Source organism: Pseudonocardia wallangbongensis (assembly GCF_054486945.1).
Map to the genome: position 1 here is coordinate 453,244 of NZ_JBRERS010000006.1, position 52,381 is coordinate 505,624.

Consider the following 52,381-nt stretch of genomic DNA (forward strand, 5'->3'; position numbering starts at 1 on the left):
GCCGCGATACTGGGCGGTCGTCGACGAGTCGGTGCTGCGTCGGCCGATCGGTGGGCGGCGGGTGCTGAGGGAGCAGCTCCAGTTCCTGCTCGACCAGTCGAAGCAGCCGCACATCACGATCCAGGTCGTGCCCGCGCAGCTCAGCGGTTACGCCGCGGAGAGCCCGTTCCAGCTCCTGCGGTTCGCCGAGACCGAGCTCCCGGACGTCGTGTACATCGAGCACCTCGGCGGGGCCGTCATGCTCGATGGGGTCGAGGAGATCGAGGTCTTCAGCCGCGCGCTCGACCGCCTCACGGTCGACGCCGAGACTCCGGACCGCTCCCGGCAGATGCTGGCGAAGATCATCGCCGAGCTCTGACCGGGCCCGGACACATCAGTGCCCGGCGCGGAGGCCACGCCGGGCAGCTGTCTCGGATGGGTGACCGCGAGGGTCAGTGGGTCGGGCGCCGGCCGAACTCACCGTGCCATGCGCCCTCGATGAACGCGGACCACTCCTCGGGAGTGAACACGAGCGCGGGACCTGCCGGCTGACGCGAGTGGCGCACGGCCACCTCTCCGCCGTCCAGCATCGCGACCTCGACGCAGGCGTGCTGCCCGCTGAACGTGCTCTTACGCCAGTCGGCACCTTCGATCTGCTGCGCCGGCACCACGATGCGATCGTTCGCCATCTTGATCACCTTCCGGGTTCACTGAGTGGCGGATGCGATCGACGGTAGCAGCCGTCATATGCACATGCATACGGCGCAAGCACCTGCAGTCGTCAGATGCGATGGAGTTCAGCCGATCGGATGCTCCTGAACAGGGTGTTCACGGTTGCTCTGCGTGCTCGTGCGGTCCCGACGGGCGCCGCTCCATCGCTGAAGTCGGGCTCCGAATTGCACGTGCACCGCTCAACTGCACGTGCACCGCTGCATTTGCAGAAGCGGGTTGCATCTGCAGCGCGTGACCGGCACACTGCTCTATGTGTCCGGAGTCTCACGCAGAGGAGTCTTCGACACATCCAGGGCGGCGAGAGGAGCAGCGGTGTTGCGGGGAACAGTGAGGGGGAGCTGGCAGGCAGGTCGGCGGAGTAGACGCGCGGAACGGCGCGCGGCTCACTGCAACCCGTGGCTCACGTGATGGGGTCGCGTCCGGTGGCCCGCGAGCCGAGCGACCAGATCCACAGCATCGCCGAGGTCCTCGCAGCCACGTTCACCTCGTCGGCGGTGCGTCACATCCTTGCGGAGCACAGCCCGGACGCCACGGGCCACTGCCGCGGCTGCCGCCTCCCCACCACCGTCGCCCCCGTCTGGCCGTGCCGCCTGTGGGAGATCGGCAAGGAGATGGAGCGGCTCCGCGCCGCCGGTGGACGCCGCTAGGCGGCTCCCCTCAGACCCGGCGGCGGGCGTCCTCAGATGGTGCGCTCGTCGCCGGCCTTCCGGGCCCGCCGGGACGCTCAACGGGACCCGCGCACCGCCCACGCGCGCGCGGACAACGAGATCGACCCGTCCGGAGCCACCGGCAGACGCTCGCGCAGCAGCCCGTACAACGCGGCACGCCGATCGTCGTCCAGCGAGCCGACGTACCCGGGCGCGGGGCCCTGACCCCCGAGGAACGGGGACCAGTAGTCGTCGAGGTCCCGGAAGCGGGTGGACACCTCGATCGGCGCCACCTCGACGTCGGTGAGGCCGGCCCCGAGCCAGAGCGCGCGCAGCGGCTCCGGCCGGCACAACGGGAACCGGCGGCCCTCGTCCTGCTCCGCGACGGCGGGGTCGAGCGCCATGGCGGCGTCCCAGAAATGCCGGATCATCTGCATGCCGTCGGCGTAGTCCCACAGGTAGGCCGCGACGACCCCACCGGGCACCGCGACCCTGGCCAGCTCCCCCGCCGCGGCGGCGGGCTCGGGCACGAAGTTGAGCACCAGCCCGCTGACCACGACGTCGAACCGGCCGTCGGGGAACGGGAGCGCGCGGGCATCGCCCATCGAGAAGCGCACCCGCGGGTCGGGCACCAGATGGCGGGCGTGGGCGAGGAACCCACCCGAGGAGTCGACGGCCTGCACCTCGTCCGGGCAGGCCACCCGCAGAACGGCGGCGGTCAGGGCGCCGGTTCCGCAGCCGACGTCCAGCCACCGCGCCCCGGCCGGAACGTCCAGCCTGCGCACGAAGGACTCGGCAACCCTGCGGCTCCAGCGGCCGACGTAGCGCTCGTACGCGTCACCGGCGTTCCAGACCTCGGGTCCGCTCATGCCTGGGAAACGTACGCGACCGCCGCCCGCCGGATTCGCTGGTTCAGGGCGCATGCCGCAGGATCGCGTAGCCGTCGCCCCGCGCGATCGGACGATAGGTCGGGGCGAGTGCCTGCTGGATACCGTCCAGATCGGCGGGGCACCCGATCGCCTCGACGTACGGATGGTCCGCGGCAACGGGCAGGACCGCGCCCGGCACCTCCGACAGCGACGGCGCGAGGACGGTCATCCCACCCGCGGTGGGTCCGTCGGCGCGGACGATGGAGGTCTCCTCGACGTTGATCCGCGGCTGCCCGGTCTCGATCGCGTAGTCGACGCCGAACCATTTGAGAACGGGCACCCCGACGGACGGCCCCTGCGAGGGGTCGCAGCCGTAACGGGACGGCACCGTCAGGTACAGCAGCGGCGCACCGGCCGGAACGCCGGCGTCGGTGGCCGCGTCCACCCGCGCGATGCGGTTTCCGACGTCGACGTACTCGACGACGTGCAGGCCGAGGACGACGACCACGAGGAGCCCGGTCACCCCGGTCACGGCCGGCCGGACGGCCCGGTACGGCTGTGCTGCCCGGTACGGCAGGGCCGCGACGGCCAGCAGCAGCGCCGGAACGACGAACCGCTCGTCCGGCTTGATCAGGTCGTTGACCATGCTGACGGGCAGGACCAGAGCGATCCCGATGAGCAGGCCCGCCAGCCAGAGCACCGGCCGGCCCTCGAGGGCGGCGCGCAGAGCGGACCGGTCGAGCTGGGACCCGACGAGCGCCGCGAAGACCAGCGCGAGCACCGCGTTGACCCAGAAGATGGGGAGAACCGGCGGGAACGGGTCGAGCCGCAGGAAGAACTGGAGCGTCTCCGCGAGGGAGATCGCCTTGTCGAACCAGGACGAGTAGAGGACGACACCCGTCCCGCCGTGCTCCGCGGCGAGGTACCACGCCGCCAACGCGACGCCGGGGAGGAACGTGCCGAGCAGGAGCCCCGCCCGCCGGCCGCGGCCCGTGCGCACGAGGACGAGTGCGTGCACGAGGACGGCGAGCGCGCCGATCCCCCAGGCCAGCAGGTGGGACAGGTAGAGCACGACGCCGAGGACACCCACCAGCACCAGGCCGGCCCGGCCCGGCCCGGCCGCGGCGGCGACCAGCCGGTGCAACACCGCGACGAGGACGAACACGAGGGCGAGCCCCACCAGGTAGCTGAGGTAGCCCTTGTAGAGGTAGAAGCCCGGAGCCCACAGGAAGCCGAGGAACTCGATCGCGGTCGGCCTGCCCTGCAGGGTGCGCACGAGGTAGCCGAACGAGATCGCGAAGCCGAGCACCGTGAGAACCACGAACAGCTGCCCGGCCGCCTCGATCGGCAGGACGACGTTGAGTGCGCCGATGCCGATCGGCGCGGCCAGGTTGGGCACCGGCACCGGGTCGAGCGAGTAGACGCCGGCGAAACCGGACGATCCGCCGTCCGCCCCGAACAGCAGGCCCGACACGACATGACCTTGGAAGAGCCACTGGTAGTAGTCGTAGAACGGGAGGAAGTGCGAGCTGTAGAGCGTGCCGACCGTGGCGGTGGACAGGACGAGCCAGATCACGCCACCGTCGAAACGGACGCCCGAGCGGACCGAAACCGGCATCCCGGCATCGTCCGCGCGGCTCGCTGTGGTTTCGCTGAACCGTCACCCGGACGGAGTCAGCCGAGGGCGAACGGCAGCCTCGCGGCGAGATCACCCATCGCGGCCCGCTCCGCGCCGGAAGGTGCCCGTCGGCCGGTGCCCACCAGCAACGCATCGGCGTCGCAGAACGAGGCGGGGAACGGGGTCCCGGCGATCACTTCCAGCGACGTGCGCGCGGCCGCGAGCGCGTCGGCCGGCGGCTCGGCGGCCGACGGCAGGTGGGCGACCAGGTCCAGGTGGTGCAAGGTCCACTCGAGCACGTACGCCGACAGGTAGTCGCCCACGGTCAGCACCTTGTCCTTGGTGCTCACGCGGACGGCCGGGTCCGCGAACCGGGCGGCGCGGCCCGCGGCCGAACCGACGTCGTCGAGGTGGAACTTGAGCCACCGCGGCTCGCCGTACGCGGCGGCCAGCCGGGGGATCAGCGCGTCGAGCGGATCCTCCCCGGTCGGGGGTTCGACGACATCCCAGTAGGTGGCCGCGTCCGCGGTCGGCTCGCGATCGGCCGGTGTGACCAGGGTGATCAGGACGTCCTGGGCGTCGATGACGAGGTGGCACACCAGATCCCGCACGAGCCAGCCGGCGCAGCCGGACGGCCGCTCGAAGTCCGCGTCCGGGGTGTCGGCGACCGCCGCCAGCAACGCCGTCCACGAACGGGAGAAGAGATCCACCTCGGCACCGTACGCCGACGCGCCCGACTACCGTCGCGCGTCCTTCCGTCTCGGCCGCTGGAGGTCGGATCGCCGCGTGATCGGGCTCGCCTCGACGACGATGTGGGCCGTCATCGGCACGCCTGTGGTCGTCTGCAGGACGTCACCACCGGCCCCTGATCGAGGCCCTCAGCCGTCGTCCCTGGCCTCCTCCGCCCGTTCGCGCGCGACCTCCGCGGCATCCTCGGCGTCCTCCCGCGCCAGCTCGCGCTCGTCGGCCAAGATCTCTCCGGGGCGCATGACGTCGATCATCGCGAACGCACCGACGGCGTCCACCACGACCTCGCGGCCCGGCTCGCTGCAGGCCCGTTCGCACTCGGTGCCGCCGAACACCACCCGGCTGCCGACCCGGACGCGCACGCCCTCGGGCACCACGACGTCGACGCTGCCGAAGAGCGCACCCACCTCCACCCGTTCCCGGTCGGGTCCGACGGCGACCTGCCGGTCACTCAGCAGCGTCGTGCCGTCGTCGGCGGTGAGGATCTGGGAGCCGAAAACCAGGGCCACACCGGCGAGCAGGACCCCGCCGACCCCGGCGACGACGCGCTGCGCGGGGTTCTTCACGGCACCGTCGGGGGCGCGCGGGGTGGGCCGGGCGATGACCTGCGTGGGTGCCTCCCGGGAATCGGGCCGGTACCGGGGCAGGTCACGGGTCGGCGCATCGGCGGTGGCCGGGCTGGACGCGCGGTGGGGGGTCGGCGGCGCCGCCCGGTGGGCCCCGGTCCCCCGCCTCGGCGACCCCGCACCCGTCCGCGACTGCCCCGGGGTGGATCGCTTCCGCGCCAGCACCGTCGCGGTCACGGTGGCGATGACGAACAGGATCCCGGCCATGAGGATGTAGAGGTGGACACCGGTCGCGGAGTTGTGCGGGGTGCCGTCGACCTCGGTGGTGGTGGCGCCCAGCACCGCGGTTCCGGCGACGTTGACGGCGGCGCCTCCGACGGCGAGCATGACCGACACCAGGCCGGAGACCACGCCGTGGCGCTCGGGTGGTGCCTGGGCGGTCGCCAGGTTGAACCCGGAGGTGTTGATCGCGCCTGCGGCCATTCCGAGCAGTCCGACGGAGACGACCATCAGTGTGAAGGTCGACACCCCCGCCAGCATCGTGAAGGTTCCCACCGTCCCGATCGCGATACCGCCCAGCAGGGTCCAGGCGGGTCCGATCCGGGTGGCGAGCCATCCGGCGAAGATGCCACCGAGGATGATGCCGGGTGCGGGCGCCGCGAACAGCAGGGCGTTCGGACCGGTGCCGGCCAGCCCGTAGCCGAGGCCGAGTTCCGGCGGCACCGGGGCGATGAGGCTGTTCAGCTGGATCATGGCCTGGAAGGAGCCCGCGGCCAGCACCACGGCCAGCAGCGTCAGCAGCAGCGGCCTGCTCAGGGCCCGGATGTCGACGACGGGATCGTCGACGCGTAGGGCCAGGACCACCCAGCCGGCCAGGGCGGCGGCGCCGGCCGCGAGCAGGACGATCATGCCCGCGGACAGCCACCCGAGGTCCTGCCCGAGGCTGGCGTAGCCGAGCACGCCGGCCAAGCCGCCGCCGAGCAGCACGGCCCCGGTCACGTCGATCCTGCCGCCGCTGCCGAGGACGGGTGTCTCCGGGATGAACAGGCGCACGCTCAGCGCGGCGGCCGCGGCCAGGGCGACCGACACGGCGAACACGCTCTGGAAGCCGAACCGCTCGATGAGCGGCTCCATCAGGAACGGCTCGACGATTCCGATGATCGCGGAGGCGGAGGTCACGATCCCGATCGCGGTCATCGCCACCCGCGGGGCGCTGAGCTGGCGGGTGACCGCCACCGTGAGGAACACCACCGCCATGGCCGAGCCCTGCAGGAGCCGCCCCAGCAGGAACACCCCGAGGTCGGGTGCGGTCAGGCAGACCACCGAGCCGGCACCCGAGACGAATATGGTGACCAGCAGCACTCGGCGTTTGCCGTAGATGTCGGCGCTCTTGGCGAGCAGCGGTGAGCAGATGGCGCCCGCCAGCAGCGCGCTCGAGTTCAGCCAGGCGACCTGGTTGGTGCCGAAGTACTCGAGCATCTCCGACGTGACCATCTGGGGAGTGGTGATGACCGTGTCGGCCATGCGGTTGGCGAGGACGAGAACGGCCACCCAGCCGATGAGCCGCCAACTCCATCGGCGCTCCTCAACCACTGGTTCGAGCTCGACCGTCGTGTCGTTCACGCCGGGGTGCTCGCCGTGCGCAAGCGCTCGTTGCGGGCCTCGATGGCGTCCCAGGTGGCCGGGATCAGGCGATCGCGGCCCTGGCCGACCCGGTCCTGGGCGAAGGTGACGTAGGGACGCTGCCGGGTCTCGTACCGTTCGAAGGCGGCCCTGTGGTCCGTTCCGCACCGTTCGAGCTCTTCGGCGAGGAACCAGGCGCCGGTGAGCGCGAGCGAGGTGCCCCGGCCGGAGAGGAAGGCCGCGCAGTACCCGGCGTCCCCGACGAGGGCGACGCGGCCGCGGTGCCAGGAGGGCATGTGGATCTGGCTCGCGGAGTCGAAGAACAACTCGGGGTCGGCGCGGGCCGCGTCGAGCAGCTGGGGGATCTTCCACGACGTGTGACCCGCGAAGGCGTCGACGAGGATCTTCTTCTGGGCGTCCACGTCGTGGTGGTCGTGGTCGAGCGGTTCCGAGCGGAACGTGAAGGTCGCCAGCGCCTTGTCCTTGTACCGGGCGATGCCCGCCATCCGGCCGGGGACGTTGTACATCGAGCTGACGCGGTCGGGCCCTGCCTCGCCGGGGAGGTCGGCGAGGGCGATGTAGACACCGAGGTGGCGGAGGTAGTCCCGCTCGGGCCCGAACACCAGCCTGCGCACCGCGGAGTGCTGGCCGTCGGCACCGAGCACGAGGTCGTACCGCTCGGTACGGCCGGACCCGAAGTGGACGTCGACGCCGGCGCCGTCGTCGTTCAGGGAGTCGACCGAGTCGCCGAAGCGGATCGTCGCGGTGCCCGGGAGCGCGCCGGCGAGGATGTGCACCAGGTCCTCGCGGACGATCTCGATGTCGTCGCCGGAGTCGCTCACCTCCGCCATCGGGATGCGGGCCACCGGTTCGCCTGCGCCGTCGACGAACTGGAGGAGCTCGCTCATCCGGATCCGCTGTGCGCGGATCGTCGCGAGCAGCCCCATCCGGCCCACGACCTCGACGGCGTCGCCCCGGATGTCGATGGGTGTGCCTTTGAGCCGCAGGTGGCGGGCGTACTCGACGACGGTGACGTCGTGGCCGCGGGTGCCGAGGTCGAGCGCGCAGGCGAGCCCGGCGATGCCGGCTCCGGAAACGAGGATCTTCACGAGGGCCTCCGCCCGATCTAAAGCTACGATTCGTTGCTTTAACTGACCGTACGCCCCGTCCGCGTGCGCCTGCAACGCGGGCTCGACAACAATCAGCGCTCGGGCGGAGGGCAGGAGGTGAGCCACTGATGGCTGGCACCGCGGATCAGTCGCCGACGCGTCGTCCCGGTGGCCGCACAGCGCGGGTGAGAGCGCAGGTCCTCACCGCGACCGTCGAGCTCGTCGCGCGGGACGGCATCGCAGGCTTCCGCTACGAGGAGGTCGCCGAGCTCGCCGGCGTGCACAAGACCAGCGTCTACCGCAACTGGCCCGACCGCGAGGAGCTGGTGGTCGAGGCCCTGCTGCGCTACGTCGACGACCTCGGGTCGGTCGCCGACACCGGCGAGCTCCGCAGGGACCTGGTGGACTTCCTGATGGTCCTCGCCGAAGGTCTGGGCCGGCCGACCGTACGAGCGCTCGAACTGGCCATCCAGCCCACCCAGGAAAGCCCGGCCGTCCGCCGGGCGGCGACCAGGATCCTCGAAGAGCGCGCCGCCACCGTGCGGCGCCGGCTGGACCTGGCCGTGGAGCGGGGCGAGCTGCCGCCGGTCGACCACTCCATGCTCGGCGAGATGATCTCCGGTCCGGTGCACCTCATCGTGAACCGCGGGATACGCCCGTTCACCCGCGCGGACGCGGAGCGCATCGTCGACGTGGTGCTCGCAGGCATCCGGGCACCGCACACCTGAGCGCGTGCGCGGGTGGCCATGGCGCGGCGGGTGCGCGACGAGGCGCCGCCCGGTATGACCGACGAGGGATCCGGACCACCTCGGGGGCTCGTGGCCGGGTTTGGTTGTTGACCTCCGCCTCGACCGGCGTACCGTTCTGCGCGGTGCGCCGGGAAGTCTGGTCGGCAGTCGTTGTCCCGTTCCCGGGTCGTGCTCGGGCGAGCAGATCGGTGGCCCCGTGCGCATCCTCGTCACCACCTTCGGCACGCGCGGAGACATCCAGCCCTACGCGGCGTTCGGCGGGGCCCTGCGGGACCGCGGCCACGACGTGACGCTCGCCGTCCCGGAGGGTTTCCGTGACGTGGTCGACGGTGTCGGTGTCCGGCTGCACCCTGCGGGTTCCCGGATGCTCGCGATGCTGCAGGAGGTCATGCCCGAGCTCAGCGGGGCGCGCGACGCCCTGCGAACGCTGGGCGTCATGCGGGAGGCGATGCGCGAGCACATCGACGACCAGTGGGCCGCGGCGCAGGCCGCCGCACCGGACCTGATCGTCTACCACCCCAAGTGCCTGGCCGGTCCGCACATCGCGGAGGCGCTCGGCGTTCCCGGAATGCTGTCGATACCGCTCCCGTTCTACACACCCACCCGCGCGTTCCCGATCCCGTTCTTGGGCGGCGTGTCACTCGGTGGCCAGGGAAACCGCGCGTCGTACGCGTTCACCCGGATGGCCACGGTGATGTACGGCGGGATGATCAACGACTTCCGGCGGCGGATCGGGCTGGGGACGATCGGTCGGCTCGCCGACCCGCTCCGGAACCCGGACGGGTCGCCGGTCACCGTGCTCTACCCGTACAGCCGCCACGTCGTGCCGGTTCCGGCGGACTTCCCGCCGTCGGCGCACGTCACCGGCTACTGGTTCCTGCCGCCCGACCCCGCCTGGCTCCCCGCGCCGCGGCTCGTCGACTTCCTGGGCGCGGGCGGGCCGCCGGTCTACTTCGGGTTCGGGTCCATGGGGTTCGGAAAGGGCGCCGACGAGCGTCGTGACGCCGTGCTCCGGGCACTCGACGCGAACCGGCTGCGCGGGATCGTCGCGACCGGGTGGGGCGGGTTGAGCGCGGGGGACGCGCCGTCGGATGACGTGCTGGTGGTCGATGCCGTGCCGCACGACTGGCTGTTCGACCGGGTCGCCGCCGTGGTCCACCACGGCGGCGCCGGATCGACGGCAGCCGGGCTGCGCGCGGGGAAACCTACGCTGGTCTGCCCCTTCCTGGGCGACCAGCCATTCTGGGGCGCGCGCGTGCACGCTGCCGGCGCGGGGCCCGAACCGCTGCCCGCCAAGAAACTCTCCGAGGCCCTGAAGGAACGCCTCGGCGACCTCGTCCGCGACGAGGGCCACCGGCGGCGGGCGGCCCGGCTCGGCGAGCTGATCCGCGCCGAGGACGGCTTGGGGCAGGGCGTGGAAGTCGTGGAAGACCTGGTCGGAGCGTGATCCTGCGCGCACCCGGTCCCCGGTACGGACGACCGACGGTGCGCCCGCGGTGGGCGCGCTGGCGGCAGGTGGCGTCGTGGAACCGCGCTGGGCGCCCGTGGAAGCTCGCGGTGGCAGCTCACGTCCGCGTCCGGCGCAGATAATCCGACCCCCGCCATCGCCGACGCCGCGCACAACCTGCCGACCCAACGCCCACCGCAGCCAGCCGACCAGTAGGACAGCGCAGCGCTGTTCGAGAATGCCGCCCGTGCCCCCGGTGGGACTCGAACCCACACTGTGACCCTTTTAAGGGGCCTGCCTCTGCCGGTTGGGCAACGGGGGCGCGGGGCCAAGCCTACGGACCCGCTCCTGCTCACGCGGCCGTCGGCAGGTCACCGCGTTCCCACGCCCGCGCGGCGGCGGGCGTCGACCACCCCCTGGCGAACGCGCGGCGCCGCAGCGGCGCGACGGCCGAGCACAACCGGAAGAACGTGCGCGCCCCCGCCATGGCGGTGGCCCCCGTCGACAGCAGCTGCCCGGCCTGCGCCAGCGCGTAGCGCACCGCGCCCGTGCCGTAGTCGCGCATGTCGGCCTCGTACTCCGCGACGGCGTCGAGCAGCGCGCGTTCACCGCGGTCGACCGCCGGGAGCAGCCGGCCGAGCAGGTGCGCGTCCCGCAACGCCGTGTTGCCACCGAGACCGCCGATCGGCGGCATCACGTGGATCGCGTCGCCGAGGACCGTCACCGGGCCACTCGTCCACGTCGGCACCGGCGGTGCGGCGCTGAAGCCGACGGCGCTGCGGCTCGCGGGATCGGAGTTCGCGAGCGCCCTGCGCAGCCGCGGCTGCCAGCCGGCCACCATGACGTCGACCATGGCCCGCAGTGCGTCCTGGTCGAGGGCGGTGACGTCGGACGGGAGCAGCTCCTGGCGGGTGACCAGCGCGCACAGCAGGTACGGACGCAGACCGGTGGTCGCGGGCGGATCGAACACCGAGGTGAACAGGAAGATCGGCGCGTTCGGCTGCACGGCGTTCATGCCGGTGCCCAGCCGTCCCAGCTCGGCGCGCGTCTCGTCGTCGAGCCAGATCTTGTGGGCGATGCCGGTGACGCCTGCATCGACCGGGGTCGCCTGCGGCAGCAGCTGCGCGCGCACCCGCGACGACGGCCCGTCGGCTCCCACGAGGAGGTCGGCCACGGCCGTGCTGCCGTCGGCGAACCGCGCTTCGACCCGGCCGTCCGGCCGGGTCTCGTACCCGACGAACTCGGACCCGAACCGCACGACGTCGTCCAGGCCACCCGCCAGGACGCGACGCAAGGTGGCGCGATCGGCGGCGTAGTGGTTCTCCGTGGGCTCGGCGGCGCGCGGGTACATGATCGACTCCTCGACGACGACCAGCTCGTCGAGCTGCTCGGTGAGGAAGCCGAAGTCGCCACCGGGGCCGGCGGTCGCGAGGAACTCCTGCCAGCCGTCGGCGGGCAGGAGTGCGTGCAGCGCCCTGGCGCCGGTCGGGTTGATGTGGATGCGGTAGCCCTCCCAACGGCTCCCGACGCCGTGGTCGCGCTCGTGGACCGCGACGTCGACACCCGCCCGGCGCAACCCCTGCGCGAGCGCGAGGCCGCCGACGCCGCCCCCGACGATCAGTACCTTCATGTCATCCCCTCCGGTCTCCGGTCAGCTGCGCCGCGAGCACGTCGAGCACCGGCCCCGCGACGTCCGGCCGCAGGCGCACGCCCTTGACGGTGGCGATCACCAGTTCCGTCGACGTCCCGGGATCCGGCACGAGGCCGGCGAGGATCTCGACGAGCCGCTCCCGCCACCCCGACTCGTGCTGCGCCATCGCGGCCGCCACCGCTGCATCGCGCCGGGCCCGCAGGTCCAGCTCGACCGTGACGGCGAACAGGTCCGGCTGCTCGACGATCATCTGCTGCAGCACGCCCAGGTGCGCCCGCAGCGCGGCGGCCGGATCCGGCGCCGGCGGGCTGGTCTCCCAGAACTGCCGCGTGGTGTGCGCGGCGACCGCCTCGATCAGGCTCTGCTTGGTGGCGAAGTGGTGGTGCAGCGTGGAGTGGTCGATGCCGACGTCCTCGGCGACCTGTCGCAGCCGCAACCCCTCGAACCCCGACTCCGCCACCCGGCGGAACGCCGCCGAGACGAGCTGGGCACGGCGATTCCCAGTCTCTCCACCAACCACTTGGTTGAGGTTAGTGGACGCGCGACGACACGTCGACGGGCGATTCCACTTGAGCCGGAGTCAGCCGCTCTTCGAGGTGGTGGGGGCCTTCGCGGTCGCGGCCTTGCCGGGGCGGGCGACCCGGCTGAACTCCGCCTTCGGGTCCATGAGCTGGCCGAGTGCCACGACCTCCCGGCCGAGGAACAGCGCGCCGGTCCAGTCGAAGACGATGCGGATGCGCCGGTTCCACGTGGGCATCCGGCTCACGTGGTACGTGCGGTGCATGAACCACGCGATCGGGCCGCGGAGCTTGATGCCGTAGATCTCGGCCACGCCCTTGTACAGCCCGAGGCTCGCCACGGACCCGGCGTAGCTGTGCTCGTACTGCTCGAGCTTCTTGCCGCGCAGGTGGGCCACGATGTTGTCGGCGAGGACCTTGGCCTGCCGGACCGCGTGCTGGGCCGACGGGCTGGTGCGGGCCTCGGGGTCATCCTTCGACAGGTCGGGCACCGAGGCGCAGTCGCCTGCGCTGAACACATCCGGCATGCCGACGACCTGCAGCTCCGCGCTGCAATCGACCCGACCCCGCGCGTCGCGCGGCAGGTCGGTGTTCTCGAGCATCGGGTTCGGCTTGACCCCGGCGGTCCAGACGATCGTGTCGGTCTCGAACTCGGTGCCGTCGTCGAGGACGACGTGCCCGCCCTCCATGGTCTTCACACGGGTGTCGAGGAAGACCTCGATGCCGGCTTCCAGCAGGCGCTCGACCGTGTACAGCCCCAGCCGCGGGCCGACCTCCGGCATGATCCGGCCGGCGGCCTCGACGAGCACCCAGCGCTGGTCCTCGGGCGTGATGTTCTCGTAGTAGCGGGTGGCGTAGCTGGCCATGTCCTGCAGCTCGGCGAGCGCCTCGATCCCGGCGTAGCCGCCGCCGACCACGAGGAACGTGAGCAGTCGACGCCGCAGCTCGGGATCGACGGTGGTGGCGGCAGCGTCGAGCCGGGACAGCACGTGGTTGCGCAGGTAGATGGCTTCACCGACGCTCTTGAAGGCGATTCCCCGCTCGGCCAGCCCCGGAACCGGCAGGGTGCGGGCCACCGATCCGGGCGCCACGACGAGCACGTCGTACCCGAGGGTGGTGACCGTGCCCGAGATCAGCTCGGCCGTGACCTCGCGGGCGGCGTGGTTGATCGACGTGACCCGGCCGGTGAGGTGGTGGCACTTGCGCAGCACCTTGCGCAGCGGCACCACGACGTGGCGCGGCTCGATCGAACCCGCCGCGGCCTCGGGCAGGAACGGCTGATAGGTCATGTTCGGCTGCGGGTCGATCACCGTGACCTCGGCCTCACCGCGATGCAGCTTCTTCTGCAACCGCAGTGCGGTGTACATGCCGACGTAGCCGCCGCCGACGACGACGATCCGCGTGTTGCGCGCCATGACACCCATGTTCCCACCCTCAGGTGGCGGACACCTCCCTCTCCGAGGTGAGCCTTGCTACCTCCGCCGCGCGGCGCAGAACGTCCTCCAGCATCGCCGGCGTCAGGCGTCCGGTGAACGTGTTCTGCTGGCTCACGTGGTAGCACCCGAACAGGTGCAGCGGTCCCCGCTCCCCTCCCAGCTCGACGTGCGCGCCGTGGGCGAAACGCGGCCGCGGCCGCGGCACCGCCCAGCCCACCTCGGCGAGCACCGGTAGCAGCGCCTGCCAACCGAATGCCCCGAGCACCACCACCGCCCGCGGCCGCAGCAGGGCCAGCTCCGCGCGCAGCCACGCGCCGCACCGCCCACGCTCGTCCGGCGTCGGCTTGTTGTCCGGCGGCGCGCAGTGCACGGGCGCGGTGATCCGGGTGGAGATCAGCTCGAGGCCGTCACCGGTGTGCACGGCCGTGGGCTGGTTGGCCAGGCCCACCGCGTGCAGCGCCGCGTACAGCACGTCGCCGGAGCGGTCGCCGGTGAACATCCGCCCGGTCCGGTTCGCGCCGTGGGCCGCCGGGGCCAGGCCGACGATCAGCAGCGGCGCATCCGTCGGGCCGAAGCCGGGCACCGGCCGGCCCCAGTACTCCTGGTCGCGGAACGCCGCGCGCTTGTCCCGCGCCACCTGCTCGCGCCAGTCGACGAGCCGCGGGCAGGCGCGGCAGTCGACGAGCGCCGCATCGAGCTCGGCGACGCTCCGGAAGCTCGACGTCGACGGCGTGATCCCCACGCCCCACACGCTAGTGTCCCGGACCGGACGTCCGGTGTTCGCCGCGAACGACCCCGAGTCGACGCTGATGAACATCACGTGTTGCGCGACCGCGGCCTGATCTCCCAACCCGGCCACGCGACGGTTCCGGCACGTACCGGACCGAACGCGCGAGGCCGGCGACACGAGGCGGGACAGGAGCGCCCGGTCGGGTACGGCGCGCCCACCGCAGCGGATCCCTGGTGATCGCCCGCACCGCTCGAAGTGGCCCCCGTGACGGCCGTGATCATGTCTGCCCACCCGGGCAGGCGCGGGTCAGGCGATGGAGCGGGCGATGCCGTCGAGGATGTCGTGCTCGCTCACCACGAGCTCGTCGACGCCCGCGCGATCGTGCAGCTCGGTGGCGAGCACGTCGACGATCAGCGCGCCGCCGCCGATCACGTCGATGCGGCCGGGGTGGATCCCGCCGTGGCGGCCGCGCTCCTCGCGGGACATGCCGAGCAGGTCCCCGGCGATCCGGTGCAGGTCGGCGCGCGGGAGGCGGGACAGGTGCACGGCGTCCGGGTCGTACTCCGACAGGCCCTGCGCCACCGCGGACAGCGTGGTGATCGTGCCCGCGACACCCACCCAGGTGCGCACGCCGCCGACGGGCACGGCGGCGAACGCGTCGTCGAGGATGCGGGTGGCGAGCTCGCGTGCCTCCGCCACCTCGTCCACGGTGGGCGGGTCGGCGTGCAGGCACCGCTCGGTGATCCGCACGCTGCCGACGTCGACCGATCGCGCGGCCCGAACCGCCGCGCCGTCGACCTCGAGCGTGCCGACGACGAGCTCGGTGGACCCGCCCCCGACGTCCACGACGACGAACGGCCCGTCGTCCGGATCGAGGTCGCCCACCGCACCGATGAACGACAGCTGCGCCTCCTCGTCCCCGGAGATCACCTCGGCCTCGACACCGAGGGTGGCGCGGACCATCCCGAAGAAGTCGTCGCGGTTGGCGGCGTCGCGGGTGGCGCTGGTGGCCACCATCCGCACCCGTTCGGTGCCCTTGCGCAGCAGCACGGCGGTGTAGTCGGCGAGCGCGACCCGGGTGCGCTCGATCGCCTCGGGCACGAGCCGGCCGGCGGCGTCGACCCCCTGGCCGAGCCGGACGATCCGGGTCTCGCGATGCACGTCGCGCAGCGCCGGCACCCCGTCCGACCCGGTGGTCACGTCGGCGACCAGCAGGCGGATCGAGTTCGTCCCGCAGTCGATGGCGGCCACCCGTGGCATGCACCCTCCCCCTGTCGCCGATCACCGTACGCGGCGAGAACCGGCCCGAAGCCGCCAACCGGCCGCTACCCTCGGCGCGTGGACCCGATGAGGAGGGAGACGGAGCGGGGCGCTCCAGCCGGTTCCGCGCCGACGCTGCCGACCCGGACCAGCCGCAACGGCCGCGACCGGTCCGAGCCCGCACGCTCGCCCGAACCACCGCTGCAGCCCGGCGACCACCGCACGCACCGCGTCGAGAACCAGCCGCCGCCGCTCGCCGGCGCCGACCTCCTGGCGTGCGACCCGGCACTGTCCGATGCGGTCGCCCGGGAGGGCGCGGAGGAGGCACTGCCTGCGCTGCGGCAGCTGGCGGCCATCGTCACCTCGCGGGAGGCCCGCGAGCACGCCCGCCTCGCCCACACCCACTCGCCCGTGCTGCAGACCCACGACCGGTACGGCCACCGCATCGACGAGGTCGAGTTCCACCCGTCATGGCACTGGCTCATGCGCACGTCGGTGGGCTGGGGGTTGCACGGGGCGCCGTGGGTGGCGGAGCAGGGCACGGGCGCGCACGTCGCACGGGCCGCCGGGTTCTACCTGATGAGCCAGCTGGAGCCCGGGCACGGCTGCCCGATCTCGATGACCTACGCGGCGGTGCCCGCCCTGCGCCGCGAGCCGGAGCTCGCCGCGCGGTACGAGCCCGGGCTGCGGTCCACCACCTACGAGTTCGGGCTCGCCGAGCCGTCCACGAAGGCCGGCCTGCTCGCCGGGATGTCGATGACCGAGAAGCAGGGCGGCTCCGACGTGCGCGCCGGCACCACCACGGCCACCGTCACCTCCGACGGCACCTACCGGCTCGTCGGGCACAAGTGGTTCACCTCCGCGCCGATGAACGACCTGTTCCTGACGCTCGCGCAGGCCCCGGGCGGGCTCACCTGCTTCGTGCTGCCCCGGGTGCTGCCCGACAGCACGCGCAACGCGATCCGGCTGCAGCGGCTCAAGGACAAGCTCGGCAACCGGTCGAACGCCTCGGCGGAGGTCGAGTACACCGGGGCCACCGGGTGGCGCCTCGGCGACGAGGGCCGGGGCGTGCAGACGATCATCGAGATGGTGTCGATGACGCGGCTGGACTGCGTGCTCGGCTCGGCCGCCCTCACCCGGGCGGCCGTCACCGAGGCCGCCCACCACGTGGCGCACCGCAGCGCGTTCGGTACCCGGCTCGCCGACGCCCCGCTCATGCAGGCGGTGGTCGCCGACCTCGCGCTGGAGTCCGAGGCCGCCACGGCGCTGGCGATGCGCCTCGCCGGGGCCGTCGACCGCGAGGAGCGGCTGCTGCTGCGGCTCGCGCTGCCGGCGGCGAAGTACCTGGTGTGCAAGCGGGCGCCGGCCGTGGTCGCGGAGGCCCTCGAATGCCTGGGCGGCAACGGCTACGTCGAGGAGTCGGGCATGCCGCGGCTCTACCGGGAGGCGCCGCTGAACTCGATCTGGGAGGGCTCGGGCAACGTCACCGCACTCGACGTCCTGCGCGCGGTCTCGCGGGAGCCCGATTCGGTCGACGCCGTCTTCGCCGAGATCGAGTCGGCGTCGGGACGCGACTCGTGGTTCGACCGCGGTGTCCGCGAGCTGCGCACCGAGCTGCGCGGGCGGGAGGAGCGGAGGGCGCGCAGGCTGGCCGAGATGCTCGCGCTGTGCCTGCAGGGCTCGCTGTTGCTGCGGCACGCGCCCGAGGAGGTGGCGCGCGCGTTCGTCGCGAGCCGCTTCCTGCCCGACGGCCCGTGGCGCACGTCCGGCACGTTGCCGGCCGAGGCGCAGGCCGCCGAGCTGCTCGCCCGGGTCACGCCCTGAGGCCCGTCACCTCTCGGAGCTCCGATCCGTCAGGTGGTCGACCGATGGGGGGCTTCGATGGGTGACGCCGGGGTGTTCGAGGCACACCGCCCGCACCTGCGGGCCGTGGCGCTGCGGCTGCTCGGCTCGGCGGCCGAGGCGGACGACGCCGTGCAGGAGGCGTGGCTGCGGTTCGACCGCGCCGACACCAGCGACGTGCACAACGTGCCCGGGTGGCTGACGACCGTGGTCTCCTGCAACCTCATGGGCTGGGGTGCACGCAGGGGCCCGCCCGCCACCACTCGCCGATCTCGGCCAGCGCCTCGTCGCCGAACGGGTTCACGCCCGGCCCGGCCGCGAGGGCGTGGGCCACGCACACGTGGAGGCACTTCACCCGGTCGGGCATGCCGCCCGCGCTGACGCCGGTGCCGAGCGGTTCGATCGCATCGCGCTCCGCGAGGTACGACTCGTGGGCGCGGCGGTAGGCCGCCGCCAGTTCGGGGTCCTCGGCGAGCCGCGCCGTCATCTCCCGCATCCACCCGGCCGCCTCGAGACCGCCGATGCGGGAGTTCAGCCGGGAACAGGTCAGGTAGTAGAGCGTGGGGAACGGGGTGCCGTCCTCCAGCCGCGGGGAGGTCTCCAGCACCGCCGGCAGCCCGCACGGGCACCGGTGCGCCACGTCGCGCACCGCGCGCGGCCTGCGCCCCAGCTGCGCGGTGACGGCCTCGACATCCGCCTCAGCGATCTCGTCCGGCTTCGTCATTGCGGTCCTTCCGCCACTTCGCGCCACAGCACCCGGTACCACGGGACGCCCGCATTCGCCGCGGCCGCCGGGTCGGGACCGGGCGCGACCGGCAGCTGCACGACGTAGGGCACCTCCCCGGGCATGACGTACCCGAGCCGCGACCGGGCCTGTGCCTCGATCTCGGCCGGGTCCGACAGCCGGGCCCGCTCCTGCTGCAGCCGCGCGACGTCGGCCGCGAGCACCTGCTGCTGCTCCGACACGGCGGCGAGCTCCTGGCGTTGGGCCACGTAGTTGCGCAGCGGCACCGCCACCGTGAGGGCGAGCGCGCACACGACGAGCGCCAGTATCGCGGCCCGCTTCGTCGAGGACAGACCGAGGAAACCGGTGGTGGCCGCGACGACCCCGCGGGCCCGGGTCACCCGCGTGAGCTTCGGCTCCCGGCCACGGCGGCGGGGCGTGCCGATGCCGGAGCGACGGGGACGCGGGGTGCGGCGCGTGCGCTCCCCACGTGCCCTTGCCCGCTCGTCCCCCAGGTCGCGTGCCAACGTCGTGCCTAGGCCCCGGCGTCCGCCGGGGAGCTGTAGCGCGGGAACGCGAGGTCGCCCGCGTACCGGGCGGCGTCGCCCAGCGCCTCCTCGATGCGCAGCAGCTGGTTGTACTTCGCCACCCGCTCGGAGCGGGCGGGCGCGCCGGCCTTGATCTGCCCGCACCCGGTGGCGACGGCGAGGTCGGCGATCGTGGTGTCCTCGGTCTCGCCGGACCGGTGGCTCATCATGCATCGGTAGCCCGACGACTGCGCGAGCGTGACGGCGTCGAGGGTCTCCGAGAGCGTGCCGATCTGGTTGACCTTGACCAGCAGCGCGTTGGCCGCGCCCCGGCTGATGCCCTCGTCGAGCCGCTCCGGGTTGGTGACGAAGAGGTCGTCGCCCACGAGCTGGACCTTGTCACCGATCGCCTCGGTGAGCGCCACCCAGCCGTCCCAGTCGTCCTCCGACAGCGGGTCCTCGATCGAGACCAGCGGGTAGGCCGCGATGAGCTCCGCGTACACGGCCGACAGCTCCTGGGAGGTCAGCTTCTTGCCCTCGTAGGAGTAGACGCCGTCGCCGTGGAACTCGGTGGCGGCCACGTCGAGCGCGAGCGCGACGTCGCGGCCCAGCGTGTAGCCGGTCTTGTCGATGGCCTCCGCGATCAGGTCCAGCGCGGCACGGGTGCCCGGCAGGTCGGGGGCGAAGCCGCCCTCGTCACCGAGCCCGGTGGGGAGACCCTTGCTCTTCAGCACGGCCTTGAGCGACTGGTAGACCTCCGCGCCCCAGCGCAGCGCCTCCCTGAACGAGTCGGCACCGACCGGCGCGATCATGAACTCCTGCACGTCGACGGACGTGTCGGCGTGTGCGCCGCCGTTGAGGATGTTCAGCATCGGCACCGGCAGCACGTGGGCGTTGGGTCCGCCGACGTAGCGGAACAGCTCCAGCCCGGACGACTCGGCCGCCGCCTTCGAGACGGCGAGCGACACACCCAGCAGCGCGTTGGCACCGAGCGCGGACTTGTCCGGGGTGCCGTCGAGGTCTACCAGGCGCTGGTCGACCAGCCGCTGGTCGACGGCCTCCATGCCGGTGAGCTCGGGGCCGATCGTGTCGAGCACCGCGGCGACGGCCTTCTCGACGCCCTTGCCGCCGAAACGCAGGGGATCGCCGTCACGCAGCTCGACCGCCTCGTGCTCACCCGTCGACGCGCCCGAGGGGACCGCGGCGCGCGCCAGCGTGCCGTCGTCGAGCGCGACCTCGACCTCGATCGTCGGGTTGCCCCGCGAGTCGAGGATCTCGCGTGCGCCGACCTGCTCGATGACCGCCACAAGTGCTCCCGTCGGAAAGGTTCGCTCGTCCGGGGGGCCAGCCTAGTCGCCGGGTGCGCGACGCCCGCGGAGGAACCCGCACGTCGCCTGCGGTTTCCCTGGACGACGAATTCGAACCCCTCGCAGATCGCGCCGCCGACACCTAACGTAGGAACGACCATGACGAGCCAGCCAGCATCTGACGGCCTGTTCGAGTCCTTCCGCCGCGCCGAGATGCTGATCGCGCGCAGCCGGCCCCTCGACGCGTTGCAGGCACTGTCCCCGGTCCTGGAAAGCCAGCCCAACGACGCGTCCGTGCAGCTCCTCGCCGGTCGCGCCTACCTGAACTCCGCGCAGCTGCAGCGCGCGGAGGAGGCGCTCGGCCGGGTGGTCGACCTCGACCCCGCCGACCACTACGCGCGTTTCGCGCTCGGCAAGGCCCTGCAGCGGCAGGGCCGGCTCGCCGAGGCGCTGACGCAGCTGAAGATGGCGGCCGCGATGGACCCGCGCCCGGAGTACCAGGAGGCGCTCGGCGAGGTGCGCGCCCGGATGGCGGTGTCCGGTGACGGCGATCCGGACGATCCGGACTGAGCCGGCAAGGCGTTCCCGAGCTGCGGTGATGTGCTGCGCGTGACCCTTCCCCTGCGTCGCGAACGCAGGCTAGCCTCACCGAGCCACTGGTCAGCCTGACCTCAGGGAGCGGGCGTGCTCGGAAATGCACTCATCGGACTGCGGGAAGGCCTCGAGGCCGGCCTCGTCGTCAGCATCCTCGTCGCCTTCCTCGTACGCACCGACCGGCGCTCCGAGCTGCCGAAGGTCTGGCTCGGCGTGGGCATCGCGGTCGCGGTCAGCGTCGGCGTCACCCTCGCGCTCGCGCTCTTCCAGCGGCAGCTGACCTTCGAGACGCAGGAGGCGTTCGGCGGCGCGCTCTCGATCATCGCGGTCGGGTTCGTCACCTGGATGATCTTCTGGATGCGCCGGGTCGCACGCTCGATTTCCGCGGAGCTGCGCGGCCGGCTCGAGGGCGCACTCGCGATGGGACCGGCCGCGGTGGTCGTGATGGCCACGCTCGCCGTCGGCCGCGAGGGGCTCGAGACCGCGTTGTTCTTCTTCACCGCCGCCCAGGCCGCCGGCGAGACCACCGAGCCGCTGATCGGCTTCCTCGTGGGCATCGCGGCGTCGATCGTGCTCGCCTACCTCATCTACCGCGGCGCGATCAGCCTCAACCTGGGCCGGTTCTTCGCCGTCACCGGCGTACTACTGATCTTCGTTGCCGCGGGGATCCTCGCGTACGGAGTGCACGACCTGCAGGAGGCCGGGATCCTGCCGGGCCTCAACACGCTCGCGTTCGACGTCAGCGCCGCGGTTCCCCCGGACTCGTGGCACGGCACCCTGCTGAAGGGGATCTTCAACTTCTCCCCGCAGACCACGGTGGTCGAGGCCATCGTCTGGGTCGCCTACGTGGCGGTCGTCCTCCCGCTGTTCCTCCGCCCCCAGCGGACCCGCGCCGCGACCCCCACCACCTGATCCGCTCGAGGAGCACCATGTCCCGCACGTTCCGCGCACCGCGTGTCGCGGTCCTCACGGCCGCATCGATCGGCGCGGCCGCCGCCGTCGCGGCCTGCACGACCAGCACGGCGCCGCCCGCCGACGCCCCTGACGGCGGCGGCGCCATCGCCGTCACGGCGGCCGACGACAGCTGCGAGGTCGGCGCGGCCGAGGCACCCGCCGGCACGATCACGTTCTCCGTGCGCAACGCCGGCAACAAGATCACGGAGTTCTACCTCTACGGCACGGGCGGCCGGATCATGGGTGAGGTCGAGAACATCGGTCCGGGCCTCACCCGCGACCTGATCGTCGAGGTGCCCGACGGCGGCAGTTACACCACGGCGTGCAAGCCGGGCATGGTCGGCGACGGGATCCAGGCGCCGTTCACGGTCACCGGCTCGGCCACCCGGTCCGTCGACGACAACACGCGGCTCGCCGAGGCCACCACCGGCTACCACCGGTGGGTCACCTCGCAGATCGAGGCGCTGGTGCCGAAGACGCAGGAGTTCGTCGACGCCGTGAAGGCCGGCGACGCCGAGCAGGCGAAGGCGCTGTTCCCCGTGGCACGGACCTACTGGGAGCGGATCGAGCCGGTCGCCGAGTCGTTCGGCGACATCGACCCGAAGATCGACGGCCGCGAGGACGACGAGCGCGACCCCGGCGTGGAGTTCACCGGCTACCACCGGCTCGAGAAGGATCTGTGGGTGGACGGTCTGCAGGCCGACTCCCCCGCCATCGCCGACCAGCTGATGACCGACATCCAGGACCTGCAGTCGCGGGTCACCACCGTCGAGCTCACGCCGGTGCAGCTCGCGAACGGGGCCAAGGAGCTGCTCGACGAGGTCGCCACCGGCAAGATCACCGGCGAGGAGGACCGCTACTCGCACACCGACCTGTGGGACTTCAAGGCCAACGTCGAGGGCTCGCAGGGCGCGGTGGCCGCACTCCGGCCGGTGATCGACGAGAAGGACCCCACGCTCGGCCCGGCGCTCGACGAGCAGTTCGCGGCCGTCGACGCGCTGCTGGAGGAGTACCGCGCAGGCGACGGCTACAAGCTCTACACCGACCTCACCGAGGACGACGTCCGGCGGATGTCCGAGGCGGTCGACGCACTCGGCGAGCCGGTCAGCCAGGTCGCGGCGGTCGTCACTTCGTGACCGGCGGACTCTCTCGGCGGCGGCTGCTCGGCTGGGCGGGCGCCGGGGCGGCGCTCGCCGGGGCGGGCGCCGTCACGGCATGCTCGGCGACCGCCGCACCCGTCGCCGAGGGGGTCGTACCGTTCCGCGGCGACCGGCAGGCCGGCATCGTCACCCCCGCCCAGGACCGGCTGCACTTCGTCGCGCTGGACCTCACCACCGACAACCCCGAACGCGTGCGTGCGCTCCTGCAGAAGTGGACGACCGCGTCCGAGCGCATGACCGCGGGCGCGGAGACCGCGCCCGGCGGGGCCACGGGCGGCAACCCCGACGGCCCGCCCGCCGACACGGGCGAGGCGCTCGGGCTCCCGGCCGCGTCGCTCACCCTGACGTTCGGGCTCGGGCCGGGGTTCTTCGACAAGCTCGGCCTCGACCCCGCCCTCCGCCCGCCCGGGCTGGCGGAGCTGCCCCACTTCACCGGGGACCAGCTCGACCCGGCCCTGTCCGGCGGCGACCTGTGCATCCAGGCGTGCGCCGACGACCCGCAGGTCGCCGTGCACGCGGTGCGCAACCTCGTTCGGATCGGGTTCGGCACCACCGCCGTGCGCTGGTCGCAGCTCGGGTTCGGGCGCACGTCGTCGACGTCCACGGCGCAGGCGACGCCACGCAACCTGTTCGGTTTCAAGGACGGCACCCGCAACCTCAAGGCCGAGGACGGGGCCGAGCTGGACCGGCACGTGTGGGTGCAGCCCGCCGACGGGCCGGCCTGGCTCGCGGGCGGCACCTACCTCGTGGCCCGGCGGATCGACATGCACATCGAGATCTGGGACCGCACCTCCCTCGCCGAGCAGGAGGCGATCATCGGTCGGACGAAGGGTGAGGGCGCCCCGCTCGGCGCCACCGGGGAGTTCGACACCGCCGACCTCGCCGCGATCGGCGCGGACGGCGAACCGCGCATCCCGGAGCACGCGCACATCCGCCTCGCATCGGCCGAGTCGCTGAACGGCGTACGCATCCTGCGGCGCGGCTACAACTTCGTCGACGGCAGCGACGGCCGGGGGCACCTGAACGCGGGCCTGTTCTTCGTGGCGTTCATGCGCGACCCGCACGCCCAGTTCGTGCCGATGCAGCGGGCGCTGGCCAACGACGACGTGATGATGGAGTACATCGAGCACACCGGCTCCGCCGTCTTCGCCTGCCCGCCGGGCCTGGCCGACGGCCGGTACTGGGGCCAGTCGCTCCTCGAAGCCTGATCTCCGGGCAAGATCCAACCCCGTGAGGTCTACGCCGTCCCGGTGGACAACCTCTGCCGGCCCGGTTCCGCGGCATCCGCCCTGCGAGGCGAGCATCCGCGCGCGGCGGATAGCGCTGCCCCATCGCTCACATGCTCGCAATCGCCCTCCGGAGGGCGCTCAACGCGATCTCGCAACGATCAACGCCCCGTGATCGGTCCGACATCCGCGGCAGCGCCTCACCAAGGGCGCTCAGCCACACTTGATCATGGAGAGGTCGCCCGCGCACCCGGTCGACGGGGCGCACCCGATTCGGGTCAGGCACTCGCTGCGGTTCAGGTCACGTTCTCGCTGCTCACGGGCCGGCGCGGCTCAGGCGGCGGTGGCCACGGTGTAGCGGTCGGCGGCGGCCCAGACGAGGCGGGCGTAGTCGAGGGAGGCGTTGTAGGTGAGCACGCCGGCCCACCACCCCTCGCCGCTGGCCGTGTCGCGGCCGTCGGCGCAGAGGTAGCGGGCGGCGGCCAGCGCGGCGTCGTCGAGCTGGTGCGGGTCGCGCACGCCGTCGCCGTTGCCGTCGGCGCCGAAAGTGGTCCAGGTGGTGGGCAGGAACTGCATGGGCCCGACGGCGCGGTCGAACGTGGCGTCACCGTCGAGCCGGCCGCCGTCGGTGTCGCGGATCTCGCGCACGCCGGACGTGCCGTCGAGCGGGATCCCGATGATCCACGGGCGGGACACGCCGTCGTCGTCGACGGTGGCGCCGCCGTAGCGGCCGTGGTCGGACTCGACCCGTCCGATCCCGGCGAGGGTGCTCCAGGAGAGACGGCATGCCGGTGTGTCGGAGCGCTGCGCCAGCTCCGCCGCGGCGTAGGCGCGCAGCGCCCGGGCCGGCACACCGCTGCGCCTGGCCGCGGTGGTCGACCACGCGGCGAGGTCGGTGCCCGCCGCCAGCGGCGGCGGCTGGGGGACGGGGGTGTCGGGGTCGACGTCCGCGGCGGTGAGCCCGTCGCCACGTTGCGGGCGCTCCGGCCGGGAGTCGCGACTGTCGCGGACCGAGATGATCGACACTGCGATGAGTGCCACCATCGTCATGATTCCGAGCACGGCCAGCGCGATCGCGCGGGCGGGCCGTCGACGACGTGCCGTCACCCGACCAGGTTAACCAGATCGGGTGGGCCAGTAGCGCCGCCACCCATCGGCGTCGAGGCCGTGCGGGTCGGCGTCGTCGGCCACCGCGGCCCGCTCCGCCGCGCGCACCGTGTCGGCGAACCGGCGCGCGGCCGACCGCAGCTCGGCCTCCGGGTCGACCCCGCCGAGCTTCGCCCCGGCGGCGAGCGCGAACAACTGCTCCCCCACGCCCGCACCGGCCGGCAGCAGGTCGGACGGCAGGTGCGCGCGGGCGGTGCGGCTGGTGAGCTTCGCCGCGAGCGCGACGGCGGGCTGCCCGAGCGGAACGCCGTCCACGCTGGACTCGCGCTGCTTCTCCGCGCGCTTGAGCTCCTCCCAGCGGTGCTCCTGCCGCTCGGCGGTGTCGATCCGCTCGCTGCCGGCGAACACGTGCGGGTGCCGCCCGACGAGCTTGGTGACGAGATCACCCGCGACGTCGTCGACCGTGAACGGCCGCGTGCCGTGCTCGGCGGCGACCCGGGCGTGGAACAGCACCTGCAGCAGGACGTCGCCGAGCTCCTCGCGGATGGCGTCGCGGTCGCCGTCCTCGATCGCCTGGTAGAGCTCGTAGCACTCCTCGATCAGGTACTGCAGCAGCGACTCGTGGGTCTGCTCGGCGTCCCACGGGCAGCCGCCGGGCGAGCGCAGCCGGTCCATGACGGCCGCGGCGTCGAGGAGCGCCGCACCCTGCGGCGGCGGCGCCGCCAGCACGGCGCCGTCGGCACGGGCCGGGTCGGTGGTGAGCAGCACCGTGGGGGCGTCGTCATCGCCCCAGTCGTCGGCGCGGAGAGCGCCTGTCGCGACGACCGCGTCCTCGGGCACGGTGCTGTCGGCGAGCAGCCGCTCCGCCGCCCGCAGTGCGGGCACCGCGGCAGCCGGCAGGACGCCGGACCAGCGCTCGGGAAGGACGACGACCGTGCGCTGCACCGTCTGCGCGGCGAGGCCCGATCGCCCGGCGGAGCTCGTCACCGGGTCAGTCGACCGGGGCGGGCGAGAGGATCGTGCCCGCCTCCTGACCCTCGGCGACGACGCGCTGCTGGATCTGGTCCCACACCCCGTAGCGGGGGTTGACGCGGACGCCGACCTCCTCGGCCGTCTGCTGGACGCTGCGCTGCCCGATCGCGACGAGCTGGGCCTGGCTGAGCCCGCTCAGCGCCGCCGGGTCCGTGGGTGCGTCGGTGCGCCGGTCGGTGACCTTGATGACGAGCCAGTTGCTGCTCTGCTGGGGGTCCGGCTGGAAGGTGACGACCGAGCCGACCGGCAGCGCGAACACGGGCGTGGTCGCGTCACCCGGCGAGTTCGCGGCCTGCACGGTGAGCCCGCCGCGCCCGGTCTGGGGGTTCGCGGTGAGCGCGGCGGCCGCGGCGCCGCCCTCGAGCAGCGCCTTCCCCTTCGCCTGCGCGTCATCGCGAGAGGTGGCGCCGACGAGGTCGACGGTGACCTGCAAACCGGGGATCAGCCGCTGGGCCAGCTGCGCGGCGATCAGCTCGTCCCGCACCCGGTCGCGCAGCGCGGGCAGGTCGTAGAACGAGCCGGCGAGCAGGGCGTCCGCCCCGCCGCTGTTGGTGATCTGGCCGTCGATCTGCGCGTCGGTGACGACGATGCCCTCCGTGGCGGCACGCCGGGCTAGCAGATCGTGCATCACGGTGCTGGTGACGATGCTCCGGGCGAGGTCGGCCGTGGTGCCGCCCTGGGACGTGTACTGCGCGATCCGGTCACCCTTGGCCAGTGCCGTGTCGAGCCGCGACTGGATCTGCTCGAGCGGGACCGCGTTCTCCCCGACGAACGCGGCCGTGCCCGCCTGACTCGGCCCACCGCAGCCACTGATCGCCGCGCCGACGACGGCGACGGCCGCCACAACCCGTCCCACCTGCATGCGCACGAACGACAGCCTCTCACGCTCCACGTGAGGCCGGGATCAGAGGTCGGCCTGCACCACGAGCGTCGAGCACATCTTGTCCGCGAACGTCTGCCGCTGCTCGTCCCACAGCGGCCAGAGGTAGCCGAGTCCGAGCGGGATCGCGTCGAGCAGGTGCACGACCTGGCGCCAGAACGCCCGGCCGAACCCGACCGGCTCACCCGAGCGCGCGCCGACCAGCCGCGTGCCGAGCACGCTCTTGCCGAGGCTCTGACCCGAGCGACCCTGCCGGTAGCCGCTGTTCCAGACGAGGAAGGCCAGCCCGACGAGTGCGGCCGCCGGGTAGACGACGCCGATCACGACGATGTCCCGGGTGGCCAGCGCGGCGATCAGCGCGACGGCCAGCAGCCCGCCCGGGATGCCGATGTCGATGAGGAAGCCACCGACCCGCTGCCCGTACGTCGCGAGGAGTGGAAAGCCGTATCGCACCGGCGGCTCCGGGCGCGCAGCCCCGCCCGGGGCCTCCCGACGAGACGGTTCGGTCTCCGGCTGGGGATCGGGCACGCATCGCTCCGGGCGTCATGCCCGTCCGGACCGGTCCCGGAGGGCTCCAACTGGAAGATCGCCAGAAGCCGCGGACCGTTACTCCGCGCAGGTGACCGGATGCAGGCCGTCAGACTCGCGCCGGCGTGAGGAGGTCCGTCAGGAGCTTCGTGCACCACTCCAACAGAGCAACATCGCGCAGCGGAGCCGCACCGACGCGACCACTCTCGGTGGGCTTCGGGACGCTGACGAGCTTGGCCGCCGGCTTGTAGGTCGACTTCGGGTACAGCCGCTTGAGCCGCATCTGCGCCGAGTCGAGCAGCTCGACCGGCCCGACCCGGATGCTCGGACCGGCCACCGCCACCTCGGCGACCCCCAACGTCCGGCACGTCTGGCGGAACGCGGCGACGGCGAGCAGGTTGCGCACGGGGGTGGGCGGCTCGCCGTAGCGGTCGGTGAGCTCCTCGACGATCGCGTCCAGGGCCGCGCCGTCCGCCGCTTCGGCGATCTTGCGGTAGACCTCCAGCCGCAGCCGCTCGCCGGTGACGTAGTCGTGCGGCACGTGCGCGTCGATCGGCAGGTCGACCCGCACGTCGGCGAGCTGTTCCTCCTCCTCGCCGTCGCCGGCCCCGGCCTGCTTGCGGAACGCCGCGACGGCCTCGCCGACCAGCCGGATGTAGAGGTCGAACCCGACGCCCGCGATGTGGCCGGACTGCTCCGCGCCGAGGATGTTGCCCGCGCCCCGGATCTCCAGGTCCTTCATCGCGACGGCCGCACCGGAACCCAGGTCGGAGTGCTGCGCGATCGTGGCGAGCCGGTCGTGCGCGGTCTCGGTGAGCGGGTGCTCGGGCGGGAACAGGAAGTAGGCGTAGCCGCGCTCGCGGCCACGCCCGACCCGGCCGCGCAGCTGGTGCAGCTGCGAGAGGCCGAGGGTGTCGGACCGCTCGACGATGAGCGTGTTGGCGTTGGAGATGTCCAGGCCGTTCTCGACGATCGTGGTGCAGACCAGTACGTCGAACTCGTTGTGCCAGAAGCCGCCCACGGTGCGCTCCAGCAGGTCCTCGTTCATCTGCCCGTGCGCGACCGCGACGCGCGCCTCGGGCACGAGGTCGCGGATCTTGCGGGCGGCGCGGTCGATCGACGAGACGCGGTTGTGGACGTAGAACACCTGGCCGTCGCGCAGCAGCTCGCGACGGATCGCCGCGGCCACCTGCTTGTCGGCGTAGGCGCCGACGTAGGTGAGGGTGGGGTGGCGGTCCTCGGGCGGGGTGGCGATCGTCGACATCTCGCGGATCCCCGCGAGGCTCATCTCGAGGGTGCGCGGGATCGGCGTGGCCGAGAGCGTGAGCACGTCGACGTACGTTCGCAACGCCGTGATGTGTTCCTTGTGCTCCACGCCGAAGCGCTGCTCCTCGTCGACGACCACGAGGCCGAGGTCCTTCCACCGCACGCCGGTCTGCAGCAGGCGGTGCGTGCCCACGACGATGTCGACGGTGCCCGCGGCGAGGCCCTCGATCGTCTGCTTCGCCTCCGCGGCGTCGGTGAACCGGGAGAGGCCCTTCACCGTGACCGGGAACGCGCGCATGCGGTCGGAGAACGTCTGCAGGTGCTGGGTGGCGAGCAGCGTGGTGGGGACGAGCACCGCGACCTGCTTGCCGTCCTGCACGGCCTTGAACGCCGCGCGCACGGCGATCTCGGTCTTGCCGAACCCGACGTCGCCGGAGATCACCCGGTCCATCGGGACCGCCCGCTCCATGTCCTGCTTGACCTCCTCGATGGCGGCCATCTGGTCGGGCGTCTCGGTGTACGGGAAGGCGTCCTCCAGCTCGCGCTGCCACGGGCTGTCCTTGCCGAACGCGTGGCCCGGCGAGGACTGGCGCGCCGCGTAGAGCTGCACGAGCTGCGCCGCGATCTGCCGGACGGCCTTGCGGGCCCGGCCCTTCGTCTTGGCCCAGTCGGCGCCCCCGAGCTTGTTGAGCGTGGGCACCTCGCCGCCGACGTAGCGGCTGACCTCGTCGAGCGCGTCGGTGGGGACGAACAGGCGGTCGGCGGGCTGGCCGCGCTTCGAGCTCGCGTACTCCAGCACCAGGTACTCACGGGTGGCCCCGCCGACGGTGCGCTCGCGCATCTCGACGAACCGGCCGATGCCGTGCTGGGAGTGCACGACGTGGTCGCCGGGCTGCAGCGTGACGAGGTCGACGGCGTTGCGCCGCCGCGACGCGAGCTTGCGCGGCTCGGTGCCTGCGGCCCGGTTGCCGGTGAGGTCGGCCTCGGTGAGGACCACCAGCCCGCGGGCGGTGAAGCCCTCGGTGAGCCGCCCACAGGTGACGGTGACCAGGCCCGGCTCCGGGTTGCCGACCAGTTCGTCGACGTGCTTGGCGGGCACGTCGGCCTCGCGCAGCTGCTCCAGCGAGCGCTGGGCGGTGCCCTGCCCGGCGACCACGAGCACGGCCGTGCCACCCGTGGCGACGTGGGCGCGCAGGTCGACGAGCGCCCGGTCGATGTCGCCGCGGTAGCTCTCCACCTCGTGGACGGCCGGCACCAGCACGTCCTCGCGGCCCGACACCAGCGGGCTCAACGTCACGACCGGCCGGCCGGTGCCGGACGCGTGCTCCAGCACCTCGCCGAGGTCGCGGTACGCGGACGCGCCGACGTCGATCGGCGAGTCGCCGCCGACCCCCGCCGCGAACCACGACGCCTCCAGGAACTCCTGGCCCGTCCGCACCAGGTCGGCGCTGCGGGTGCGGATGCGCTCCGGGTCGGCGAGCAGCACCAGCGACCGCGCCGGCAGCAGGTCGGTGAGCAGCTCCAGCTCCCCCGCGACCAGCGCCGGTACCAGCGACTCCATGCCCTCGGTCGGGATGCCCTCGGCGAGGTGCTCCAGGAGCTCCCGCAGCTGCGGGTTGTTCTCATGGACGCGCGCGAGCGCCGCGGCCCGCTCCCGCACCGGCTCGGTGAGCAAGAGCTCCCGGCAGCCGGGCGCGACGACCTCCTCGACGGGTGCGACGGAACGCTGGTCGGCCACGGAGAACGAGCGCAGCTCGCTCACCTCGTCGCCCCAGAACTCGATGCGGACCGGGTGCTCGGCCGTGGGCGGGAAGACGTCGACGATCCCGCCGCGCACGGCGAACTCGCCGCGGGCGGTGACCATCTCGACCCGCGTGTAGGCGAGCTCGACCAGGCGGACGAGCAGCGCCTCGAAGTCGTGGGTGTCGCCGACCCGCAGCCGGACCGGGTCGAGCGTGCCGAGGCCGGGGGCGATCGGCTGGATGAGGCTGCGCGCCGCCGCGATCACCACGCGGGGGGCCGTCTCCGGTGCGGCGAGCTGCCGGAAGATCTCCAGGCGCCGCCCGACCGTGTCCGGCCGCGGGGAGAGCCGCTCGTGCGGCAGCGTCTCCCAGGACGGGAGCACGGCCACGGCGTCCGACCCGAGCAGGTCGGCGGTGGCCGCGGCGGTGTCCTCGGCCTCGCGGTCGGTGGCGGTGACGACGAGCACCGTGGCACCGGCACCGCCGTCGCCCTCGGCGGTGCCGAACGCCGCGGCGAGGAACGGGCGGAGCGCCGCCGGCCCCTCCACCTGCACGGCGGGCACGTCGACGGCGCGGGCGTCGCGGGCGGCCTCGAGGACCGCGTGCAGATCGGGATCGGACAGGGTGGAGCGCAGGAGACCGGAGAGCATGGCCACGTTCGAGGACCCTCGCAAGGCAGGAGTTGCGCACGCAGAACAGACCCCTGCCCGGGATGTTCCCCCGGTCGGGGCCTTCACCCAGCGTACGCCGACCGCTCGGACGGCCTCCCTCCTGGGAGCATCGAGGGCCATGACCGACCTGTCGAAGCTGCCGCCGGTCGACCCCGAGGTGCCCAACGCCGCCCGGATGTACGACTACTTCCCCGGCGGCTCGCACAACTTCGCCGCCGACCGGGCCGCCGCCGAACGGATCAAGGTCGTCATGCCGTTCGCCGCGCACGTGATCCACGCGAACCGGTACTTCCTGGGGCGGGCCGTGCGGTTCTGCGCGCAGGAGGGGATCGACCAGTTCCTCGATCTCGGCTCCGGCATCCCGACCGTCGGCAACGTCCACGAGGCGGCACGCGCGATCGACCCGGCCGCCCGGGTGTCCTACGTCGACGACGAACCCGTCACCGTCGCCTCGGCGGCGGCGCTGCTCGACGGCGGCTGACGGTCTCGGTGATGCAGTTCGTGCACGACGACGACGAGGCCGCCGGCCTGCTCGCCGACTACCGGAGCCGGCTGGCGCCGGGCAGCGTGCACGCGCTGTCCCACGTGACGGGCGACCACGACACCACCGAGCTCGCGGCGGCCGAGGCGGGGCTGCTGCGCAGCCGCGAGCAGGTCGCCGCCCTGCTCGACGGCCTCGAGCTCGTCGAACCGGGGATCGTGGACGTCACCGAGTGGCGCCCGGAGGACATGGTCGGCAGCCAGCACCGCGGCATGTGGGCGGCGATCGGTCGCATCCGGTGAGTGGACGGCGCGTCCCGGCACCGGAAGCATCGCATGCATGACCGACCTGTCGAAGCTGCCGGCCGTCGACCCCGAGGTGCCCAACGCCGCCCGGATGTACGACTACTACCTGGGCGGATCGCACAACTTCGCCGCCGACCGCGCGGCCGCCGAGCGGGTCAAGGCGGTCGTCCCCTATGCGGTGCAGGTAGCCCGGGCGAACCGCTTCTTCCTGCACCGCGCCGTGCGGTTCTGCCTCGAGGAGGGCATCGACCAGTTCCTCGACCTCGGCTCCGGCATCCCGACCGCCGGCAACGTCCACGACGCCGCGCAGGCGTCGAACCCGGTGGCGCGGGTGGCCTACGTCGACAACGAACCGGTCACCGTCGCCTCGGCCACCGCTCTGCTGGAGGACAACCCACTCGCCACTGTCACGATGGCCGATGTACGCGACCCCGAGACCGTCTTCGCCGCACCTGGGGTCCGCGATCTGCTCGACCTCGTCCGCCCGGTCGCGCTGCTGACGGTCTCAGTGCTCCCGTTCGTCGGCGACCAGGACGACCCCATCGGGCTCGCGGAACGCTACCGCGCCCGGCTCGCCCCCGGCAGCGTCCACGTGCTGTCGCACGGGACGACCGATCACGACCCGGGCGACGTTCGCGCCATGTCCGACGTCTACCGCGGCACCGCGAACCCCTTCACTCCCCGCACCCGCGACGAGGTCGCCGCGATGCTGCGCGGTACCGAGCTGGTGGAGCCGGGTCTCGTGGACGCGACGGAGTGGCGCCCGGAGGACACGATCGGCGGTCAGCACCGGGGCCTGTGGGCGGGGGTCGGCCGGATCCGCTGAGCGCGGCACCCGCACGGGTGGCGCGAACGGCACCTTCGCCCGCGTCCAGCGAGCGAGCGGGCCGCCCGTACTCGGAGCGCGGCGGCGGTCATACGATCAGCGGATGAGATTCGGGATCGGCATCCCGCAGTTCTTCTCCGACCACGAGTTCGACGGCGAGGCGTTCCGCCGGTACCTCCGCCGGGCCGAGGAGCTCGGCTTCGAGAGCGGCTGGACCCAGGAGCAGGTGCTGGGGTCGTCGTCGCAGCTGTCCGCGCTCGAGACCATGACGTACGCGGGGGCGTGCACCGAGCGCCTGCGCGTGGGCTGCGCGGTGTTCGTGACCACGCTGCACAGCCCGGTCCACCTGGCCAAGAACCTGGCGACGCTCGATCAGCTCAGTGGGGGCCGGCTCGATGTCGGCGTCGGCAGCGGCGGGCGGCGCGAGCAGATCTTCGGCGCGTTCCGGGTGGATCCCGCGCGGTACATCGCGCAGTTCACCGAGGGCCTCGCGCTGATGAAGGCGCTGTGGACGGAGAACCCCGTGACCTTCGCGGGGGAGTTCTGGCAGGTCGAGAACGCGTCGATGCAGCCGAAGCCGTTCCAGAAGCCCCACCCGCCGATCTGGATGGGCGGCAGCGCCGAGGCGGCCCTGCGCCGCACCGTCCGGCTCGGCACGGGGTTCTTCGGCGCCGGCTCGTCTCCGACGGTGCGGTTCGCCGACCAGGTGCGCACGATCCGGTGTCTGCTCGCCGAGCAGGACCGGGACGTCGCGGCGTTCCCCATCGCCAAGCGCATCTACATCCTCGTGGACGACGACGCGGACCGCGCCCGGCGCCACATGAACGACGCGCTGGCCTCGATCTACGGCGGACGGATCGAGGCGATCGAGTCCGCCGCGGTCGCCGGGACCCCCGCCGACTGCGTCCGCGGGGTGCAGGAGGTGCTCGACGCGGGCGCCGAGCTCGTCCTGTTCACGTCGGTGGGCGATCCGGCCGAGCAGATGGAACGCCTGGCGGCCGAGGTGATCCCGCAGGTCGGCTAGCCGCGGTCACGGCCTCGGCGGCAGCTCGGGGCGGCGGCGGGACGGGCGCGTGGCCGGGTCCGGCGGGCGCACCGCCGGTCGCTCCTCCAGCGCGGCCAGCGCGATGTCGACCGCACGCTCCAGCTGCGGGTCGCGGCCGGCCACCCAGTCCTGCGGGCGCACGACGACCTCGACGTCCGGGTCGACGCCGTGGTTCTCGACCGCCCAGCCGGAGTCGTCGAACCACGTGGCGTAGCGCGGCTGCGTGACGCCGGTGCCGTCGACGAGGCGGTAGCGGCTGTCGATGCCGATCACGCCGCCCCAGGTGCGCACCCCGACGACGGGGCCGATCCCGAGCCGCTTGATCGCCGCCGTGACGATGTCGCCGTCGGAGCCCGCGAGCTCGTCGGCGAGCGCGACGACCGGGCCGCGCGGCGCGTCCTCCGGGTACGTGGTGGCCTGGCGGTGCCGCGGCGCGTCCCAGCCGATCACCTTGCGGGCCAGCTTCTCGATCACGAGCTGGGAGGTGTGGCCGCCCCCGTTGCCGCGCACGTCGAGGATCAGCCCGTCCCGCGAGGTCTCCCGCGACAGGTCGCGGTGCAGCTGCGCCCAGCCCGGCGCCGCCATGTCCGGGACGTGCAGGTAGCCGAGCCTGCCCTCGGACCGGTCCGCGACGAACGCGCGGCGGCCGGCCACCCAGTCCTGGTAGCGCAGCGCCGACTCCGAGGCGAGCGGCCGCACGACCACCCGCCGCACGGTGCCCGCGTCGGGGCGGTCCGGGCCGGATCGCACGGTGAGCTCCACCAGCTTGTCCGCCCCGGAGAGCAGCAGCGCGGCCGGACCGTAGCCGGGGTCGACCGGCCGGCCGGCGACCTCGAGGATCACGTCGCCCGCGCGCACGTCGACACCCGGCCCGGAGAGCGGGCTGCGGGCGGCGGGCGCCGAGGTCTCCGGCGGCAGCACCCGCACCACCCGCCAGCCGTCGCCGTCCGGCGCGGGTTCGAGGTCGGCGCCGAGCAGCCCCGGCCGGCCGCCCGGGTCGCCCGCGCCGCTCGCCTGGACGTACGCGTGCGACGTGCCGAGCTCGCCCTGCAGCTCCCACAGCAGGTCGACGAGGTCGTCGTGGCTGCCGACCGCGTCCACCAGCGGGCGGTAGCGGTCGAGCTCCGCGGACCAGTCGACACCGGCCATGTCGGCCACCCAGAAGTGGTCGCGCATCAGCCGGCCGGCCTCGTCGAACATCTGGCGCCACTCGGCCGTCGGGTCCACCGTGACGACGATCCGCCGGGTGTCGATCTCGAACTCGTCGCCGTCGCCCGACGACGGGGTGTCGGAGCCGGACCGGTCGGTGCGCAGCACCCGCAGCGTCCTCCCGTCGCGCACGACGAGGCGCGTGCCGTCCCCGCTCACCGCGAACCCGCTCACCGGGTCGGCGATGACGTCGAGCTTGCGGCGCACCAGGTCGAAGCGCTCGAGCACCGGGCGCTCGGCGCGGTCGTCGGTGTCGGCGAGCGCGTCACCGAGCACCCCGGAGACGGGGATGCGGTACCAGAGCAGGCAGTCCTTGCCGGCCCGCATCCCGCTGTAGCGGGCTGCCTGGACCGGCATCGGCACGACCCTGGCCGTGAGCCCCTCGACGTCGACGACCACCTCCGGCGGGGCGTCGTCCTTCCTCTCCTTGCTCTTCTCCTCGCCCTGCTCGTCCTCGGGCGGCTCCTCCGTGGCACGCAGGTCGGCCTCGCCCTCCTCCCCCGGCGTGACCGGGCGCCCGTCCGGGCTCGCGCCGAACGGCGACGGCGTGCGGGCGGCCAGCGGCACCAGGAACGGCCGCCACGACGCCGGGAACGTGAGGTCGAAGGCGTGCTCGTCGTAGATCGGGTCGAAGCTGCGCCGCGACAGGAAGGCCAGGTACTTGCCGTCGGAGGTGAAGACGGGGTCGGTGTCGGCGAAGCGCGGCTCGGTGACGGCCACGAGCGTGTCGTCGGCCAACCGGACCATCATGACCCGGGAGAGCCCGGCCTCCACCGGATCGCTGTAGGCGAGCCACGCGCTGTCGGGCGACCAGGCGAGATCGGCCACCTCCCGGTCGGCGCCCTGCGCGACCTGCCGCAGCGCGCCCGCGGCGACGTCGAGCACCAGGAGCCTGCCGTCGTGCGTGGCCAGGGCCACCGCGGAGGCGTCCGGGGCGGGCGCCAGCTCCAGCACCCGGCCCACCTCGCCGGCGCCGAACCGCTGCAGCGGCGCCGCCCCGTCGGCCCGCTCGTCGAGCGGGGCGATGCAGATGGCGTCCTCGCCCTCGGCGTCGTCGACCCACACCGCGCGTTCGGCCCCCAGCGGCCTCGCCAGCCGGGCCCGCACGCCCCGTTCGGCGAGCAGGGTGCGCGCCGGGCCGTCCCGATGGGTGAGCCGGTGGACGGTGCCGCGGACCAGCGCGATGCTCGTGCGCCCCGTCCGGTCCGGCGCCGCCCAGGTGAGCTCCCGGGCCGCCGAGACGCGGTAGGGCTCCCGGTTCGTCCGCGGTCCGCCGAGCCGCACGTCCAGCCGCCGTGGTTCGCCGTCGAGCGTGTCGAGGATCCACAGCTCACCCGCGCACTCGTAGACGACCCGATGTCCGTCGGTGCTCGCGTGGCGTGCGTAGAACGCGGGCGCGCCCGGGCCGCCGTGATCGGTGTGCCGGCGCAGCCCGGTGCCGTCGGCGCCGAGGGAGTACAGGTTGCCCCAGCCCTCGTGGTCGGAGAGGAACGCGATCCGGGGCCCCACGATCATCGGCGAGCTCAACTGCCCGTCGACGTCGGCGGCGAGCCGCTCGAACTCGCCGGATCCGTCGCGGTCCCACCAGAGCTTGCCGGCCGTGCCGCCGCGGTAGCGCTTCCACCAGGCCGGTTCCCGCACCATGAGCGTGCCGACGACGACCGTCGGACCGTCCGCGGCCAGCGCCACGTCCGACACCGGCCCGTACGGCAGCCGGCGCGGGGTCCCGCCCGCACGGGGGATCGCGTAGGCCCAGGCCCGCCGCGGGGCCGCCTGCCCGGAGGCGCTCGACGCCAGCACGTCGCCGTCCGGCGTCCAGCCGAGCGACTGCGCCCGCGTGTCACCCCAGTACGTCAGCCGCCGCACGCCGCCGCCGTCGACATCGCTCACGTAGATCTCCGGCGCACCGTCCTTCCACGACGTCCAGGACACCAGCGTGCCGTCCGGGGACAGCCGCGGCTGGGCGACCGGCACGTCGTCCGCCGTGAGCCGGTAGGCGCGGCCTCCGGAGAGCGGGGCGGTCCACACGTCGTCCTCCGCGGTGAACACGAGCGTGTCGCCACGGAGATGGGGGAAGCGCAGGTAGCTCGAAGGCATGACGGCGACCGTATCGAGGGGTGACCCACCTACGGCACGTTCACCCTCCCCTCGGCAGGATGGCCCCATGCGGGGGTTGCGGCGGATGGTGGTGGCGGGCGTCGTCGCGGTGGTCGGTGTGGCCGGCTGTGGGGCCCCGGCCCCCGCCCCCGCCCCCGCCGAGAGCGGCGTCGCGCCCGCCACGAGCGCGCCCGCCACCACCGCCCCCGCCCGCACCGGCATACCCGAGCTGCAGGTCGAGGCCGTGGCGAGCGGTCTGTCGCACGTCTGGGACATCGGGTTCCTCCCGGACGGCCGGGCGCTCGTCACGGAGCGGGACGGGCGGATCGCGCTGCTGTCGGGCATCGCGCCGGGCGCCACCACCCGGGAGGTGAACGCCGACCTCAGCGACGTGTACGCCCGCGGCGAGGGCGGCCTGATGGGCATGGTGGTGCACCCCGACTTCGCGGAGTCGCGCCGTTTCACCACCTGCCAGACCCACATGCAGGACGGCACCCCCACCGACGTCCGGCTCGTCACGTGGGAGCTGTCGGCGGACGGCACCTCGGCCTCCCGGGTGGCGGATCCCCTCGTCGGCGGCCTGCCGATCAACTCGTCCGGCCGCCACTCCGGCTGCCGCCCGACGATCGGCCCGGACGGGTCGCTCTTCGTCGGCACCGGCGACACCGCCCGCGCCGCCGTGGCCCAGGACCTGAACTCGCTCGGGGGCAAGGTGCTGCGCGTGGATCTCGACACCGGCGGCCCCGCCCCGGGCAACCCGTTCGCCGACGCCCAGAACCCGGCACGGCAGCTGATCTGGACCTACGGGCACCGCAACGTGCAGGGTGTGGCCGTCCGGCCCGGGACCGATGACGTCTACACCGCCGAGCACGGGCCCAGCACCGACGACGAGATCAACCGCCTCGAGGCGGGCGCCAACTACGGCTGGGACCCCTCACAGGGCGGCCGGGTCGGCGGCTACGACGAGTCGGTGCCGATGACCGACCTCGACCGCTTCCCCGACGCCGTGCCCGCCATGTGGAGCTCGGGCAGCCCGGTCGAGGCGGTCAGCGGCGCCGCCTTCCTGTCCGGCCCCCAGTGGGGCGACCTGGACGGCGCGCTGGCCGTGGGGGCGTTGCGCGGTGAGAAGCTGCTGCTGATGACCCTCGGCCCGAACGGCGCCGTCGCCGACGTGCGCGAGCCCGCGCCGCTCGACGGCACGTTCGGCCGGCTGCGCGCGGTGCGCCTCGGCCCGGACGGGGCGCTGTACGTCTCGACGTCGAACGGCAACGACGACCAGGTGCTGCGGGTCACCCCGATCTAGGCCTGGCTCCAGCCTTCCGACCGGGTCACCGGGCGGTCCGGGGCGACGGCGGTGACCGGCCGCCCCTCGTACGCGGTCGAGAGCACGACGTAGGTGTTGATCTGGCCGTGCTCACCGATCCGCTCGATCACACCCTCGAGGTGGGCCAGCGACGCGGCGCGCAGCTTGAGCATCGTGCAGTGCTCCCCGGACAGCTTGTGGATCTCCACGACCTCCGGGTAGGTCTTCGCGGTGGTCGTCTTGAGCAGGCAGTGGCCGAGCGAGCAGCGAAGCTGGATGAACGCGACGAGCGGCTGGCCGGCCCGGGCCGGGTCGACGGCGGCCCGGTAGCCGGAGATCACGCCCGCCGCCTCCAGCCTGCGCACCCGCTCCGCGACGGCCGGCGGCGAGAGGTGCACCCGCTTGCTGAGCGCGTTGTACGACAGGCGGGCGTCGGCCTGCAGCGCGTCGAGCAGCCGCCAGTCGACGTCGTCCAGCTCGAACGATCGTGAAGTGTCCACGGCGAAACTCCTCGCGTTCGTGAACCGGGACGGGGGTCGGACCCCCGCGGCGTCCCTTCGCGGGAGCGCCCGTCCTTCCTACCGTTCTACGGATGACGATGCTGTGGATCGCGAGCCTGCTCGGCGGCCTCGCCCAGTCCGTCGCCGGGGTGGCGGCGGCCCTCCTCGCCCGCGGCCTCGGCGGCTCGGACGCGGTGGCCGGGCTGCCGCAGGCGGTGCTCGTGGTCGGGTCGGCGGTGGCCGCCCTGGGGATGTCGGCGGCGAGCCGCCGGTTCGGGCGTTCCCGGGCGCTCGCCGCGGGGACGGGGGCGGCGACGGGCGGGAGCGTCGTCGTCGTGCTCGCCGGCGACCTGCCCGGGCTGCTCGCCGGCACCCTCCTGATCGGAGCGGGTACGGCCGCTGTGATGCTCGGCCGGTACGCAGCGGCCGACGGCGCGGCGGAGGGGGCGCGGGCCCGGGCGATGGCCACGGTGCTCGCGGCCACCACCGTCGGCGCGGTGGCCGGGCCCAACCTGCTGGTACCGGCGGACGCGCTCGGCCGCGCGCTCGGCCTGCCCGGACTGACCGGGGCGTACGTCGTGGCCGCGGGATGCTTCGCCGGGGCCACCAGCCTGCTGCTGCGCCTGCCGGCCCGCCCGACCGCCGTCGAGCCGGACCCGCACGGCGCGGCCCCGGCCGGCACGCCCGTGCGCGGGCTCACCGTGCTGGCGCTCGCGAACCTGGTGATGGTCGGCGTGATGACGATGGCGCCGGTGCACCTGCACCACCTCGGCGTCGGGCTGGGGGCGATCGGTCTGGTGGTGAGCCTGCACATCGCCGGGATGTTCGCGCCCGCGCCGCTCTCGGGATGGCTCGCCGACCGGTGGGGCCCGGCGCCGACGGCGGCGCTCGCCGGGGCCGTGCTCGCGGCGTCGGCGCTGCTCGCGGCCGCGGCCACGGGCTCACCGCTCGTGCTCGGCGGGGCGCTCGTGCTGCTCGGCGTCGGATGGAACCTCGGCCTGGTGGCCGGCAGCACCCTGCTCACCGCGGGTGTTCCCGCGGGCGAGCGCCCGCGCCGCGAGGGCTGGGGTGAGGTCGCGATGGGGGTGGCCGCGGCGGGCGGCGGCGCGGCGTCCGGGGCCGTGATGAGCGGAGGCGGCTACGGGCTGCTCGCCTCGGCCGGGGCCGCCGTGGCCGCGCTCGTGGTGGCCGCGGCGTGGCAGGCCCGCGTCAGCGGGTGCCGTAGCGCAGCGCCGCCCGCTCCCGCGCCTTCGCGGCCTCGACCTCGCGGTTCTTCGGCTCCGCGGTGGTGACGAGCTCGTCGAGCAGCCGCCGGGTGGCCGCGGTGACCTCGTCGACGGCCCGTGCGAATGCAGCCTCGTTGGCCTGCGACGGCTTGGCCGCTCCGCTGACCTTCCGCACGTACTGGAGGGCTGCCGCCCGCACCTCGTCGGTGGTGGCAGGCGGCTCGAAGTTGTACAGGGTTCGTATGTTGCGGCACACGAAGCCAATCCTGCCTCGTGAGTGGTTACGAGTGCCATGGCACTCGTAACCACTCACAGCAGTTGAGGGTCAGGAGATGACGCGCATGCTCCCGTCCAGCTCGCCCCGCTCCTGGCGGGCGGCCAGGACGGCGAGGCGCGTGAACCTCTTGTCGAACGACTCCTGGGTGAGACCCCGCTCCTTGTACTCCTTCGCGAGCTGGGCGGCGCCGTCCGGGATGGACCACTGCGCCTCGAAGCCCAGCTCCTTGCGGGCGCGGGCGAAGTCGACGCGGTAGGAACGGGGGTCGTTGCCCGCCTCGCCGGTGATCGAGAGCTCGGAGCCGGGAACGGCGTCCACCACGGCTTGGGCGATCTCGGCGACCGTGCGGTTGTTCCGCTCCGTGCCCACGTTGTAGGCGCGGGCGCGCACCACGTCGGCGGGCGCGGCCAGCGCCGCCACCACGGCACCGGCGATGTCGTCGGCGTGGGCGAGCGGACGCCACGGCGTGCCGTCGGACAGCACCTTGACCACGTTCGTCAGGACCGCGTGCCCCACGAGGTTGTTCAGCACGATGTCGGCGCGCAGCCGCGGCGAGAAGCCGAACGCGGTGGCGTTGCGCATCGAGACCGGCACGAAGTCGCTGTCGGCCAGCTCGGCGAGGTCATCCTCCACGCGGACCTTCGAGATCGCGTACGGGGTGACCGGCTTGAGCGGCGCGTCCTCGTCCACGAGGTCGTCACCGGACTGGGCGCCGTACACCGAGCAGGTGGAGGCGTAGACGAACCGCTTGACGCCGGCCTCCTTCGACAGCCGGGCCAGGCGGGTGGAGGCGTGGTGGTTGATGTCGTAGGTGATCTCCGGGGCCAGCGAGCCCAGCGGGTCGTTGGACAGCGCGGCCATGTGGACCACCGCGTCGAAGCCCCGCAGCTGCTCGACACTCACGTCACGCAGGTCGGTGGACAGGCCTTCGACGTCCGGGGTGTCCAGGGTGCCGAGCACGCACTCGGCGAACAGGCCGCTGTCCAGGCCGGTCACCTCGTGCCCTGCCGCGGTGAGGATCGGGGCCATCACGGTGCCCAGGTAGCCCTGGTGACCGGTCAGCAGGATGCGCACGAGTGCTCGTTCCCTTCGTCGTCGTCAACTTCTCGTCGAGCCGTCGCCGCGGCCCGTTACCGGATCCCGTCCATCGGGTCGCCGCTCGGGAGCGGCGCCACACCGAGCACCATCTTCGCGACGTGGAACGCCTCGGCGTACCGCGCGTGGCACTGCACGCCCCGGATCCGCGCCAGCCCGCCGAACGTCTCCGCGTCGAACCAGACGCGGTCCCGCTGGGAACCGTAGTGCTCGTGCAACTTGGCGATCTTCTCCCGGAGCACGGGCTCGGCGAGCGGGAGGTACACGGACGGCTGGGCGAGGTCGCCGTCCCACTTGAGGATCTCGTAGCCCAGCGTGAGGTGGTCCCGGAAGACGGTGGGAACCAGCTCGGCGAGCGTGCGGTGGTCCTGGTGGGCATCGTGCGCCGACGGCGCGAACACGAGGTCCGGCTCGCCGTGCGTGCGCAGCTCCTCGAGCGAGAGCTTCGCCCGCTCCCACCGGGTGGGCACGCGCCCGTCGGGCAGGTCGAGGACCGTGACGTCGAGCGTCGCGCCCGGGCAGAAGGCGGTCAGCGCCGCCCGCTCCTCCTCCTCGCGCAACGACCCCCCGCCGGTGAGCACGAGCACCGTGACGGTGACGCCGGGGTGGGCGCGGCACAGCTCCAGCAGCGCGCCGCCGGCGCCGATCGCGATGTCGTCGCAGTGGGCGCCCAGCAGCAGCATCCGGTCGAGGCGTTCGGGTAGGAGGCTCAGCACGGTCGGATCAACGCCCCGCTCAGCGCTCGACGAGGGAGCCGCCCATGGCCGCGATGGCGGCCTGCAGCGGGTCGTGCTCCGGGGCGATGAAGTCCGGTTCGTCGCCGGCGTCCACCGCGTTGTCGGCGCCCCGCTCCCAGAGCATCCACGGGCGGTTGCCCGCCCCGTAGGCGGCTTCGAGCGCGTGCCGCTCCTTCACCGTGTCGGCCGGCTGCCAGAACCCGCGGTGCCGGTAGGCCATCAACCGGCCCTCCTTCGCCAGCGGCCGGCACGCGTCCATGATCAGGTCCCCGTTCCGGGGCAGGTAGTCGAAGACCTCCGGGCGCAGCACGAAGTAGCCGCCGTTCTCCCACAGCGGCATCTCCTGCAGCGTCGTGATGCCCGCGACCCGGTCGTCCTCGCCCACGTCCACGCAGTGGAACGCCGACTGCGGCGGCACCGCCAGCAACGCGCCCACCGCGTCCGAGCGCCGGAACCTGTCCACCATCGAGTTCAGCGGCAGGTCGGTGAGCACATCGGCGTAGTTGGCCAGGAACATCTCCTCGCCCGCCACGTGCCGGCGCACCCGGCGCAACCGCTCCCCGATCGGCGAGTCGAGCCCGGTGTGGACGAAGGTGATCGTCCAGTCCGAGATGTCGCTGCCGAGCAGGTGCACGTCGCCGCCGCGCAGCACGAAGTCGTTGGACGCCGTCTCGGAGTAGGTGAGGAAGAAGTCCTTGATGTGGTGCGCCCCGTAGCCGAGGCACAGCACGAAGTCGGTGTGCCCGAAGTGCGCGTAGTAGCGCATCACGTGCCAGATCAGCGGGCGCGGGCCCACCGGGTGCATCGGCTTGGGCAGGTCGGAGACACCGTCGCGCATCCGCATCCCGTACCCACCGCAGAACAGGACGACCTTCACGAGACCACCTCGAGCTCGGGGATCGGGAACACGAGTTTGCCGCCCCACTCGCGCACGTAGGACAGCTGCTCGACGAGCTCGTCACGCAGGTTCCAGGGCAGGACGAGCACGTAGTCCGGCCGGTCGGCGGCGATCCGCTCCGGCTCCAGCACGGGGATACGCATCCCCGGGGTGAACTTGCCGTGCTTGTAGGGGTTGCGGTCGACCGTGTACGCGAGCAGGTCCGGCCGGATCCCGCAGTAGTTCAGCAGGGTGTTGCCCTTGCCCGGAGCGCCGTAACCGACGGCCTTCGCGCCCGCACGCCGCGCGTCCACCAGGAAACCGACCAGGTCGTCGCGCACCCGCGACACGGCATCGGCGAACCCGTCGTGCCCCTCCGCGGTGTGCAGCCCGGCGGCCTCCTCCGCGGCGAGCACCGCACGCACCCGCTCCGACGGCTCACCGGCCACCTCGCTGGGCCGCGCCCACATCCGGATCGACCCGCCGTGGGTGTCGAGCAACTCCACGTCCACGAGCGTGAGGCCACCGGTGGCCAGCGCCCGCTGGCCCGTCAGCAGCGTGTAGTACTGGAAGTGCTCGTGGTAGATCGTGTCGAACTGGGTGCGCTCAACCAGCGTCAGCAGGTGCTGCACCTCGATCGACACCCACCCGTCGTCGGCCACCATCGACCGCAGCCCCCGGGTGAACCCGATGACGTCCGGGATGTGCGCGTAGACGTTGTTGAGGCACACCAGGTCGGCCGGTCCGTGCTCGGCACGCACCTGCTCGCCGGTCTCCGGTGTGAGGAACGCCGTCAGCGTGGGCACGCCCTTCTCCCGCGCCGCCTCACCGACGTTCACCGACGGCTCCACACCCAGGCAGCGGATGCCCCGCTCGACCACGTGCTGCAGCAGGTAGCCGTCGTTGCTCGCCACCTCGACGACGAACGACTCCGGCCCCAGCCCCAGCCGGGTCACCGCGTCGTCGACGAACCGGCGGGCGTGCTCCACCCACGACGTGGAGAACGACGAGAAGTAGGCGTACTCGGTGAACGTGTCCTCGGGCGTGATCAGCGGCGGCAGCTGGGCCAGCAGGCAACTGCCGCACACCCGCACGTGCAACGGGTAGGTGACCTCGGGGGCCTCGGCCTCCTCGGCGGTGAGGATCCGCTCACAGGGCGGCGTGGCACCGAGGTCGAGGAAGCTCCGCAGCTGCGTGGAACCGCAGAGCCGGCAGGTCAGGGCCGGGCCGTCGATGCCCGGCCCGCGCGTTTCCGCGTCGGACTGGGCAGCGTTGTCGGTCAGCACCGCGTCGACCCCCCGGCTTGTCGCGTCGATGCGCACTCTCTCCACGCGCACGGCCGCCAGTGTTCCACGCTCCGCACCGCGCCCGACCCCGGGTGGGGCGACACGCCGGGCATCGGCCGTTGCGGGCCGCCTCCGACGCCGGCGCCGGTTCGGCCTGGTCAGACTGGTCGGACGGCGGTCAGCTCGAGGTGAGGCGGGCCAACCTGCGCGGGGTCGGCCAGCGCACGTCGTACGCCCAGCCGAGACGTTCGAACACCCAGATGAGGCGGGCGGAGATGTCGATCTGACCGCGCAGCACCCCGTGGCGGGCGCACGTCGGGTCGGCGTGGTGCAGGTTGTGCCACGACTCGCCCATCGACAGGATCGCGAGCGGCCAGAAGTTGCGCGAGCGGTCGCGCGAGCGGAACGGGCGCTCCCCCACCATGTGGCAGATCGAGTTGATCGACCACGTCACGTGGTTGGAGACCGCGAGCCGGACCAGGCCGCCCCAGAAGAAGCCGGTGATCGCGCCCGCCCACGACCAGGACAGCAGCGCCCCCAGCGCCGCCGGCAGCAGCAGGCTGACCGCCACCCACACCCCGAACGTCCTGCTGACGCGCACGATCGCGCGGTCGGCGAGCAGGTCGGGGATGAAGCGGCGGTGGTTGGTCTCGTTGCGGTCGAAGAACCACGTCATGTGCGCGTGCAGGAAGCCCCGCGCCACCGCGAGCGGGGAGGTGCCGAAGAGCCACGGCGAGTGCGGGTCGCCCTCCCGGTCGGAGTAAGCGTGGTGTCGCCGGTGGTCGGCCACCCAGTTGAGGACGTTGCCCTGCACGGCGAGCGAGCCGGTGATCGCCATCGCCACCCGCAGCCACGGCTTCGCCTTGAACGACTTGTGCGTGAAGTGCCGGTGGAACCCGACCGTGACACCCAGGACCGCCACGACGTAGAACACGGCGAGCAGCACCAGGTCGTGCCAGTCGACCCCCCAGCCCCACACCAGCGGCACGGCCACCACCAGGGCGACCATCGGCACCCCGACGAAGATGTAGATCAGCGCGTGCTGCAGCGCGGTGCGCCGCCCGGCGATCACCGGGTTGGGGCCGGCAGCGAGCGGGTCCTCGGCCGTAACGGTCATCTGGCTCCTCGGGCTGGTGCGACACCGGTCTCGAGCGGCGAGGCTAGGGGATCGTCGTGTCGTCCACCGTCCCCGAATGCGAACTCGCGGCGAACCACCCGAAGCGCGCAGACGTCACCGCCCATCCGGCCCAACGCGGCGCCCTGCGAACCGGTTCCCGGCGCGTGCCAGGATGAAGGCCTGTCCGCCGTGGTGTAACGGCAGCACCTCGGATTTTGGTTCCGATGGTCCAGGTTCGAATCCTGGCGGCGGAGCAGGTCGGCCGCGGTCACTTGCGGAACAGCAAGTACAGCACCAATAGGATGATGAGCAGGGCGAACAGTCCTCCACCACTTCCGTCGTGATCGCCGTCGGCCAGGATCATTCCGACAGTTCCTGCCACGGGCAGACCTCCGCAGCGTGTCCGAGTAGGCGTCGCGTAACCCGATCGGGTACCCGGGACCCAGTCAACGACACCCGCCCGGGATCGACGGTGTGACACGCCGCATCGATCCATATCCCTTCGGTGAGCCCCGTCCCGGATCCCTCCTGCGGGGGAATCGGCTCGTGTCGGTGGGGGATCCGCCGCTACCCCGGACCGGCGAGGGTCGGGACATGTCGACGTTCCGGAACGAGCTGGTGCCGGCCTGGGCGGAGGTTGCCGCGTGGGCCGTGCCCGCGACCGTGTTGCCCTCCGCGGTGTGGCGGGTCGTGGACTGGGTCCACGGCCTCGCGTACGGGCATCCGTGCGCGGCGCCGGGTCACCCGCTGTGGGAGAAGATCTACGTGCCGTCGCTGTCGGTGGTCTCGCTCGGGCTCGCGCTGCTGACGCTGGGGTTGGTGCGTCCGTGGGGCGAGGTGTTCCCGCAGTGGATGCCGGGCGTCGGGGGCCGCCCGGTGCCGGTGCCGTTCGCCGTGGGGGTCGCGGCGACGGGCGGGCTGGCCGTGGCGGCGTTCATCGTGCGCGGGCTGGTCGGCGGCGAACCACCTCACACGCTGCCGGCCGGCTGCGTCCCGCCCGGGTGGGAGATCCTGCAGTTCTACGCGCCGATGGTCCTGTGGCCACCGCTGCTGCTGGCGGTCACGTACCACTACTACCGGCGCCGGACACGGACGAACGGCCCTCTCGTCGGCTAGATGCCGACGAGAGGACCGTTCGTCGTGGCTCGGTTCAGCGGCCGCCGGGACGCGGCGGCGGCTCGGGCGGACGCCCGTTCCCCGTGCACCTCATGTCCAACTCCTTCACCCCTCGAGACCCACCGGCGCCGCTCACTCGAGGGCGGCGTCCAGCGTGATCGTTGTTCCGGTCAGTGCCTTGCTGACCGGGCAACCGTCCTTCGCCGCCTGAGCGGCCGTTTCGAAGCCGGCCGCGTCGAGGCCCTCGACCTCGGCGCGGACGGTGAGCGCGATCTCCGAGATCCGGAACCCTCCCGCGGGGTCCGGCGACAGCGTGACGGCGGCCGTGACATCCAGCGACTGCGGCGTGCCCCCCGTACGCGCGACCTCCGCCGAGAGCGCCATCGCGTAGCACGTCGAGTGGGCGGCGGCGATCAGCTCCTCGGGGCTGGTCGTGCCGTCGGCGTCGTCCGCGGCCCGCTTCGGGAAGCTGACGTCGTAGGTCCCGACGCCGCTGCTGGTGAGCTCGACCTGACCGGACCCGCTCTGCAGGTCTCCGTTCCAGGCCGTCCGGGCGGTACGCGTCGGCATGCTGGTGCCTCCTCCTGGTCGTCGCTCCACCCCTGACAACTGTTGAGTCGCCGCGGGCGTCCCGGATGACACGCCCGATGAGCCGACCGGTGGGTGATCGACGGCGAGTGGTCGTTCCAGCCGTGTTACGGGCAGAGCACGACCTGGTGTCCGGGGGACACTAGTGAACCTCGACCGCATCCCCGACTTCGAGGAAGTCGTAGAACTCGATCGCGTCCTCGTGCCCGAGGCGCACGCACCCCTTCGACGGGGTGTCGAGCCTGCCCTCGTGGAACGCGATGCCACCCTCGGCGAAGAAGACGGCGAACGGCATCGGCGCGCCGTCGTACTCGACGCTGCGGTGGTTCGTGTCCTTCCACTCCACGCGGAAGTCGCCCTTCGGCGTCTGGTGGCTGGGACCGCCGATGGCGACCTGGATCGGCCCGCGCGTGACCGCCCCGTCGTCGATGAGCCATGCGCGCTTCGAGGCGAGGTCGACGCAGGCGCTCACGTCGTCCGTACAGGGGGTGCCGTCGACGAGGCCCTCGTCCGCCTGTGCGGTGCCGGCGACGCCGAACCCACCGAGAACGACCAGCGCGGCCGCCGCCACCAGCGAGCGCGCGCGCACGCCTGCCCCCCTGCTGTGCTTGCCCATCGAAGCCTTCCGAGTCGATACACGTACCGGTCCGTGACGATCCCGGCACGGAGAGTGCCCGGCCCGCACAACGACCGGCGTCCGTCCTGGTTACGTGGCCTCACCGGACGACGGCACACGGTCGGGTGAACCCGTACGATCAGCCGGTCCCGACCGCCGGCACCGGCGCGTCGAGCCGCGCCCGGCGCGGCATCGCCGTCCCGCCTGTCGTGCCGGTTCCCGGCCACCACCAGGAGTGGACTCCATGCTCGACCCGCACGGGCGAGGATCGTCCGACGGCACACCGTCCCGGCCGGCCGCGGCCATCGTGCTGGCGGCCGGCGAGGGCACGCGAATGCGATCCGCCGTCCCGAAGGTCCTGCACCGCATCGGCGGCCGCAGCCTGCTCGGTCACGCCGTCCACGCCGCCGCCGCGCTGGAACCCGAGCACCTCGTCGTGGTCGTCGGCGCCGGCGGTGAGCAGGTGCGTGAGGCGCTGACCGGGATGGCCGATGAGCTCGCCCGCCCGGTGCTCGCCGCCGAGCAACACCAGCGGCTGGGTACGGGCCACGCCGTCCGCTGCGCCCTGGACGCCCTGCCCGACGACCTGAGCGGCCCCGTCCTCGTCACCTACGGCGACGTGCCGCTCCTCGCGTCCGACACGCTCACCGCGCTGCTGCACGACCACGCGTCGTCCGGCGCGCCGCTGACCGTGCTCACCAGTGCGGTCGACGACCCCACCGGGTACGGACGGGTCCTGCACGCCACGGACGGCACGGTCTCCCGCATCGTCGAGGAACGCGACGCGTCGCTCGAGGAGCGAGCCGTCCAGGAGATCAACTCCGGGGTCTACGCGTTCGACGCGGCGTTCCTCCTCTCGGCGATCGGTCGGCTGCGCACCGACAACAACCAGGGTGAGCTCTACCTCACCGACCTCGTCACCATCGCCCGCGCCGACGGCGCCGACGCCCGTGGCGTGCGCTGCCCCGACGCGTGGCAGGTGCGCGGGATCAACGATCGCGTGCAGCTGGCCGCGCTGCGCGCCGAGCTCAACCGGCGCCTTCTCGAGCGCTGGATGCGCGCCGGCGTCACCGTCGTCGACCCGCCGACGACCTGGGTGGACGTCCAGGTGCGGCTCGAACCGGACGTCCTGCTGCACCCCGGCACCCAGCTGCACGGGGCGACGTCGGTGGCGGGTGGCGCCGAGATCGGGCCCGACACCACGCTCACCGACTGCGCGATCGGGGCCGGAGCCGTGGTCGTGCGCACCCACGGCAGCGGCGCGGAGATCGGGCCCGGCGCGTCCGTCGGGCCGTTCGCCTACCTGCGTCCCGGCGCGCGGCTCGGGGAGCGCGGCAAGATCGGCACCTTCGTCGAGGTCAAGAACTCGGACATCGGCGCGGGCACCAAGGTGCCGCATCTCACGTACGTCGGCGACGCCACGATCGGCGAGCACAGCAACATCGGCGCGTCCTCGGTGTTCGTGAACTACGACGGGGTGCGCAAGCAGCGCACGGTCGTCGGTTCGCACGTCAGGACGGGGTCGGACAACACGTTCGTCGCACCCGTGCAGGTCGGCGACGGTGCCTACACCGGCGCCGGCGCCGTGGTCCGCGAGGACGTCCCGCCGGGGGCGCTGGCCGTGTCGGCCGGGTCACAGCGCACCATCGAGGGGTGGGTCGCCCGCAAGCGGCCCGGCACCCCGGCCGCCGAGGCCGCCGCCCACGCGGCCGACCCGGCCATCGACGTCCACGGAGGCACAGCACGGTGAGCGCGATGTCGGCGACGCCCAAGAAGTACCTCATGCTCCTTTCCGGGCGGGCCCACCCCGAGCTGGCCGAGCAGGTGGCGAAGCACCTCGATGTGACGATCACGCCCCAGGCGGCGTACTCGTTCGCCAACGGGGAGATCTTCGTCCGGTTCGAGGAGTCGGTTCGCGGCTGCGACGCGTTCGTGCTCCAGTCGCACTCCGAGCCGATCAACGACCAGATCATGGAGCAGCTGATCATGGTCGATGCGCTGAAACGGGCGTCGGCCAAGCGGATCACGGTCGTGATGCCGTTCTGGGGCTACGCCCGCCAGGACAAGAAGCACCGCGGCCGGGAGCCGATCTCGGCGCGCCTGATCGCCGACATGTTCAAGGTCGCGGGTGCCGACCGGATCATGACCGTCGACCTGCACACCGCCCAGATCCAGGGCTTCTTCGACGGCCCGGTCGACCACCTCTTCGCGCTGCCGGTGCTCGTCGAGCACATCAAGCGCACCTACGCGGACGAGCAGCTCGCGGTCGTCTCCCCCGACTCCGGCCGCGTCCGGCTGGCCGAGCGGTGGGCGGAGACGCTGGGCGGCACGCCGCTGGCGTTCATCCACAAGTCCCGCGACCCGCGCCGCCCGAACGAGGCGGTCGCCAACCGGGTGGTCGGCGACGTCGAGGGCCGGCTCTGCGTCGTGATCGACGACATGATCGACACCGGCGGCACGGTGGCGAAGGCGGTCGAGGTGCTCCTGCAGTCCGGCGCGAAGGACGTCGTGGTGGCCGCCACGCACGGCGTGCTCTCCGGCCCGGCCCCGGAGCGGCTGGCCGGGTGCGGGGCCCGCGAGGTGATCTTCACGGACACCTTGCCCATCCCCGAGGAGAAGCGCTTCCCGACGATGACCGTCCTGTCGATCGCCCCGCTCCTCGCCCGGGCCATCCACGAGGTCTTCGACGACGGCTCGGTCACGAGCCTGTTCGACGGCAACGCCTGACGTCCACGGCTAGCGGGCCGGGGCCGGCCGCTCACACACCAACATGCGCGCTCACGCACCAACTGCAGTTCGTGTGTGAGCACCGGAGTTCCTGTGGGAGCGGGTCGGCAGACGGTCGGCTGCCGGTACCCGGGCAGCGGAAGGCCACGGGTGGTCGCGTATCGTCGAGCACCGTTCCGCGGCGAGGGTGGGTGCACGCTGGCCCGCCGTGATCGACGCAGTCCCGGCTCCGACCGGTCTGCCTCGTCGCGCGCGTCCACCGCAGCAGTACCGATCGAGGAGACCACCGTGGCCGAGGCCCGTATCGACGCCGAGACCCGCACGGAGTTCGGCAAGGGCGCCGCCCGCCGCACCCGCCGCGCGGGGAAGATCCCCGCCGTGCTCTACGGGCACGGCACCGACCCGCAGCACCTCTCGCTGCCGCAGCTCGAGTTCGCCCGGGTGATCCGCGATCAGGGCCGCAACGCGGTGCTGAGCCTGATCATCGGGGGCAAGACGCAGCTCGCGCTGACCAGGACGGTGGTCACGCACCCGATCCGCCCGTACATCGAGCACGTCGACCTGCTGGTGATCCGCCGCGGCGAGAAGGTGGCCGTCGAGGTCCAGCTCGTCGTCACCGGCGATGCCGCTCCCGGCACCCTCGTCACCCAGGAGCTCAACACCCTCGAGGTGGAGGCCGACGTCTCGAACATCCCCGAGCAGATCGAGGTCTCCGTCGAGGGCCTCGAGATCGGCTCCCAGATCCACGCCTCCGACGTGCAGCTCCCCGCCGGCACCGAGCTGAAGGCCGACGCCGAGCTGCTCGTCGTCAACGTCGTCGCCACGCCCACCGAGGAACAGCTCGAGGCCGACGAGGGCGAGGCCGCGACCGACGCAGCCTCCGAGGCAGCTGCCGATTCCTCGGAGTCCTCCGACTCGGACAGCTGAGCATGGCGCCGGCCCCCGCTCTGGTGGTCGGGCTCGGCAACCCCGGCCCGGCCTACGCCGACACCCGGCACAACGTCGGGTTCGGCGTGGTCGAGCTGCTCGCCGAGCGGGCCGGCGGCGGCCGCTTCTCCAAGCACCGCAGCAACGCGGACGTGCTCGAGGGCAGGCTCGCCGGGCGGCGGGTGGTGTTCGCGAAGCCACGCACGTACATGAACCTCTCGGGCGGGCCGGTCGCCGGCCTCGCCCGGTACTTCTCGGTGCCGGTCGAGGATCTCGTCGTGATCCACGACGACCTCGACCTGGGCTTCGGCGTGGTCCGGCTCAAGCGCGGCGGCGGCGAGGGCGGCCACAACGGCCTGCGTTCGATCAGCTCGTCCCTCGGCACGAAGGACTACCTGCGCGTCCGCTTCGGCATCGGCCGGCCACCGGGCCGCCAGGATCCGGCCGACTACGTGCTCAAGCGGTTCTCGGGCACGGAGCGCAAGGAGCTCGACCTCGCGGTCGACCTCGCTGCGGACGCCGCCGAGGCGCTGCTCGCGGACGGGTTGGAGCCGGCGCAGAACCGGTTCCACGCCCTCAGCGGCTAGCGCCTGTACGCACCTCCCAGCACGCCGCAGCGGCTTGATCAGCAGTTCGGCGCGTTCCGGGGTCGAATTCGCCCGTGCCAAGTCCGGACACATCGGTGACAGGTATGTCTCGGGACATCGGTGACAGCTGACCTGGTCGCGGTCGAGACTTTCGGCCGTGGTCGGAAGGGTTGTCCCGATGGAGACACGGCTGGCGAT

General features: G+C 72.9%; 49 protein-coding genes, 2 tRNA genes and 1 pseudogene (1 of these 52 cut by a window edge). 22 read left to right on the forward strand and 30 right to left on the reverse strand.

Annotated elements, in window-relative coordinates:
• A protein-coding gene (locus ACU436_RS24330) for a helix-turn-helix domain-containing protein (protein ID WP_459028988.1) crosses the window boundary here: on the forward strand, nt 1-358 show its end. The gene continues 536 nt to the left of window position 1, outside the view; only the last 358 of its 894 coding nucleotides appear in the window; the start codon falls outside the window, past its left edge; the stop codon is at nt 356-358.
• 73 nt (nt 359-431) lie between these two features.
• Here the strand turns inward: ACU436_RS24330 and ACU436_RS24335 are convergent, their stop codons facing one another.
• Nucleotides 432-668 (reverse strand): DUF397 domain-containing protein, encoded by a 237-nt coding sequence (locus ACU436_RS24335; RefSeq protein ID WP_459028990.1) that lies wholly within the window; start codon nt 666-668, stop codon nt 432-434.
• A 450-nt stretch (nt 669-1,118) separates the two neighbouring features.
• Between ACU436_RS24335 and ACU436_RS24340 the strand changes: the two genes are divergently transcribed.
• A complete protein-coding gene (locus ACU436_RS24340) occupies nt 1,119-1,358 on the forward strand; it encodes a hypothetical protein (RefSeq protein WP_459028992.1) in 240 nt (79 codons plus the stop codon).
• 77 nt (nt 1,359-1,435) lie between these two features.
• Here the strand turns inward: ACU436_RS24340 and ACU436_RS24345 are convergent, their stop codons facing one another.
• The 5 genes from ACU436_RS24345 to ACU436_RS24365 all read right to left on the reverse strand — a co-directional run bounded on the left by ACU436_RS24345 (nt 1,436) and on the right by ACU436_RS24365 (nt 7,890).
• Entirely contained in the window at nt 1,436-2,227 is a 792-nt protein-coding gene (locus ACU436_RS24345) for a class I SAM-dependent methyltransferase (protein ID WP_459028994.1), read from the reverse strand.
• A 43-nt stretch (nt 2,228-2,270) separates the two neighbouring features.
• Nucleotides 2,271-3,845, reverse strand: coding sequence for a hypothetical protein (locus ACU436_RS24350; RefSeq protein ID WP_459028996.1), 1,575 nt, complete (start codon nt 3,843-3,845; stop codon nt 2,271-2,273).
• A 56-nt stretch (nt 3,846-3,901) separates the two neighbouring features.
• Nucleotides 3,902-4,555: a maleylpyruvate isomerase N-terminal domain-containing protein gene (locus ACU436_RS24355; protein ID WP_459028998.1), complete on the reverse strand. Its 654-nt coding sequence runs from the start codon at nt 4,553-4,555 to the stop codon at nt 3,902-3,904.
• Nucleotides 4,556-4,723: 168 nt separating this feature from the next.
• Entirely contained in the window at nt 4,724-6,781 is a 2,058-nt protein-coding gene (locus tag ACU436_RS24360; RefSeq protein ID WP_459029000.1) for an MFS transporter, read from the reverse strand.
• A complete protein-coding gene (locus ACU436_RS24365; RefSeq protein ID WP_459029002.1) occupies nt 6,778-7,890 on the reverse strand; it encodes an FAD-dependent monooxygenase in 1,113 nt (370 codons plus the stop codon). Before ACU436_RS24365 ends, ACU436_RS24360 begins: the two co-directional genes overlap by 4 nt.
• A gap of 185 nt (nt 7,891-8,075) precedes the next feature.
• On the opposite strand from ACU436_RS24365, the gene ACU436_RS24370 reads away from it, so the two are divergent.
• Complete coding sequence (locus ACU436_RS24370; protein WP_459029004.1) at nt 8,076-8,618, forward strand: TetR/AcrR family transcriptional regulator; 543 nt, start codon at nt 8,076-8,078, stop codon at nt 8,616-8,618.
• Nucleotides 8,619-8,835: 217 nt separating this feature from the next.
• Nucleotides 8,836-10,086, forward strand: a complete 1,251-nt coding sequence (locus ACU436_RS24375) for a glycosyltransferase (protein ID WP_459029006.1) — start codon at nt 8,836-8,838, stop codon at nt 10,084-10,086.
• Between the two features lie 248 nt (nt 10,087-10,334).
• On the opposite strand, the gene ACU436_RS24380 is transcribed toward ACU436_RS24375, so the two are convergent.
• From ACU436_RS24380 to ACU436_RS24405, 6 genes are all read right to left on the reverse strand, one after another.
• A tRNA-Leu gene (locus ACU436_RS24380) sits at nt 10,335-10,408 on the reverse strand.
• Between the two features lie 30 nt (nt 10,409-10,438).
• Nucleotides 10,439-11,716, reverse strand: coding sequence for an FAD-dependent oxidoreductase (locus tag ACU436_RS24385; RefSeq protein ID WP_459029008.1), 1,278 nt, complete (start codon nt 11,714-11,716; stop codon nt 10,439-10,441).
• Nucleotide 11,717: 1 nt separating this feature from the next.
• Nucleotides 11,718-12,257, reverse strand: a complete 540-nt coding sequence (locus ACU436_RS24390; protein ID WP_459029010.1) for a TetR/AcrR family transcriptional regulator — start codon at nt 12,255-12,257, stop codon at nt 11,718-11,720.
• 60 nt (nt 12,258-12,317) lie between these two features.
• Nucleotides 12,318-13,679 carry an NAD(P)/FAD-dependent oxidoreductase gene (locus ACU436_RS24395; RefSeq protein ID WP_459029012.1) on the reverse strand — a complete coding sequence of 454 codons (1,362 nt, stop codon included), beginning with the start codon at nt 13,677-13,679 and terminating at the stop codon, nt 12,318-12,320.
• 10 nt (nt 13,680-13,689) lie between these two features.
• Nucleotides 13,690-14,433 carry a uracil-DNA glycosylase gene (locus ACU436_RS24400; protein WP_459029014.1) on the reverse strand — a complete coding sequence of 248 codons (744 nt, stop codon included), beginning with the start codon at nt 14,431-14,433 and terminating at the stop codon, nt 13,690-13,692.
• Nucleotides 14,434-14,727: 294 nt separating this feature from the next.
• Complete coding sequence (locus ACU436_RS24405; RefSeq protein WP_459029016.1) at nt 14,728-15,681, reverse strand: Ppx/GppA phosphatase family protein; 954 nt, start codon at nt 15,679-15,681, stop codon at nt 14,728-14,730.
• Nucleotides 15,682-15,768: 87 nt separating this feature from the next.
• Here ACU436_RS24405 and ACU436_RS24410 point away from each other — a divergent pair, with 87 nt between their 5' ends.
• Together ACU436_RS24410 and ACU436_RS24415 are read left to right on the forward strand one after the other, a co-directional pair.
• On the forward strand, nt 15,769-17,505 hold the full coding sequence (locus ACU436_RS24410; RefSeq protein WP_459029116.1) for an acyl-CoA dehydrogenase family protein: 1,737 nt from the start codon (nt 15,769-15,771) through the stop codon (nt 17,503-17,505).
• 57 nt (nt 17,506-17,562) lie between these two features.
• Nucleotides 17,563-17,736, forward strand: a pseudogene (locus ACU436_RS24415) (sigma factor); the annotation flags it as partial.
• A 10-nt stretch (nt 17,737-17,746) separates the two neighbouring features.
• Here ACU436_RS24415 and ACU436_RS24420 read toward each other — a convergent pair.
• The 3 genes from ACU436_RS24420 to eno form a co-directional block, all read right to left on the reverse strand.
• Nucleotides 17,747-18,247 carry a DUF501 domain-containing protein gene (locus ACU436_RS24420; protein WP_459029018.1) on the reverse strand — a complete coding sequence of 167 codons (501 nt, stop codon included), beginning with the start codon at nt 18,245-18,247 and terminating at the stop codon, nt 17,747-17,749.
• On the reverse strand, nt 18,244-18,648 hold the full coding sequence (locus ACU436_RS24425) for an FtsB family cell division protein (protein WP_459029020.1): 405 nt from the start codon (nt 18,646-18,648) through the stop codon (nt 18,244-18,246). The genes ACU436_RS24420 and ACU436_RS24425 overlap by 4 nt, the downstream gene beginning before the upstream one ends.
• 134 nt (nt 18,649-18,782) lie before the next feature.
• Nucleotides 18,783-20,081 carry a phosphopyruvate hydratase gene (gene eno, locus ACU436_RS24430; protein ID WP_459029022.1) on the reverse strand — a complete coding sequence of 433 codons (1,299 nt, stop codon included), beginning with the start codon at nt 20,079-20,081 and terminating at the stop codon, nt 18,783-18,785.
• 159 nt (nt 20,082-20,240) lie between these two features.
• Here eno and ACU436_RS24435 point away from each other — a divergent pair, with 159 nt between their 5' ends.
• The 4 genes from ACU436_RS24435 to efeB all read left to right on the forward strand — a co-directional run bounded on the left by ACU436_RS24435 (nt 20,241) and on the right by efeB (nt 23,997).
• Complete coding sequence (locus ACU436_RS24435; RefSeq protein ID WP_459029024.1) at nt 20,241-20,651, forward strand: tetratricopeptide repeat protein; 411 nt, start codon at nt 20,241-20,243, stop codon at nt 20,649-20,651.
• 114 nt (nt 20,652-20,765) lie between these two features.
• Nucleotides 20,766-21,587: an iron uptake transporter permease EfeU gene (efeU, locus tag ACU436_RS24440; RefSeq protein WP_459029026.1), complete on the forward strand. Its 822-nt coding sequence runs from the start codon at nt 20,766-20,768 to the stop codon at nt 21,585-21,587.
• Between the two features lie 17 nt (nt 21,588-21,604).
• The gene (gene efeO, locus ACU436_RS24445; protein ID WP_459029028.1) at nt 21,605-22,765 is read left to right on the forward strand and encodes an iron uptake system protein EfeO; all 1,161 of its coding nucleotides are present in this window, start codon (nt 21,605-21,607) and stop codon (nt 22,763-22,765) included.
• Nucleotides 22,762-23,997 (forward strand): iron uptake transporter deferrochelatase/peroxidase subunit, encoded by a 1,236-nt coding sequence (efeB, locus tag ACU436_RS24450; RefSeq protein WP_459029030.1) that lies wholly within the window; start codon nt 22,762-22,764, stop codon nt 23,995-23,997. Before efeO ends, efeB begins: the two co-directional genes overlap by 4 nt.
• 351 nt (nt 23,998-24,348) lie before the next feature.
• Here efeB and ACU436_RS24455 read toward each other — a convergent pair whose 3' ends face one another.
• The 5 genes from ACU436_RS24455 to mfd form a co-directional block, all read right to left on the reverse strand.
• Nucleotides 24,349-25,122: a lytic murein transglycosylase gene (locus ACU436_RS24455; protein WP_459029032.1), complete on the reverse strand. Its 774-nt coding sequence runs from the start codon at nt 25,120-25,122 to the stop codon at nt 24,349-24,351.
• Nucleotides 25,123-25,131: 9 nt separating this feature from the next.
• On the reverse strand, nt 25,132-26,109 hold the full coding sequence (locus ACU436_RS24460) for a MazG family protein (protein WP_459029034.1): 978 nt from the start codon (nt 26,107-26,109) through the stop codon (nt 25,132-25,134).
• Between the two features lie 4 nt (nt 26,110-26,113).
• The gene (locus ACU436_RS24465; RefSeq protein WP_459029118.1) at nt 26,114-27,016 is read right to left on the reverse strand and encodes a SurA N-terminal domain-containing protein; all 903 of its coding nucleotides are present in this window, start codon (nt 27,014-27,016) and stop codon (nt 26,114-26,116) included.
• A 42-nt stretch (nt 27,017-27,058) separates the two neighbouring features.
• Nucleotides 27,059-27,487, reverse strand: a complete 429-nt coding sequence (locus ACU436_RS24470) for an RDD family protein (RefSeq protein ID WP_459029036.1) — start codon at nt 27,485-27,487, stop codon at nt 27,059-27,061.
• 184 nt (nt 27,488-27,671) lie between these two features.
• Entirely contained in the window at nt 27,672-31,220 is a 3,549-nt protein-coding gene (gene mfd / locus ACU436_RS24475) for a transcription-repair coupling factor (protein WP_459029121.1), read from the reverse strand.
• 139 nt (nt 31,221-31,359) lie between these two features.
• Between mfd and ACU436_RS24480 the strand changes: the two genes are divergently transcribed.
• The 4 genes from ACU436_RS24480 (at nt 31,360) to ACU436_RS24495 (ending at nt 33,877) form a co-directional block, all read left to right on the forward strand.
• The gene (locus ACU436_RS24480; RefSeq protein ID WP_459029038.1) at nt 31,360-31,722 is read left to right on the forward strand and encodes an SAM-dependent methyltransferase; all 363 of its coding nucleotides are present in this window, start codon (nt 31,360-31,362) and stop codon (nt 31,720-31,722) included.
• 11 nt (nt 31,723-31,733) lie between these two features.
• Nucleotides 31,734-32,024: an SAM-dependent methyltransferase gene (locus ACU436_RS24485; protein ID WP_459029040.1), complete on the forward strand. Its 291-nt coding sequence runs from the start codon at nt 31,734-31,736 to the stop codon at nt 32,022-32,024.
• A gap of 37 nt (nt 32,025-32,061) precedes the next feature.
• Nucleotides 32,062-32,853 (forward strand): SAM-dependent methyltransferase, encoded by a 792-nt coding sequence (locus tag ACU436_RS24490; protein ID WP_459029042.1) that lies wholly within the window; start codon nt 32,062-32,064, stop codon nt 32,851-32,853.
• A 103-nt stretch (nt 32,854-32,956) separates the two neighbouring features.
• Nucleotides 32,957-33,877 (forward strand): LLM class flavin-dependent oxidoreductase, encoded by a 921-nt coding sequence (locus ACU436_RS24495; RefSeq protein ID WP_459029044.1) that lies wholly within the window; start codon nt 32,957-32,959, stop codon nt 33,875-33,877.
• A 6-nt stretch (nt 33,878-33,883) separates the two neighbouring features.
• Here ACU436_RS24495 and ACU436_RS24500 read toward each other — a convergent pair whose 3' ends face one another.
• Nucleotides 33,884-37,204, reverse strand: coding sequence for a S41 family peptidase (locus ACU436_RS24500; protein WP_459029046.1), 3,321 nt, complete (start codon nt 37,202-37,204; stop codon nt 33,884-33,886).
• 67 nt (nt 37,205-37,271) lie between these two features.
• Between ACU436_RS24500 and ACU436_RS24505 the strand changes: the two genes are divergently transcribed.
• Complete coding sequence (locus ACU436_RS24505) at nt 37,272-38,507, forward strand: PQQ-dependent sugar dehydrogenase (RefSeq protein WP_459029048.1); 1,236 nt, start codon at nt 37,272-37,274, stop codon at nt 38,505-38,507.
• Here the strand turns inward: ACU436_RS24505 and ACU436_RS24510 are convergent.
• On the reverse strand, nt 38,504-39,007 hold the full coding sequence (locus ACU436_RS24510) for an Lrp/AsnC family transcriptional regulator (protein WP_459029050.1): 504 nt from the start codon (nt 39,005-39,007) through the stop codon (nt 38,504-38,506). The two genes, ACU436_RS24505 and ACU436_RS24510, sit on opposite strands and share 4 nt — an antisense overlap.
• A 92-nt stretch (nt 39,008-39,099) precedes the next feature.
• Between ACU436_RS24510 and ACU436_RS24515 the strand changes: the two genes are divergently transcribed.
• On the forward strand, nt 39,100-40,299 hold the full coding sequence (locus ACU436_RS24515; protein ID WP_459029052.1) for an MFS transporter: 1,200 nt from the start codon (nt 39,100-39,102) through the stop codon (nt 40,297-40,299).
• Here the strand turns inward: ACU436_RS24515 and ACU436_RS24520 are convergent.
• The 6 genes from ACU436_RS24520 to ACU436_RS24545 form a co-directional block, all read right to left on the reverse strand.
• Complete coding sequence (locus ACU436_RS24520; protein WP_459029054.1) at nt 40,217-40,489, reverse strand: DUF2277 domain-containing protein; 273 nt, start codon at nt 40,487-40,489, stop codon at nt 40,217-40,219. The genes ACU436_RS24515 and ACU436_RS24520 overlap by 83 nt on opposite strands.
• Nucleotides 40,490-40,558: 69 nt before the next feature.
• Entirely contained in the window at nt 40,559-41,584 is a 1,026-nt protein-coding gene (locus ACU436_RS24525; protein WP_459029056.1) for an NAD-dependent epimerase/dehydratase family protein, read from the reverse strand.
• A gap of 56 nt (nt 41,585-41,640) precedes the next feature.
• A complete protein-coding gene (locus tag ACU436_RS24530; protein WP_459029058.1) occupies nt 41,641-42,321 on the reverse strand; it encodes a PIG-L deacetylase family protein in 681 nt (226 codons plus the stop codon).
• A gap of 19 nt (nt 42,322-42,340) precedes the next feature.
• Nucleotides 42,341-43,219, reverse strand: coding sequence for a sugar phosphate nucleotidyltransferase (locus tag ACU436_RS24535; RefSeq protein WP_459029060.1), 879 nt, complete (start codon nt 43,217-43,219; stop codon nt 42,341-42,343).
• The gene (locus ACU436_RS24540) at nt 43,216-44,454 is read right to left on the reverse strand and encodes a class I SAM-dependent methyltransferase (RefSeq protein ID WP_459029123.1); all 1,239 of its coding nucleotides are present in this window, start codon (nt 44,452-44,454) and stop codon (nt 43,216-43,218) included. The genes ACU436_RS24535 and ACU436_RS24540 overlap by 4 nt, the downstream gene beginning before the upstream one ends.
• Before the next feature lie 229 nt (nt 44,455-44,683).
• Entirely contained in the window at nt 44,684-45,622 is a 939-nt protein-coding gene (locus tag ACU436_RS24545) for an acyl-CoA desaturase (protein WP_459029062.1), read from the reverse strand.
• A gap of 183 nt (nt 45,623-45,805) precedes the next feature.
• Here ACU436_RS24545 and ACU436_RS24550 point away from each other — a divergent pair.
• Nucleotides 45,806-45,876, forward strand: a tRNA-Gln gene (locus tag ACU436_RS24550).
• A 340-nt stretch (nt 45,877-46,216) separates the two neighbouring features.
• Entirely contained in the window at nt 46,217-46,738 is a 522-nt protein-coding gene (locus ACU436_RS24555) for a hypothetical protein (RefSeq protein ID WP_459029064.1), read from the forward strand.
• Nucleotides 46,739-46,870: 132 nt separating this feature from the next.
• Here ACU436_RS24555 and ACU436_RS24560 read toward each other — a convergent pair whose 3' ends face one another.
• Nucleotides 46,871-47,308, reverse strand: a complete 438-nt coding sequence (locus tag ACU436_RS24560) for an OsmC family peroxiredoxin (RefSeq protein WP_459029066.1) — start codon at nt 47,306-47,308, stop codon at nt 46,871-46,873.
• A 160-nt stretch (nt 47,309-47,468) separates the two neighbouring features.
• Entirely contained in the window at nt 47,469-47,915 is a 447-nt protein-coding gene (locus tag ACU436_RS24565) for a L,D-transpeptidase (protein WP_459029068.1), read from the reverse strand.
• Nucleotides 47,916-48,186: 271 nt separating this feature from the next.
• Between ACU436_RS24565 and glmU the strand changes: the two genes are divergently transcribed.
• The 4 genes from glmU (at nt 48,187) to pth (ending at nt 52,183) form a co-directional block, all read left to right on the forward strand.
• Complete coding sequence (gene glmU / locus ACU436_RS24570) at nt 48,187-49,692, forward strand: bifunctional UDP-N-acetylglucosamine diphosphorylase/glucosamine-1-phosphate N-acetyltransferase GlmU (protein WP_459029070.1); 1,506 nt, start codon at nt 48,187-48,189, stop codon at nt 49,690-49,692.
• A 5-nt stretch (nt 49,693-49,697) separates the two neighbouring features.
• Nucleotides 49,698-50,669: a ribose-phosphate diphosphokinase gene (locus ACU436_RS24575; RefSeq protein ID WP_459029072.1), complete on the forward strand. Its 972-nt coding sequence runs from the start codon at nt 49,698-49,700 to the stop codon at nt 50,667-50,669.
• A gap of 288 nt (nt 50,670-50,957) precedes the next feature.
• Nucleotides 50,958-51,596 (forward strand): 50S ribosomal protein L25/general stress protein Ctc, encoded by a 639-nt coding sequence (locus ACU436_RS24580; protein WP_459029074.1) that lies wholly within the window; start codon nt 50,958-50,960, stop codon nt 51,594-51,596.
• 2 nt (nt 51,597-51,598) lie between these two features.
• Entirely contained in the window at nt 51,599-52,183 is a 585-nt protein-coding gene (gene pth, locus ACU436_RS24585; protein ID WP_459029076.1) for an aminoacyl-tRNA hydrolase, read from the forward strand.
• Nucleotides 52,184-52,381 lie beyond the last annotated feature (198 nt).

What these genes read in the sequence shown, in the direction of transcription:
- ACU436_RS24435 (WP_459029024.1), top strand. Translation starts at nt 20,241, where the DNA reads ATGACGAGCCAGCCAGCATCTGACGGCCTGTTCGAGTCCTTCCGCCGC.
- ACU436_RS24385 (WP_459029008.1), bottom strand. Translation starts at nt 11,716, where the DNA reads ATGAAGGTACTGATCGTCGGGGGCGGCGTCGGCGGCCTCGCGCTCGCG.
- ACU436_RS24420 (WP_459029018.1), bottom strand. Translation starts at nt 18,247, where the DNA reads ATGACGAAGCCGGACGAGATCGCTGAGGCGGATGTCGAGGCCGTCACC.
- efeO (WP_459029028.1), top strand. Translation starts at nt 21,605, where the DNA reads ATGTCCCGCACGTTCCGCGCACCGCGTGTCGCGGTCCTCACGGCCGCA.
- ACU436_RS24515 (WP_459029052.1), top strand. Translation starts at nt 39,100, where the DNA reads ATGACGATGCTGTGGATCGCGAGCCTGCTCGGCGGCCTCGCCCAGTCC.
- ACU436_RS24480 (WP_459029038.1), top strand. Translation starts at nt 31,360, where the DNA reads ATGACCGACCTGTCGAAGCTGCCGCCGGTCGACCCCGAGGTGCCCAAC.
- ACU436_RS24465 (WP_459029118.1), bottom strand. Translation starts at nt 27,016, where the DNA reads ATGCAGGTGGGACGGGTTGTGGCGGCCGTCGCCGTCGTCGGCGCGGCG.
- ACU436_RS24395 (WP_459029012.1), bottom strand. Translation starts at nt 13,679, where the DNA reads ATGGGTGTCATGGCGCGCAACACGCGGATCGTCGTCGTCGGCGGCGGC.
- ACU436_RS24575 (WP_459029072.1), top strand. Translation starts at nt 49,698, where the DNA reads ATGTCGGCGACGCCCAAGAAGTACCTCATGCTCCTTTCCGGGCGGGCC.
- ACU436_RS24560 (WP_459029066.1), bottom strand. Translation starts at nt 47,308, where the DNA reads ATGCCGACGCGTACCGCCCGGACGGCCTGGAACGGAGACCTGCAGAGC.
- ACU436_RS24335 (WP_459028990.1), bottom strand. Translation starts at nt 668, where the DNA reads ATGGCGAACGATCGCATCGTGGTGCCGGCGCAGCAGATCGAAGGTGCC.
- ACU436_RS24405 (WP_459029016.1), bottom strand. Translation starts at nt 15,681, where the DNA reads ATGCCACGGGTGGCCGCCATCGACTGCGGGACGAACTCGATCCGCCTG.
- pth (WP_459029076.1), top strand. Translation starts at nt 51,599, where the DNA reads ATGGCGCCGGCCCCCGCTCTGGTGGTCGGGCTCGGCAACCCCGGCCCG.
- glmU (WP_459029070.1), top strand. Translation starts at nt 48,187, where the DNA reads ATGCTCGACCCGCACGGGCGAGGATCGTCCGACGGCACACCGTCCCGG.
- ACU436_RS24495 (WP_459029044.1), top strand. Translation starts at nt 32,957, where the DNA reads ATGAGATTCGGGATCGGCATCCCGCAGTTCTTCTCCGACCACGAGTTC.
- mfd (WP_459029121.1), bottom strand. Translation starts at nt 31,220, where the DNA reads ATGCTCTCCGGTCTCCTGCGCTCCACCCTGTCCGATCCCGATCTGCAC.
- ACU436_RS24500 (WP_459029046.1), bottom strand. Translation starts at nt 37,204, where the DNA reads ATGCCTTCGAGCTACCTGCGCTTCCCCCATCTCCGTGGCGACACGCTC.
- ACU436_RS24345 (WP_459028994.1), bottom strand. Translation starts at nt 2,227, where the DNA reads ATGAGCGGACCCGAGGTCTGGAACGCCGGTGACGCGTACGAGCGCTAC.
- ACU436_RS24410 (WP_459029116.1), top strand. Translation starts at nt 15,769, where the DNA reads ATGAGGAGGGAGACGGAGCGGGGCGCTCCAGCCGGTTCCGCGCCGACG.
- ACU436_RS24545 (WP_459029062.1), bottom strand. Translation starts at nt 45,622, where the DNA reads ATGACCGTTACGGCCGAGGACCCGCTCGCTGCCGGCCCCAACCCGGTG.
- ACU436_RS24485 (WP_459029040.1), top strand. Translation starts at nt 31,734, where the DNA reads ATGCAGTTCGTGCACGACGACGACGAGGCCGCCGGCCTGCTCGCCGAC.
- ACU436_RS24505 (WP_459029048.1), top strand. Translation starts at nt 37,272, where the DNA reads ATGCGGGGGTTGCGGCGGATGGTGGTGGCGGGCGTCGTCGCGGTGGTC.
- ACU436_RS24350 (WP_459028996.1), bottom strand. Translation starts at nt 3,845, where the DNA reads ATGCCGGTTTCGGTCCGCTCGGGCGTCCGTTTCGACGGTGGCGTGATC.
- ACU436_RS24340 (WP_459028992.1), top strand. Translation starts at nt 1,119, where the DNA reads ATGGGGTCGCGTCCGGTGGCCCGCGAGCCGAGCGACCAGATCCACAGC.
- ACU436_RS24555 (WP_459029064.1), top strand. Translation starts at nt 46,217, where the DNA reads ATGTCGACGTTCCGGAACGAGCTGGTGCCGGCCTGGGCGGAGGTTGCC.
- ACU436_RS24490 (WP_459029042.1), top strand. Translation starts at nt 32,062, where the DNA reads ATGACCGACCTGTCGAAGCTGCCGGCCGTCGACCCCGAGGTGCCCAAC.